This is a genomic window from Lentibacillus songyuanensis (assembly GCF_039548255.1).
Classification (GTDB): Bacteria; Bacillota; Bacilli; order Bacillales; family Amphibacillaceae; genus Lentibacillus_C; species Lentibacillus_C songyuanensis.
In genome coordinates this window covers 57,672-115,342 of record NZ_JBCLVH010000004.1, presented here as the reverse complement: position 1 = coordinate 115,342, position 57,671 = coordinate 57,672, and the positions used below count along the sequence as shown (strand labels likewise).

Annotated in this window: 51 protein-coding genes and 1 pseudogene; 5 read left to right on the top strand and 47 right to left on the bottom strand. The window is 40.5% G+C overall.

Annotation, left to right across the window (positions count from 1 at the left end; translation table 11 throughout):
- The first annotated feature begins 12 nt into the window (after positions 1–12).
- Complete coding sequence (locus WMZ97_RS06130; RefSeq protein ID WP_343271204.1) at positions 13–189, top strand: hypothetical protein; 177 nt, start codon at positions 13–15, stop codon at positions 187–189.
- Between the two features lie 196 nt (positions 190–385).
- On the opposite strand, the gene WMZ97_RS06125 is transcribed toward WMZ97_RS06130, so the two are convergent.
- The 4 genes from WMZ97_RS06125 to WMZ97_RS06110 form a co-directional block, all read right to left on the bottom strand.
- On the bottom strand, positions 386–622 hold the full coding sequence (locus WMZ97_RS06125) for a hypothetical protein (protein ID WP_343271203.1): 237 nt from the start codon (positions 620–622) through the stop codon (positions 386–388).
- Positions 623–736: 114 nt separating this feature from the next.
- Positions 737–1,327 (bottom strand): hypothetical protein, encoded by a 591-nt coding sequence (locus tag WMZ97_RS06120; protein WP_343271202.1) that lies wholly within the window; start codon positions 1,325–1,327, stop codon positions 737–739.
- A gap of 580 nt (positions 1,328–1,907) precedes the next feature.
- Positions 1,908–3,212, bottom strand: coding sequence for a CitMHS family transporter (locus tag WMZ97_RS06115; protein ID WP_343271201.1), 1,305 nt, complete (start codon positions 3,210–3,212; stop codon positions 1,908–1,910).
- Positions 3,213–3,298: 86 nt separating this feature from the next.
- Positions 3,299–4,027, bottom strand: coding sequence for an alpha/beta fold hydrolase (locus tag WMZ97_RS06110; protein WP_343271200.1), 729 nt, complete (start codon positions 4,025–4,027; stop codon positions 3,299–3,301).
- A 123-nt stretch (positions 4,028–4,150) separates the two neighbouring features.
- On the opposite strand from WMZ97_RS06110, the gene WMZ97_RS06105 reads away from it, so the two are divergent.
- Entirely contained in the window at positions 4,151–5,059 is a 909-nt protein-coding gene (locus tag WMZ97_RS06105; protein ID WP_343271199.1) for a LysR family transcriptional regulator, read from the top strand.
- Between the two features lie 183 nt (positions 5,060–5,242).
- On the opposite strand, the gene WMZ97_RS06100 is transcribed toward WMZ97_RS06105, so the two are convergent.
- From WMZ97_RS06100 to WMZ97_RS06085, 4 genes are all read right to left on the bottom strand, one after another.
- Positions 5,243–5,896 (bottom strand): DUF443 family protein, encoded by a 654-nt coding sequence (locus WMZ97_RS06100; protein ID WP_343271198.1) that lies wholly within the window; start codon positions 5,894–5,896, stop codon positions 5,243–5,245.
- 127 nt (positions 5,897–6,023) lie between these two features.
- A complete protein-coding gene (locus WMZ97_RS06095) occupies positions 6,024–6,302 on the bottom strand; it encodes a hypothetical protein (protein WP_343271197.1) in 279 nt (92 codons plus the stop codon).
- A gap of 233 nt (positions 6,303–6,535) precedes the next feature.
- Positions 6,536–6,922 carry a hypothetical protein gene (locus WMZ97_RS06090; RefSeq protein ID WP_343271196.1) on the bottom strand — a complete coding sequence of 129 codons (387 nt, stop codon included), beginning with the start codon at positions 6,920–6,922 and terminating at the stop codon, positions 6,536–6,538.
- A gap of 362 nt (positions 6,923–7,284) precedes the next feature.
- Entirely contained in the window at positions 7,285–7,677 is a 393-nt protein-coding gene (locus WMZ97_RS06085) for a hypothetical protein (RefSeq protein WP_343271195.1), read from the bottom strand.
- 224 nt (positions 7,678–7,901) lie between these two features.
- Here WMZ97_RS06085 and WMZ97_RS06080 point away from each other — a divergent pair.
- Positions 7,902–9,026, top strand: a pseudogene (locus tag WMZ97_RS06080) (IS3 family transposase).
- 347 nt (positions 9,027–9,373) lie between these two features.
- Here the strand turns inward: WMZ97_RS06080 and WMZ97_RS06075 are convergent.
- The 30 genes from WMZ97_RS06075 to rpoE form a co-directional block, all read right to left on the bottom strand.
- Positions 9,374–9,667 (bottom strand): DUF4176 domain-containing protein, encoded by a 294-nt coding sequence (locus WMZ97_RS06075; RefSeq protein WP_343271194.1) that lies wholly within the window; start codon positions 9,665–9,667, stop codon positions 9,374–9,376.
- Positions 9,668–10,201: a hypothetical protein gene (locus WMZ97_RS06070; RefSeq protein ID WP_343271193.1), complete on the bottom strand. Its 534-nt coding sequence runs from the start codon at positions 10,199–10,201 to the stop codon at positions 9,668–9,670.
- Between the two features lie 29 nt (positions 10,202–10,230).
- Positions 10,231–11,562 (bottom strand): T7SS effector LXG polymorphic toxin, encoded by a 1,332-nt coding sequence (locus tag WMZ97_RS06065; RefSeq protein ID WP_343271192.1) that lies wholly within the window; start codon positions 11,560–11,562, stop codon positions 10,231–10,233.
- Positions 11,563–11,574: 12 nt separating this feature from the next.
- Positions 11,575–11,880 (bottom strand): TIGR04197 family type VII secretion effector, encoded by a 306-nt coding sequence (locus tag WMZ97_RS06060; protein ID WP_343271191.1) that lies wholly within the window; start codon positions 11,878–11,880, stop codon positions 11,575–11,577.
- Positions 11,881–11,886: 6 nt separating this feature from the next.
- Positions 11,887–12,300 carry a YwqH-like family protein gene (locus WMZ97_RS06055; protein ID WP_343271190.1) on the bottom strand — a complete coding sequence of 138 codons (414 nt, stop codon included), beginning with the start codon at positions 12,298–12,300 and terminating at the stop codon, positions 11,887–11,889.
- A gap of 729 nt (positions 12,301–13,029) precedes the next feature.
- Positions 13,030–13,281 (bottom strand): hypothetical protein, encoded by a 252-nt coding sequence (locus WMZ97_RS06050; protein WP_343271189.1) that lies wholly within the window; start codon positions 13,279–13,281, stop codon positions 13,030–13,032.
- Positions 13,282–13,439: 158 nt separating this feature from the next.
- Positions 13,440–13,694, bottom strand: a complete 255-nt coding sequence (locus WMZ97_RS06045; RefSeq protein WP_343271188.1) for a hypothetical protein — start codon at positions 13,692–13,694, stop codon at positions 13,440–13,442.
- Positions 13,695–13,707: 13 nt separating this feature from the next.
- Positions 13,708–14,937 carry a hypothetical protein gene (locus tag WMZ97_RS06040; protein WP_343271187.1) on the bottom strand — a complete coding sequence of 410 codons (1,230 nt, stop codon included), beginning with the start codon at positions 14,935–14,937 and terminating at the stop codon, positions 13,708–13,710.
- Positions 14,916–15,416, bottom strand: a complete 501-nt coding sequence (locus tag WMZ97_RS06035; RefSeq protein WP_343271186.1) for a hypothetical protein — start codon at positions 15,414–15,416, stop codon at positions 14,916–14,918. The genes WMZ97_RS06040 and WMZ97_RS06035 overlap by 22 nt, the downstream gene beginning before the upstream one ends.
- Before the next feature lie 181 nt (positions 15,417–15,597).
- Entirely contained in the window at positions 15,598–15,948 is a 351-nt protein-coding gene (locus WMZ97_RS06030; protein ID WP_343271185.1) for a hypothetical protein, read from the bottom strand.
- 66 nt (positions 15,949–16,014) lie between these two features.
- Positions 16,015–17,835 (bottom strand): hypothetical protein, encoded by a 1,821-nt coding sequence (locus WMZ97_RS06025; RefSeq protein WP_343271184.1) that lies wholly within the window; start codon positions 17,833–17,835, stop codon positions 16,015–16,017.
- A 4-nt stretch (positions 17,836–17,839) separates the two neighbouring features.
- Entirely contained in the window at positions 17,840–18,184 is a 345-nt protein-coding gene (locus tag WMZ97_RS06020; RefSeq protein WP_343271183.1) for a hypothetical protein, read from the bottom strand.
- Between the two features lie 2 nt (positions 18,185–18,186).
- Entirely contained in the window at positions 18,187–18,885 is a 699-nt protein-coding gene (locus tag WMZ97_RS06015) for a DUF5081 family protein (protein ID WP_343271182.1), read from the bottom strand.
- A complete protein-coding gene (locus WMZ97_RS06010; protein ID WP_343271181.1) occupies positions 18,882–19,181 on the bottom strand; it encodes a WXG100 family type VII secretion target in 300 nt (99 codons plus the stop codon). Before WMZ97_RS06010 ends, WMZ97_RS06015 begins: the two co-directional genes overlap by 4 nt.
- On the bottom strand, positions 19,174–19,575 hold the full coding sequence (locus WMZ97_RS06005; protein WP_343271180.1) for a hypothetical protein: 402 nt from the start codon (positions 19,573–19,575) through the stop codon (positions 19,174–19,176). Before WMZ97_RS06005 ends, WMZ97_RS06010 begins: the two co-directional genes overlap by 8 nt.
- 22 nt (positions 19,576–19,597) lie before the next feature.
- Positions 19,598–24,106, bottom strand: a complete 4,509-nt coding sequence (essC, locus tag WMZ97_RS06000; protein ID WP_343271179.1) for a type VII secretion protein EssC — start codon at positions 24,104–24,106, stop codon at positions 19,598–19,600.
- A gap of 126 nt (positions 24,107–24,232) precedes the next feature.
- Positions 24,233–25,594, bottom strand: a complete 1,362-nt coding sequence (gene essB / locus WMZ97_RS05995) for a type VII secretion protein EssB (RefSeq protein ID WP_343271178.1) — start codon at positions 25,592–25,594, stop codon at positions 24,233–24,235.
- Between the two features lie 230 nt (positions 25,595–25,824).
- Complete coding sequence (locus WMZ97_RS05990) at positions 25,825–26,079, bottom strand: EsaB/YukD family protein (RefSeq protein WP_343271177.1); 255 nt, start codon at positions 26,077–26,079, stop codon at positions 25,825–25,827.
- Positions 26,080–26,090: 11 nt separating this feature from the next.
- Complete coding sequence (essA, locus tag WMZ97_RS05985; protein WP_343271176.1) at positions 26,091–26,591, bottom strand: type VII secretion protein EssA; 501 nt, start codon at positions 26,589–26,591, stop codon at positions 26,091–26,093.
- Entirely contained in the window at positions 26,563–30,015 is a 3,453-nt protein-coding gene (gene esaA, locus WMZ97_RS05980; protein ID WP_343271175.1) for a type VII secretion protein EsaA, read from the bottom strand. Before esaA ends, essA begins: the two co-directional genes overlap by 29 nt.
- Positions 30,016–30,204: 189 nt before the next feature.
- Positions 30,205–30,501, bottom strand: coding sequence for a WXG100 family type VII secretion target (locus WMZ97_RS05975; RefSeq protein WP_343271174.1), 297 nt, complete (start codon positions 30,499–30,501; stop codon positions 30,205–30,207).
- 304 nt (positions 30,502–30,805) lie between these two features.
- A complete protein-coding gene (locus tag WMZ97_RS05970; protein WP_343271173.1) occupies positions 30,806–31,429 on the bottom strand; it encodes a thymidine kinase in 624 nt (207 codons plus the stop codon).
- Between the two features lie 417 nt (positions 31,430–31,846).
- Positions 31,847–32,092 (bottom strand): type B 50S ribosomal protein L31, encoded by a 246-nt coding sequence (locus WMZ97_RS05965; RefSeq protein WP_343271172.1) that lies wholly within the window; start codon positions 32,090–32,092, stop codon positions 31,847–31,849.
- 146 nt (positions 32,093–32,238) lie between these two features.
- Positions 32,239–33,519, bottom strand: coding sequence for a transcription termination factor Rho (gene rho / locus WMZ97_RS05960; RefSeq protein WP_343271171.1), 1,281 nt, complete (start codon positions 33,517–33,519; stop codon positions 32,239–32,241).
- A 708-nt stretch (positions 33,520–34,227) separates the two neighbouring features.
- Positions 34,228–35,196 (bottom strand): class II fructose-bisphosphatase, encoded by a 969-nt coding sequence (glpX, locus tag WMZ97_RS05955; protein ID WP_343271170.1) that lies wholly within the window; start codon positions 35,194–35,196, stop codon positions 34,228–34,230.
- A 137-nt stretch (positions 35,197–35,333) separates the two neighbouring features.
- Positions 35,334–36,620 carry a UDP-N-acetylglucosamine 1-carboxyvinyltransferase gene (locus tag WMZ97_RS05950; protein WP_343271169.1) on the bottom strand — a complete coding sequence of 429 codons (1,287 nt, stop codon included), beginning with the start codon at positions 36,618–36,620 and terminating at the stop codon, positions 35,334–35,336.
- 212 nt (positions 36,621–36,832) lie between these two features.
- Complete coding sequence (fsa, locus tag WMZ97_RS05945) at positions 36,833–37,474, bottom strand: fructose-6-phosphate aldolase (RefSeq protein WP_343271168.1); 642 nt, start codon at positions 37,472–37,474, stop codon at positions 36,833–36,835.
- Positions 37,475–37,748: 274 nt separating this feature from the next.
- Positions 37,749–38,117, bottom strand: coding sequence for a response regulator (locus WMZ97_RS05940; protein ID WP_343271167.1), 369 nt, complete (start codon positions 38,115–38,117; stop codon positions 37,749–37,751).
- Positions 38,118–38,310: 193 nt separating this feature from the next.
- Positions 38,311–39,918 carry a CTP synthase gene (locus WMZ97_RS05935; RefSeq protein ID WP_343271166.1) on the bottom strand — a complete coding sequence of 536 codons (1,608 nt, stop codon included), beginning with the start codon at positions 39,916–39,918 and terminating at the stop codon, positions 38,311–38,313.
- Between the two features lie 206 nt (positions 39,919–40,124).
- The gene (gene rpoE / locus WMZ97_RS05930) at positions 40,125–40,640 is read right to left on the bottom strand and encodes a DNA-directed RNA polymerase subunit delta (RefSeq protein WP_343271165.1); all 516 of its coding nucleotides are present in this window, start codon (positions 40,638–40,640) and stop codon (positions 40,125–40,127) included.
- 96 nt (positions 40,641–40,736) lie between these two features.
- Here rpoE and WMZ97_RS05925 point away from each other — a divergent pair, with 96 nt between their 5' ends.
- Positions 40,737–41,402 carry a hypothetical protein gene (locus WMZ97_RS05925; protein WP_343271164.1) on the top strand — a complete coding sequence of 222 codons (666 nt, stop codon included), beginning with the start codon at positions 40,737–40,739 and terminating at the stop codon, positions 41,400–41,402.
- Between the two features lie 117 nt (positions 41,403–41,519).
- Here WMZ97_RS05925 and icmF read toward each other — a convergent pair whose 3' ends face one another.
- The 9 genes from icmF to WMZ97_RS05880 form a co-directional block, all read right to left on the bottom strand.
- On the bottom strand, positions 41,520–44,762 hold the full coding sequence (gene icmF / locus WMZ97_RS05920; protein WP_343271163.1) for a fused isobutyryl-CoA mutase/GTPase IcmF: 3,243 nt from the start codon (positions 44,760–44,762) through the stop codon (positions 41,520–41,522).
- Positions 44,749–45,417 (bottom strand): TetR/AcrR family transcriptional regulator, encoded by a 669-nt coding sequence (locus WMZ97_RS05915; protein WP_343271162.1) that lies wholly within the window; start codon positions 45,415–45,417, stop codon positions 44,749–44,751. The genes icmF and WMZ97_RS05915 overlap by 14 nt, the downstream gene beginning before the upstream one ends.
- Positions 45,418–45,451: 34 nt before the next feature.
- Complete coding sequence (locus tag WMZ97_RS05910; protein ID WP_343271161.1) at positions 45,452–46,591, bottom strand: acyl-CoA dehydrogenase; 1,140 nt, start codon at positions 46,589–46,591, stop codon at positions 45,452–45,454.
- 46 nt (positions 46,592–46,637) lie between these two features.
- Positions 46,638–47,780 (bottom strand): acyl-CoA dehydrogenase, encoded by a 1,143-nt coding sequence (locus tag WMZ97_RS05905; protein ID WP_343271160.1) that lies wholly within the window; start codon positions 47,778–47,780, stop codon positions 46,638–46,640.
- A 35-nt stretch (positions 47,781–47,815) separates the two neighbouring features.
- Positions 47,816–48,667, bottom strand: a complete 852-nt coding sequence (locus WMZ97_RS05900) for a 3-hydroxybutyryl-CoA dehydrogenase (RefSeq protein WP_343271159.1) — start codon at positions 48,665–48,667, stop codon at positions 47,816–47,818.
- Positions 48,668–48,865: 198 nt separating this feature from the next.
- Positions 48,866–50,056 carry an acetyl-CoA C-acetyltransferase gene (locus tag WMZ97_RS05895; protein ID WP_343271158.1) on the bottom strand — a complete coding sequence of 397 codons (1,191 nt, stop codon included), beginning with the start codon at positions 50,054–50,056 and terminating at the stop codon, positions 48,866–48,868.
- Positions 50,057–50,213: 157 nt separating this feature from the next.
- Positions 50,214–52,319 (bottom strand): heterodisulfide reductase-related iron-sulfur binding cluster, encoded by a 2,106-nt coding sequence (locus WMZ97_RS05890; RefSeq protein ID WP_343271157.1) that lies wholly within the window; start codon positions 52,317–52,319, stop codon positions 50,214–50,216.
- A 446-nt stretch (positions 52,320–52,765) separates the two neighbouring features.
- On the bottom strand, positions 52,766–54,433 hold the full coding sequence (gene argS, locus WMZ97_RS05885; protein WP_343271156.1) for an arginine--tRNA ligase: 1,668 nt from the start codon (positions 54,431–54,433) through the stop codon (positions 52,766–52,768).
- A 52-nt stretch (positions 54,434–54,485) separates the two neighbouring features.
- Complete coding sequence (locus WMZ97_RS05880) at positions 54,486–54,923, bottom strand: DUF1934 domain-containing protein (RefSeq protein WP_343271155.1); 438 nt, start codon at positions 54,921–54,923, stop codon at positions 54,486–54,488.
- A gap of 250 nt (positions 54,924–55,173) precedes the next feature.
- On the opposite strand from WMZ97_RS05880, the gene WMZ97_RS05875 reads away from it, so the two are divergent.
- Positions 55,174–57,216 carry a transglycosylase domain-containing protein gene (locus WMZ97_RS05875; protein WP_343271154.1) on the top strand — a complete coding sequence of 681 codons (2,043 nt, stop codon included), beginning with the start codon at positions 55,174–55,176 and terminating at the stop codon, positions 57,214–57,216.
- The last annotated feature ends 455 nt before the right edge of the window (positions 57,217–57,671 follow it).

Here is a 57,671-nt window from a genome sequence, read left to right as displayed (position 1 = left end):
TGGGAGATACAGATGCTCCATATTCCAAAGCTTGATTCCGACTTACCCTTTGATGTGGGAACCAATGAAGATAAATTGGAAAAAGGAGTTGGACATGATAAAGGAACAGTCTATCCACGCAGCAATGTAACCAAATTATCTTACCCGGGATACTGTATTTCGTTGTGTGAGAGACTGGAAGATTGGTGATATTTTGCTGTGAAACTCCTATGGGGACTTCTCCTATACGTTCGTTCACAAAAAATTGTAGATGGAGATGATCGCACGGTTATTTCCTCTACACCCCCTAATAAGCCTTCCAAATCTAATAACATTCCATTTCTATCCCTTATTTTAGCGAAATTAAACATGTATTTTTTGAGTTCGAGTCGATTTGTAATACATATCATCGAATGACATCGCTCGCATTGTATCCTTCCAACCTGACCATATCTTGAGCAACCAGCTTATAAAACCCCGGAACTTGCTTATTACACGCAGCACAAAAAATAGGCGTAACACTGGTATCAATACGAACAGCAAACTCTCTACTGCCGGTATCCAAATCCTTGATGCGATGATATCGCCCAATTTGAATGATACCGGTGAATAAATCATTTTCTTCATATTTATGAATTCCCATTTGTTACCCTGCCTTTCTAGTTTCCTTTAAATAAGGTGAAACTTCATTCAGTGTAGACTTCGGACGAACAGGACGTAGCGTTCTTAACCCACCGTTCCTCCTCAATTCGATGCTTTACTCTGCCAGCTTACGTTGTACTTCGGTTGCAACTTTTTCCAAATAACTGTTTTGATAGTTTAGACGGAGACGCTGGATAGGAATCGAGCGGAGCATCCCCCCTATAACAAATGAAAGTAAACTTAAAATAATTAATAGATCAATGGAAAACATTGCAAGGTAAACCAATAGGAGAAAAAAGTAAATAACGATAAAAATTGCCGCCATGATAATGAGCAAACGAGTATTAGAGCAACCCGCTTTGGCATAATCTATAAACTCATCCTTTGTCAAATAAGCATCTTTTAAATCTATATTTTCCAATGACTTTTTATAAAAGTAATGATATCCGTACCAAAAGAATCCTCCGCTAAGAACAAGCAGGATTAGGATGCTAGTGAGAAGGTTCATATGGATAGTAAAGTTACCTACCTCTTTAAGAATCCAATAACCACCTAATGAATAGATCCAGTACCGCCCACTTTGAAAAAAACGATAACTATCATTATATGCTCGATAAATATGCATTGTGTTCATATCTATAAATAACGTATACCCCATTCTGTTTTGATGGTTTTCCATATAAAAGGGAATCAATTTCGTTTCCATGATCCTTCCGCTCCTCTATTTAAAAAAATTATAGCTTTTTTAATATACATAGTAAGGGGTCTTCCATTGATTTATCGAATTGCTTCCTTTTTGCCATTTTAAATTTCACGGTAGAAGTGCCTACTGTTACCATTAAAACATTAATCAACACATAAAATAGCAACGTACCTACATAAAGAGTAACGTAATAACGTCCGAATCTACAATAGATAGGTAAAAGAATTCGCAAACAATTTTATGGTGAATTTATTGATTATAAGCTAATTGAGTTTACGTTCTTTGTATAATTGGTTTATGGCAATATTAAATCTATTTAAAAAGGGGGGAGTGGAGAATATCATAAATATAGTATGGGGAATTGTTTATTACCACTAATATTGTTTTTTGCATAAGCTCGGCAGTACGGGTAACAAAAGATTGACGGTTGGAGTTACCCGGACTGCCATTTGTTAAATTATACCATGAAACAAATGTAATGTATTTAATAATTTGCTACTAAATTTTTTGGTATTGCACCATTCGAATTATAGAAATAATACAATTAAACATTTTTCTTTATATCCTGATAGTATTCCAAATACTACTTAAGTGGAATCAAGCCAATTACAATAGCAAAAGCTACCATCAATATACTCATTGCCCATGTATATTTAAATGAATACTTTAAGTGCTCCTTATATTCCACTCCTGCTAAACCGATAGCTAAATACACCGCTGGCGCAACAGCGCTGACAACCCATGTTGGTGCTTCTCCTATAATCATGGCTATACCGACTGACTTAGATGAAATACCAAAGGTTTGCGCTACATTTTCAATAACAGGCATTAATCCATAATAATAAGGATCGGTTCCCACTACAAGGTGTATCGGTGCAGCGAACAGTGCTACTAAAATATGCACAAATTGTCCCATGAAGTCCGGTAATATACCAACTACTGCGTTAGCCATTTCAGTAATCATTCCACTTTCTGACATGACTCCCAGAAATACACCCGCAGATAATATGATAGTCGCCATCAATATTGCAGATGATGCATGCGCTTCTATTCTGGCATGTTGTTCTTTTAATGTTCTGTAGTTAAGTGGAAGCGCAATTGCTACTCCAATCATGAAAATGACAAAAAGTGGTAAGTCTTTGAAAGCAAACATCATAATAACAAGTGCAATTGTTAATATCGCATTAAATGGCAACAGCTTATAGCGCTTTAACTTTAATTGCTCCTCTGTAAATTCTAACGTAGAAACTTTAAAACCTTCGCCTTGTGTGTTTTTTAGATCCACTTTTTCAATTTTGGGAAGAATAATAGCGAGCCCAATCGCAAGTAACATGGCAAAGACTTGGACAGGAAGCAGTTCTATCCAAAGTTCGGTAGGATTTATCCCAATTATAGAGGCAGTTCGAGTTGTTGAACCTCCCCAAGGGACAAAGTTCATAGCCCCCGCTGCTGAGGCGACCAATAATATCAGTGTAGTCGGTTTCAAACCTAATTTCAAATAGATAGGAAGAAGTGCAGGTATCGTTATGATAAAGGTGGTTGCACCAGACCCATCCAAATGGGCAACCATTGCAATGAGAACAGTTGAAATATAAATAGCAGTAACTCTATTCTGCGAAAAATATAGCAATTTATTAATTACTTTATCAAACAAACCTGCATCATTCATGATTCCAAAATAGGTAATAGAAAAAATAAATAATACAGCTATTTGCCATGTTTGATCGATTCCAGTCATTATAAAGTCTGCAATCTCTCCCCCGCTAAAACCTAATATTAAAACCGCTATTAAAGGTAAAATGATAAATGCCACAACAGGAGATGATTTCCCCAAAAAAACAAAATATATCAATCCTAATATAATTAGAAATCCCAATAACACAAGCATTGTAAAATCCTCCCTTTTTCCTTAAATCTATTTTGTAAAGGCTTACTTTTGTCAGGTAAATAAAATACTTCAAATAACGAAATACTTTATTCTTGTATGAGTTCCCATAGTTCTTTTTGCCATTCTTCCCGATTTTCCACCATGATTGTGTGACCCCCTTTCAGCAATGACAGTTTAGCTCCTTTTATGTTTTCCTGTAACTCTTTAGCGTGAAAAACATTTCTGGAAATATCGTCCTTGCCATGTGCAATAGTTGTTTTGCAATTGATCTTTGGTAACATAGGCTTCAGGTCCAGCTTACGTATGGAAACAGCAGCCTCCAATACTGCTTCTTCATTTAAATGTTTGATATAAGAAATAAGTTTAGGTTTTAATTCTTTATCAATTGGTTTGGAAAAGCACCTATTTAAAAATGATTCGATAAAAGTATCTGTCCCCCACTGTTCCTTGATTTTTTTCGGAAAATGAGGATCGCCGTGATTTTTGGTGTTAGCCCCTGTATTAGAAATTAGAAGTCCTTTGGCCTGGGCATTATCTTCTGTCGCGCTCGCCAGTGCCATTGCCCCGCCTGCTGAATAACCAGCCAAATAAGTATCTCCGAGGTTTTCCTCTAAGATGAATTGATTGATTCTTTTTCCTAGACTTGTAATATCCCATGGCCCCTTTGAATTTGCCCAGTCTATAACACTGGATTGTATGCTATCAGGAAGTTCTATCTGGGAAAAAACATCAGGTGCACACATATTTCCCGGTAAGAACAACACGGTAGTTTTGCGTTCTTCAAGCGGTTCAGTATGCTTAAAAGTATTTTTCAAAATCGGTCACTCCTACAATCGCATTTTTTTAAATCTTAAATCAAATAACTTCATAATTCAAAGATATATTTGCTATAATAAGTATAGCTTCAAGCTATACTTATTATAAAAGAGGTGCTTGTATTGGATTTTACAGAATTAAAATATGTATTAGCTGTCTCCAAACATCAAAGTATAACCAAAGCTGCGACATCTTTATTTATTTCTCAACCTTCTTTAAGTAGATATTTAAAGAACCTGGAAACGAGACTTGGACTGAAATTATTTGAGAAGATAGGGAATAAATTTGTGTTAACCTATGCTGGGGAAGTTTATGTAAATACAAGTTATCGTATCTTATCACTAAAAAAACAATTGGATCAGCAATTGAGTGATATTAAAAATGATAAAAAGGGTAGGATTCATTTGGCCCTTTCAAGAATAAGAGGTTCTCATGTTCTACCCAATGTTTTACCGGAGTTTACTAAAGAATATCCAGAATTCAATATTGAAGTTACCGAAGCACAATCAACTGAAATAGAAGACAAAATCATTCGGGGAGAAGTGGATGTTGCCATCATGAATAGGCCAATCAAAAATCCGAATATCGATCACTGGTTAATACAAAAAGAATATTTGCTACTGGCAGTTCCGCCAAGTCATCCAAAATCTAAGTATAAAAAGAAGTTCAAGGGCTTACCGTATTACTGGATTGATCTTAGTATTTTTGAAAATGAATTGTTTGTTTTAACTGACAGTTCCCAACGTACAAGAGAATTAGCAAACCAAGCACTGAAGAAATATAATGTGAATCCTAACGTTGCGTTAACCACCCAGAACTTGGAGACTGCCATAAAACTGGCTGCCAATTCTATCGGGGTGTCTTTTACACCAGAAAGTTTCACCAAGTTTATCCATACTCCTGTTGCGCCCCATTATTTTATAATAGGCGAGCCACCTATCACTACTGACTTGGTTGCAGCGTTTCGTAAAGGAACATATTTGTCAAATGCTACAAAACGGTTTATTGAAATATATAAATCTCGTATTTAAAAACAGGAAACTGGGTATGCGGTTTATAAAATAAAATTTTCAGGGTGGATGAGCCACTTACATATGCTACATGAGTCAAAGCCATGAGTTTGCTCGTTCCTTCTTTTAGATATACGATTGAACCAATTGGCAGCATGACTATTCTTCTCTATTTATTTTTTATTTTTGTAAGTCCTATTTATTTTAGACAGCAAGCTTTTTACCACCTTTAAACTTAACAGTAGTTTGACCTACTGCTGCCGGCAACACATGGACAATACATAAAAAAGCGAAAGATCCCATTGTAAATAATAGTGTTATAGATGCCACAATGGATAAGTAACAAAGTGCTAAGGTTGAAATCATAGCAATAAGGTAAATGAACAAGACCTGAAAAAAGTGTTTAAAGGACTGGGGTCTTATCCACAATTTAGTTTTAGGTAGTTGTTCAAGGTTCACAACTTGTTGCAACTTTCTTTTACATCGATAATTGATCATTACAATCACTACAATCACAGATATTACAAGAATGCTCAGAATCACAGAATTGACCAATGTATTATCCGGAAGAGCAAGCGCATCTCCCAATGGCCTTAGCAAAATTGCTATAAAAATACCAATACCTGCGCTCAGGGGACCAGAATTCCCCATATCTTTTTGATTCACTTCCGGAGATTTTAATTTATCCACGATATTCGACTCTTTTACTTTATATACAGGACTCGGAAACATCCAGTAAAAAAAGGGGAATAAAATCTTCCAAAGGGCACGCCCCATATCCATAATATACTCCTCGTTCTCAATAGTCAGGATTCTATACCGAATGTTTTTAAATGCACCTTGTACCTTACAATTCATTTAACGATTCTCCATTTCATTAGTTAATTGCATTAAGAAAACGGATTGATTGCATCCAGGCCACTTTTCAAAGCTTCACCGATATTATTTAAAGGGGTAATCCTTATACAAACTCATACAATATATATTATTGCCATTTTTTAAGTAATTCCCCTGCTTTTTCCATTTCCTTAATTATCGGACTACTGTAATCAGTAGTCTCATCGACAAACATTCTTATGCAACCATGAATAGAAATGCTTTTTAAAGACTCGTCATTCTTAACCTTTTTCTGAAGTACAATAAACTTGTCATAAATATCTTTTAGAATACCATTGAATCTAAGTTGATTTGGGTAGGAGTCTTTTAAATAACTAGTTATTACTTCACATTGTTTTTTTAACTCTAGTTTTACTTCACTTATCATTAGTTTTTGCTCCCATTTTTGCTAATTTGGAACCGCCCTGATATGCTTTATCCTATCTGGTGGTAATAAAATTTAATCGGCATTTCCTCCAAAGACAAGTGGCCGAAACTTTGATGTGCAGTCTAAGCGCCCTTCCTGTCATTACCTAAAGAAGAACATTTTCCAAAGAATGTAAAGAACTTTTCCAAAGGAATTTGAATCTTATATTGATCCATAATACTTTACATTAGTTATTATAAATCTTCCTTTGGATTGGCCGCTATTTCTTTTTCTACAAGTTTAACACTATCTTTCGGCACCCATCCAAGCCAGTGATCACGGTCTACTCTGGAGAGCTTAAGTTTATCTCCCACAAGTATAGAACCTGTTGACACTTGGTATTTATCTCCTCCTTCCTGTGCAATCCGAACCCTCTCGTCCTGAATAATTCCATAAGGTGTAATACTTACACAATCTTTTAGCTCATGAGGTTCTACTAGCTTTTTAAAAGTTCCGCTATTATTATAATAATTAAAGGTTTTATCAGTTTTCTCTTTATCTTTAGTCATTATTTTTATATTACGGTCCATATCTACAGTAATTTCATATTCTGTTCCTTGGCCCTTTCCATTATGTACCATTTCTCAACAAATCTAATCCCTTCTTATTGTCGCTTGAATATTCCACGCTTACCTTCTTTTAAAACTTGTACTTATTTCCCTCTAATAATTCCAAAGGTTTTTCGCTAACACAATCAGATAGTTCATTAGGGTCAATTACTTTACCAAAAACACCACTATTATATATATCTTCATAGGAACTATCCGTTTTTGCGGAGTTTTTAGTAATAATTTCTACATTACCTTGCATATCCCCGGTAACTTAATATTCCATCCCTTTATATTTCAACTACCACCGGAGTTTTTAGAATCACTGATCTCCGATTCTTTTTCATATAGTTTTATTTAATTTTTTACATCATGTAAAATCTGAATTATTTATTTTATAGATCAGCAGGGTTAATAGTTTTTTTCTCCTCTACAATCTTTACTTCGCTTTTGGGCACCCATCCAAGCCATTGGTCTCTATCAATTCTGGGAATTTTTAGTTCACTTCCTATTAACAGCGAACTTGTCGCAACCTGATATTCCGTTTCACTTTCTTTTAAAACTTGTACTTTCTTCCCTTTAATAATTCCAAAGGTTTTTACGCTAACACAATCTGATAATTCATTAGGATCAATTATCTTACTAAAAACTCCGCTATTATAAGTGTCTTGAAAAGATCCGTCAATTTTTCCTGCATCTTCTGTAATAATTTTTCTATTACCTTGCATGTCACGAGTAACTTTATATTCAATTCCCTTATATTTACCATAAAGACCCAATCGTACCATTAACTTCACCCCTTATTATTTAATGAATTATCTAAAGTTTTTGCCATTAAAAATCCCAATTACAGTATCTTTTCCATCTATTACTCTATGAAGCTCTGCTCCCTCAATAAAACTTGCAGAATCACTAATTTTCCACTCAGGAATTACCTTGAATAGGTTACACTTGATTGGACAGATTCCTTAAGGTCATATAAACTTGATTCAAAAAAACGGAGGAATCAACTATGACCAAAAGAGAAAGAAGATCATTTTCTAAAGATTTTAAGAACAAATTGTCCAGTACATGCTTCAGGTAAACCGCAGGACGAAATAATCAAAGAGTACAAGCTGACGCATTCTGCCTTTGACAAATGGGTTCGTCAGCATAAAACAAGTGGATCATTTGAAGAAAAAGATAATCGAACACCGGAATAAGAGGAATTAATTAAACTCCGTAAAGAAAACCAAAGACTTGCAATTGAGAATGATATTTTAAAGCAAGTCGCGCTGATAATGGGACGAAAAGTAGATGTGATTCGTAACAACTGTCACAAATACTCTGTATCAGCAATGTGCGCCGTCCTGCAAACACCTAGAAGTACCTACTACTATGAAGCCGAAATCAAGGATGACCAGGAAGAGGTGGAATTGACTGCTTTAATTATCAAGATATTCAAAGACAGTCGGAACAATTATGGACAAAGAAAGATAAAGATTGAACTCCAAAAGAAAGACTGGGAAGTGTAACGCCGCCGTATCGGGCGAATTATGAAAGAACAAGGACTTGTGTCAAAGTACACCGTAGCCCAATTTAAACCTCGAAAAACGACAGTAAATGAATCCGAAACCGGGAATGTATTAAACCGTGAATTTAATCAGGAAATGGAACTGAAAGTAATTGTGAGCGATTTAACATACGTCCTTGTCAAGCAAAACTGGCATTACATTTGTGTTCTAGTAGATTTAAAATTATCGGCTACAGTGCCGGCCCAAATAAAAGTGCAGAGTTAGTACAACAGGCCTTTTCAACCGTGAAATATAACTTAAATCGCCTTGAATTATTCCACACCGATCGGGGAAGTGAGTTTAAAAATAGGCTTATAGATCAGGCATTGGAGACATTCGGTATTGAAAGATCATTAAGTGAAAAAGGAACGCCTTACGACAATGCAGTTGCCGAGGCGACGTTCAAAACGATTAAAACAGAATTCGTAAATGGTAGCGTATTTGCCAGCCAGCGAGAACTCGATCTTGAGCTATTTAATTACGTCAATTGGTTCAATAACATTCGGATACATGGGTCACTAGAATATCTAACGCCCAGTGAATACAAGACCAAGCACCAATCCGAAATGAGCACAGTTGGATAAAGAAACGCGCACTTTATTTGGAGAGGCGGGTATGATACCCTTTGCGGCTAAGCCAGATTTCTGAAATACCTGGCTTCCTGGCTTAAGATCATGCCCGCAGAGGCTCCATGTAAAGTGATAAACTACGCACAGTATCCTTCAAAAAGGTGCTCATACACTGAACGCTATAAACAAGTTTATGTTCCTTTAACTATTTGTTCAGTTTACTGTTGATACCAACTACCATTATACAAGATTGGGGGGAGGTACTTCCTTTTGTCTCCCAGACTCATTGGGGGCACAAGGGCTAGGAATTATGAAATTCATTCAACTGTCTTGTATTTAAAATTATATAGCTTTTTTACTGTTTAGTCATCTAATGAAAATTTTGGGTAGTTGACATTTTTTATCTTGTCTTCATACTGACTCTGGAACAGTTCTTCCTGCTCATCCTTATATCCTTCAAAATAGACTTCCTCAATATTTTCATCGTTGAAAAAATAGACTTGCTCTTCCACTTTTCCAGCCGGGTAAACACATGCTGAATAATCAAAATAACCTATGACACCGTCCTTATTATACAGAGGTGCTCTATTCAAAATCATTAATTTAACTTCGCCATTCTTTAACCGTACAACACTACCAATTGGTAAAATTTCCATTTATATAACACCCTTTTTTATAAGTTTAAATCTTCCTATAGGAAGCCTGCATAACAAAACAACCACTAATACAAACGCATAAAATGCGAAAAGCAGCCAAATGAACAAATGAGAAACAAAGAACAAAATAGATAATATGACCAAACCGATAAAGATAATTAATGTGGTCCATGCCTCTATTCTTAACGTACTTTTCCCTTTACGAAGGTATTCTTCAATCATATCTTCCGTTAAATATATCTCCCTAACCTCTTCATAAGCCATCTTTTTATAACAATAGATTCCGATCACAATGCCTGCTATTCCTAATAGAATTAAAAGGGAAATACCTAACAGACTTGTTACCGGTAAAAAAATATCTTGCATTTCTCTAAGTATTCCTAATGTAATCACAAGTCCTATCCAATAAACCCATTGAGTTGTCTTCTTATGATAAGCTTTATAGACTAGCTCTGTCTTTTTATCTAAGAGTAACGTATAATTTTGTTGGCCTTGTTTATTTTCCGTATAAAACGGGATTAAATTTACATTCATGGTTTATCACCTGACCCACTATGAAGTAACTAGCCGAATACTGAACCAAGGTTTCCAAAAAAGCCTGAAACAGCATCTCCTACCTTTTTTGTCACTTTCTTTGTTATATTTTTTGCACCTTCCACTATTTCATCTGCATGATCATATCCCCAATCAAATGCCATGGACAGGCCAACACCAACCCCGAAACCTATTGCCGTCCCAGCAAAAGGCACTACGGAGCCAATTGCTGCCCCAACAGCTCCTGCACTCATGTGACCAGCGGTTTTAAGTGCGGCATCGGTCGCATCTTCTCCTTGGTATATTTGAATTCCAAAGTCAATTGCTGAACCTACTATTGGAATTCCGTTTCGTGCTCCTGTTCGTAATACCTTACTTAACCCATCTGCCTCTTTCGCAATCGTTATACCGCCACTGCCATTAGCAAGTGACGCTCGAAGCCCTGGGTCTACAAAAAACTGGCCAATATTTTTATGTGCCCAATTAACCATAGATGCAGCAGTCCGATCTGTTACCTCCTGCTGAACTTTTGAGCTTACTAAACTCTGTATATATCGTGCGCCTACATGAAGGACACCTGTATATATGGAATCAAACGTTGTCTTATCAATTTCACCGTCCTTATAATCCTCCTCAGCTTTTTTAATAATATCCCGGGATTCCTTATCTAACTTCTCAAATTTCTCCTTCTCTTCAGTGGATGAGTTATTATGATCCTTTAAAACGGGCAAACCAACATAAGCGGTAACCGTTGTAAAATCGGTAAATCGTTCCCTACCGTTTTTTGTTCCTGCACTGTTCACTGCAACTTCAAGATGATGTAACAGCTCTTTCGTCTCTGAATCGTGTTCTTTCCCTTCACTTGTAAAAGAAGATAATTTATCTTCTAAATCTATAATTGTTTCAATCACTGTACTTTCATTATTTTTTACCGAAGAAAAAGAAGGAGTAGTCGCACTACTAATATCGGAGACATCATTAATTGTCCTGTTTATGGACTGGTACTCGAATTCTAATTGTGCATATTTTTTATCTACCTTCGATTCTGGGTTGTTTAAATAATCACTTTCCACAATTGCTGATTCGCTTGTGTCCACTTCCGCCTCAAATGTGGTCAAATGTTGTTTTACGTTTTTGTTAAGATCATGAAATAATCCGTTGAATGCTTCCAGAACCGTTTTATGGAATTCTTTAAAATAACCTTTAGCCTCGGTTGCTGCTTGGCCTGAAAAAGACTCCATTGCATTCATTCGATCAATATCCGCTTTTATACTATCCAGACTTGACTTAATACTCGATGAAGTAGTTTCCAAATCATCACAGAACGTATGAACCTCAGAAATATCTACCTTATTCCCCATAATATCACCCCTCTAACTGCGCAATGGCTGTGGACCATTAATATCCGCTTGCATTGCAGCTAATCTTTCATCATTTTCCTTCATCGATTCTCCAACACCTTCTAACGTGGTAATGTCGGTATCCAACATATTCTTGTATTTACTTAATAACTCGATCGCTTTCATTGTATTCTCAAGATCATCTGTAAACGGTGTGATATTTGTTTTGTCAAACGAGCGGTCCTTTTCAATACCAATTTCCAAACCAGCAAGGGAGGATCTTAATTTCTTAATGTTCGAATTGAAAGTTCCTATATCGATACTTACTTTTTCACTCAATTACCTTCACTCCTTTTCCGCCGCGCTAATTTGACTATTAAGAGAAGCAAGTGTACTTTGCAAACTGGTTATTCCGGTTTCATAGGAAGCTTTTGTCTCCTGATATCTACTAATATCATCTTCTATTGCCTGCTTCGCATCCTCCGTTTTGGAAATAAACCTTTTTACACTATGCTTATATCCTTTATATTGGTCCTCAAATTTATTTTCCTTCTTCCCTTTCCAGCTAGTTTCATCTATCGTTAGATTGTCAATGGATGTTTTTGTTGTATCTAATTCACTGATACTTGTTGCTAGTGAGCTAGATGCTTCCTTCAATCTACTAATCTTATCCTCTAAGATAACAATTTTATTCTTTGAATCGGTTATAGCTGTCTGAACGGTTTTTCTTTGACCCTGCAATTCACTAAGTTTACTCATCTACTCCCGCCTCCTTTATTTTGGAGATTTTTGATTCGATAACCTGTGCTGTAAGCTTTTAGAATTACTTTTGATTAAATATATACTTACTAACCATTGTCTTTTTGAATAAATTTAATAGGCAATATTATGTATGATCTTACCAGTAATACACTACGAAGCAAAGGTTTTCCTTCAGACTTCTAAAAGGAGAGGAAGAATTAGAACAATCCGTCAAATCTTTCTTACACTTTTACTTTTTACGCAACAAAACCAAATTTTCTCATACAAGTGGGTTGCGAATTATGCTTCCCGATCGTGCAAAGCTACCTGGCATTCTATCGTTATATCCTATCATGGATAAGCTTACCAGGCCAGCTTATCCATGATAGCCATCAAGCCTGATTAGTATATATCACACATGCTGACACAGGAAAATAAATAGTAAGGGGACAGTATGGTGCAGATATATTTTTTCTACTATCCCAAAAGCTTAAAACTACAAAGCATTTAAACGGCTGCATCTCACATCCAATATAATTATGACTTTTAAAAAATTATTACAAATTGAACATAAACTCTTTACTAAAATACTTTTCCCCAGTTATTATAAATCTTCTGGATTAACCACCGTCTTTTTCCACAAGTTTAATACTATCTTTAGGCACCCATCCAAGCCAGGTGTCACGATCTATTCTAGGGAGTTTAAGTTTACTACCCACAAGCAAAGATCCAGTTCCCACTTGGTATTCATTTTCTCTTTTGTAAAACACGAACCTTTTCATCCTGTATAATTCCATAAGATGTAATACTTACACAATCTTTTAGTCCATAGGGATCTATTCTTTTTGTATAAAGTCCACTATTATCATCATGAAAGGTGTTATCAATCTTTCCTTTATCTTTAGTCATTACCTCTATGTTATGATCCATATCTACAATAATTCTATATTCCATTCCTTGATATTTTCCGTATACACCTTTTCTCACCTTTCCAACCATTAATATCATCTCCACAGGTATCGATGCTATCATTTGCCAGTATATTTTACTGACATTCTATATGCCTAAGCAAGACCGGGTAACTGTTAACCCTCTTCTCAAATACTATAATACTTCCTTTTCCCCTGTTATTTTAACTTCATCCAATAGTATCTTCATTAATTTTTAGATAAATAATTGTGTCTGCTTAATAGTAATTCATAAAAATAATCAAACGCTTGGTTTTCATTATCCAATTCTTTAATGATAAAGTGCCCTCCACGTTCCATTGTCTCATAAATTTTCCATACCCCATCATCAAAGGCACAACCCATTACGAGAGGTTCATCAGTTATATTATCAAGTACAATAATGTATTCACCAGTATTAATTTTTTCGGATTTAATTTTCCTTTGAAACTCCTTTTTAGTCATTATTGATCCTCCTCTAGTAATTTGATATAACTCCAATCATTTCTAACATTTCTGCATTCAAAGGGGTTACAATTTGTTCAGCTCCACCTGTCATTAACACCTCACCTGTAGAACTGCTAGACCATGGTGCAGCATTACCTTTCAGACCATATGTTGCATCAATGTCTCCAATGGTTGACTTTGTATTGTCTAAAAATCTATCGTAATGTGCTTTAAACCTGTCGAATTCAATGTTAGAAATGGGATCCTTTCCGTTAGCTACCACAAGTTTATTTAATTCCTCAAAATTCCCATCTTTTATAGAGTCTATGGCGTTGAAATATGGTTCATTAGCAAAGGTACCGACATGTCGTGCCTCTGGATTTTCCAGATAAGGGATTGCACGTTGATCATAGGAATAGGGTAGTTCGTTATCAGGTAAGGTAGTAAAATTTTCTCCAGCCTTTCCACCAATTCTATCCCATTGCTCCGGTAAGTAATTATTTCTATTAATAGGTTGTATTTTGTCTTCTATAAAGCCCATTTTATTTGGCCAATCTATAATCATTCTGCCATTAGGTCCAAATCCTTCTGGTTTTAAATACTTTTTATCTGATACAACTGTTACATCACCTTTAATCTCCCCTAATTCTTTATATGCCTCATGAATCTTTGCTAGTTTTTGATCCGTGGATAAGTCAGTTCTTTTACCAATTTCATTAATATAATTAAAATATTCACCTACGTTTTTGAATTCAATACTTTTTGCGCCTTTTCCTCCAACATTCACACCCTCAGCCTTACTCAACGTTGCCCGAATCTTATTCTCAAACGTATGCGTATTCTGTACTGGCATACGTACATTGCCTGCACCATCCATCGCGAGCATTTGCCGGGATGAAGGGATGTTTTTCGCTTGGGTAACGGCGGAGTCCATTACCTTTCCTGCGCCAACAGCACCTTTTGCCAGTTTATCCTTCGCTACATTGGAGGCATCTTTCATTGCCGCACCGGCACTCTTTAATCGGGTACTGGCCTGTTTTCCTGCTGTGACCGTCATGTCGCCCACATGCTTGATTTCTTGCTTTATGCTGGATTTGATACCTGTCTTCAACCCAAACTGCGCCATATCTGTCCCAAGATTTGCCACTCGTACGGCGCTGCTAAATTTCGTAAGACCGCCAACGCCAGGAACAATATCTAATGGACTAAGCGCGCCGCGGACCCATCGCTCACCTGTCCCTAATTCTCGACGGATACCCAATCTTCGCCGGATATGGCAGACCCCAATTCCAGGGCACCGTATCCCGCACCAAGTGCCAGCCCTGTTGGGGGACAGACAATTGTGGCTCCTACAATGACAACTAACGCAGCAACATTTACCCAAAACTCCTTTTTATGCTGTTGATCCTTAATCGATTCGTATTCAAAAGCATGCATGTTCACTGCTGCCTGTTGATAATCTTCCTGTGAGAGATCCTCATCCGGATTTTCTACTTTCCATGCTTCATATTCCGTTTTTATTTGGTCGGCATAGAAGTTATCCCCGCTAAATAAATCGTCCAGACTTACTTCTGTTTTGGGGACTTCTTGTGTTTGCTGGATTCCATATTCCTGATAGATAACCTTCTCTTCCGTTGCTCCAATCCGGTTATCTGTTGTATAATCAGAGATAGTTGCATCACGCGTGACTTCTACGAAGTTTAACGCTATCTTTAGACATCCAACCAATCCAGTGATCACGATCTACTCTGGGGAGTTTAAGTTTATCACCCAAAAATATGGAACCTGTTGACACTTGGTATTTTTCCCCCCTTTCCTGTGCAATCCAAACCCTTTCATCCTGTATAATTCCATAAGGTGTAATATTTACACAATCTTTAGCGTAAAAGCATATACTAAGAGTTTGATAGGTAGAATTTATCTAGTATGCTTTACCATGCTTTTTTAGTTCCCCTGTGTTGAGGTCAATAGCAAAATTCCAATCTTCCCATCCATGATTAATATCCTTAGAGCATACTACTACAGGACCTATATTATGATGCGTTACATATGCAAAATCATATCCTGGTGGAGGGGAGATATCTAATATCTTATCTCCATTTTTTTTAAATAAAACCAACTTATTACTTTTTTCATCTATTGCTAATACTTGGTCCAATTCCTCTAAAACAATTGCGCTTTCTACTGAAATATTCGTCACATTTATTAACTCTTTATTTGCTCTCCATGAAATCACGTTATCTTCCTTGTTCAAGATTAAGTTATGAATCATAAATTACAACCTCCTTTATAAATACAATCAGTATGGTTTTATTTCCTTTAAGAATAACTTTATAAATTACTTTATTTTAGCTTCAGAAACAACTTTTAAATATTGCATTATTTCATTTCTAGGTACATTAAAATTCACCTGTGAAGCCCCGCCCAATAAAAGTTTATCTAAACTTAAATCAATTTGGGGGCCCACTGGGCCGGATAATACAGGTAGTTCTTTAACTACTTCGTAGGTCACAACTGTATCAATATCTTTTTTCCAATCCTTTTTCACTGCCAAATTATCCCGCACAAAATTCACATCTGAAATACCATCTATCGTTCCGAAACCCCCTGGCCTACTAGAGGGTTGCCCAGGAGATAATGCCATATTTATTTTTGTACCTTTCTCTAAATTAACTTTTTCCGGAACAAATCCTTCTGGCCAAGGGGATTGTTCGTTTATCAACTTGATATATGAATCTTTGATTTCTTCAACTGTTTTATTTCCATCCATTGATACTTCTAAAAATTGGTTCCAGGTATTTTGGGATCCGTGATTTATAGCCTCTTTATTTATTCCTCTCATATTTATTCTGGAATGAAGTTCCTCCGAGGTAAGCCTACCGTATTTATTTCTTAAATACTCCATTCTACTTCTACTAATGTCTCCACCAACATTCACACCCTCAGCCTTACTCAACGTTGCCCGAATCTTATTCTCAAACGTATGCGAATTCTCTGCTGGCATACGTACATTGCCTGCACCATCCATCGCGAGCATTTGCCGGGATGAAGGGATGTTTTTCGCTTGGGTAACGGCGGAGTCCATTACCTTTCCTGCGCCAACAGCACCTTTTGCCAGTTTATCCTTCGCTACATTGGAGGCATCTTTCATTGCCGCACCGGCACTCTTTAATCGGGTACTGGCCTGTTTTCCTGCTGTGACCGTCATGTCGCCCACATGCTTGATTTCTTGCTTTATGCTGGTTTTAATACCTGTCTTTAAACCGAATTGTGCCATATCTGTCCCAAGATTTACCACTCGTACGGCGCTGCTAAATTTAGTTAGACCGCCAACGCCAGGGACAATATCTAATGGACTAAGCGCGCCGCGGATCCATCGCTCACCTGTCCCTAATTCTCGGCCGGATACCCAATCTTCACCGGATATAGCAGATCCCAATTCCAAAGCACCGTATCCCGCTCCAAGTGCCAGCCCTGCCGGAGGACAGACAATTGTGGCTCCTACAATAACAACCAACGCAGCAATATTTACCCAAAACTCCTTATTATGCTGTTGATCCTTAATCGATTCGTATTCAAAAGCATGCATGTTCACTGCTGCCTGTTGATAATCTTCCTGTGAGAGATCCTCATCCGGGTTTTCTACTTTCCATGCTTCATATTCCGTTTTTATTTGGTCGGCATAGAAATTATCTCCGCTGAATAAATCGTCGATGCTTACTTCTGTTTTAGGTACCTCTTGTTTTTCCTGGACGCCATAACCCTGGTAAATTATTTTCTCTTCCGTTGCTCCAATCCGGTTGTCTGTTGTATAATCAGAGATAGTTGCATCACGCATTGCCTCCACGAAAGCATCAATATCTTCGTAAAATGGCTGGTCAATCGTACTGTCAACGATGTCCCCAACCTTGCCGCTAAAGCCATGCATCACTTTAAAATCATCAAAAAGCCCTTGATACTTCTTCTCCCGATTAACATGGCTAAAAGAAACGACCCCATCCACATCATATTTGCCAACATCTGATTCTGCATCTTCCAGATTTTTCGTTACATCCTTCAGATCATCAATCATGCCCTTTCCCCAAGCACCCAGGCCAATAAGATCACCGATACTGTCTTTCACCTTTTCCCATTCTTCGGGAATGTATTTTACATCCATCCTATCAGACCTCCAGTTTGGCTATGATTTGCTCAGCAACTGCTTGGTCTGCTTCGATCATTTTGTTTAACACATCAATCACAAGCGTCGATGCCCGAACATAGTTCTCATATAAGTCATTTAATTTTTCATTCGCATCCGCAAATACTTCCATTGATTCTTTCGCTTTACCAGCCTTATAGAAATTCAACTTACCCAGCTTTTCAATGTTGGGTGTTGTGTTGCTTTCTAATTCCGTTATAATGTCTTGCAATTGATTATAAATAGTGGTTATTTCGTCCGGGCTAATGTCAATCGTTACACCAGCCCCTGCCCCGGCGCCTGCACCACTAACGGCTAATTGTACCATTTTTACTGTGCCTCCTTGTAAGGGAATTCCATTTCATCAAAGAGCACTTTCAAAAACCAATATTGACTGACATGATAGTATTTTTTTTGAACCGTATTAACCATAAATAACTTCTCATCTTTGACAAAGATTAACCATTGCTGGTAATATGCCGGATTCGTACTTTCCTGAACGACCTCTTTAAGATGAAACTTCTCTAGATTAATTAGCATATTACTTGGTTCAAATTGTTCAATCGCTCGTCTTTCCTTGTTAGACAGTTCTTGCTTCAAAAAATGCTTTTCCTTTTCTTGCGGCTCTCTTGTTATAATCGGGAACTTTTCCCCTAACATCTTTAATACGATGGCCTTTGATACAACAAAAAGTTTATATAAACGCTTTTCTTCTATTTCTACCAAAATAATCAATTCATCATCATTATTTTCTCGGAATGCAAACATTAAATTATTGATCCGAACGTACTTTTTGCTTTGATGGTAATACTCAAGAGCTTTAATAATTATTGCTCCACCGTCTGTTATTTTTCCATCTTCGGTGAGGATCTTCTTCTCTACTAAACGATTATGCGCCTCTTCAAATATTTCTTCTCCCTGTAATTGATACACTTGTTTCTCAGGGAGACCAAAAAGCACATTCCCGCCGAATGCTGCGGCCAAAAGATATAGTTCCGGTACATTAAACGTATCTGTCGCATGTGTCATAAGTTCTTCACTTCTTTCACCGAACTATCTTGTTTAAAATCATTCATATATGATTCCAGATTGTTTAACGCTTTTGTCTGCAATGCCACGGCTGATTTTAAATCGTTATGATATTTAGAAATAATATCTATATAGCTTAAGAACGTATCTCGTGATTTGCCCTTCCAATTTGCTGACTCCACATAGGAAATCAGTTTGTCGCACTGTTCATAAGATGTTTTAATGGATGACTCTAAAGCATCTGCGGCAATTTTAGCCTCGTTTAATTTCTCTCCATCGATTTCAACCTTAGACATTAAACCATCCCCCTACTTTATCCGCCAGTTCTTTTAATTCCTTCTCTCGTTTTTCCTTTGCTTCCTCTGCCTCTTTTATCGCTAAGTCTTTATAATGTTCATATTGCTGATAAGCTTGATTAGTAGCCGTTTCAAGCTGGCTAAGCTTATCTTTTTCATAATTAAAATATTTGTTTAGTTCTGCGTTGAGCTCCATTCGCTTCGCCTCGAAATCATCACTTGGTATCTTGGAAGCGTATAAATAAGGCATGGAGCTCGTGTAACTTTGATAGGATGATTCTGCATCACTTACCTTCTTATTATGCTCGGCCTGAGCAGCTTTGAGTTTTTCATATAACTTATAATAATCATCTCTTTTCTTTTCTGTATCGGTATCAAATAAGCCAAAAAACATTGCAACCACGTCCTCTCATATTTTATTTAGGGGGTATTGCAATTTTGATTTTTTCTGCCTTACCATGCTGTATATAATATGCTTCATATGGAAGCAAACTTTTTTCCCGGTATGTTCTGCCTACAACTTCCAAAATATTTTGATCAGCAATACGGCCAATTAACACGCCGCTTTTTTGTTTTTTCACTACTTTGGTAAGATCATCATATAATCGATTGATCGAGCTATGAACAGCACCGATAATAAAATGAATTCCCATTCGTGGACCATTTTCGATAAGTTTTGCGAAATTTGACTGGATCGTTGTTGAAGAATTTTCAATGACAAATAAGACATCTGTTATCAAAACAATCATCGGGCGAATTTCCTGAAGAAAGTCATTGATGGTTGCACGCCCATCTGTCGTATTTTGTATATCCTTAAATGCATCCTCTCTTGCCTCAAATAAATTTTGTAATTGATCGATCAGTTCTTCCATGGATACGGCTCCATCTGCATAAATATCTACATTTTTCTTGTAAATACCAAATCTTGATGACGTATTATCAATCAATCCAACATCAATTTTTTCATTCATGGAGATGCTTGTAATAAGCGTCAAATACGTCTGTTCGATTGGATCTAACAGTTCACCTAAAACTAATGTATTTTGATCATCCATCACATTTAATTCCACAGGCTTTACATCCTCAAGATCAACCGCAAAAGGTATCTTTCCATTTGTAAGCATTGTTTTCGTATCTTGTTTTTTTATTAATGCTGAGAATTCTAATCTTTCCGGTACCATCGGAATATCCTCAGGCCGCTCTCCATCCCAATATGCATCCATCTCTTTCGCCGTCTCCTGAATGGCATCAATAATCGCTAACGCCTCTGCTCCTTCTGCAGGCAGCATCGTCTGGAACAATGCAGGTTCCTCTACTTTAATCAGCCCGCGTCCAGCAATTTCTTCAATTTCTAAATCGGTCTTGCCGACAATCGAGCGTGCTTCCATTTGGTCAATTAAGTACAGAACAACCTGCAATTTAATATTAGAGATTAATGGCATTTTCATGGCGTTTTGGCGACCGGCACTGATTGCTAAATGAATACCGATACTAGCACCTTCCCGGGCGATTTGTGTAATGACCCGATCAAATTCTTCATTGAAATCTGCTTCTCGAACCGTGTCATAGTTATCAATCACGATAAAAAGATTCGGAACGGTTTCGCCACTTGCTTGTTCATACATTTCAATATTAGCTACACCATATTGGCTGAGCTTTTGTTTACGCTCTTTGATGGTGTTCGTTACCAGGCGAATCCACTTACCGATTTTTTCCACCTCATCAACTAACATGGTATCGGCTACATGTGGCAGGTTTTTCAGTGGCAATAACCCGTTCGTGCCAAAATCCAGTAAGTACACATGCAGATGTTCTGGATTATGCTGTCTTACCAAATCCATGACCAGTGTTTGCAGGAAGGTCGATTTTCCATATCCTGGACTGGAGAACACGGCGATATGGCCATTCTTCGTTAAATCGATTGTTAATGGATTCTGCGCCTGTAATTCTGGCTGATCTAATAAACCAATCGTTGCGTGTAGAGCTTTTTTTGGTTCCTGCCATGCTTCCGTATAGTTAACCGGATGAAGATCGCATGAATCGATCCGTTCTGGTAATGGCGGTAACCATGGCCGTGGCAACGGTTCAATGTGCTGTGCTTCGGTATAGTCGTGGATATAGTCAATAACGGCATCCAGTTCCGTTGGTACCTTTTCAATGTCGTCTTTCTTTTCCAATCCGCTTAAATCTTCGGTTAGAATATCGTATTGCCCTAAATCATTAATCGCGTAGATCGTTGTATCGATTAATTCATGATCATCCTTATCCGGTACATAGTCCGCTCCACTCCAAGCACTCTGGAATAATTCATAGATTTCATTATTTCCAACCTGCAAATACGCACGCCCCGGTAAGGTGATCTCCGCTGCATCAGGCGTTTTTAATACCTCATTCGAATCACTGGCATTTTGCACCTTGAGTGCCAGCTTGAACTTGGAGTTCGACCAGATTTGATCATCGACAACCCCGCTTGGCTTCTGTGTTGCCAAAATCAGGTGAATCCCTAAAGAACGGCCGATTCGTGCTGTCGACACCAGTTCCTTCATGAAATCCGGCTGTTCTGCTTTCAATTCGGCAAACTCATCAGAAATCAAGAACAGATGAGGCATCGGTTCACTTGCTTCCCCTTGTTTATAAAGCTTTTGATATTGGTTAATATGGTTGACATCGTGTTCGCCGAATAAGCGCTGGCGTTTTTGCAATTCAGCCTTGATCGATGCTAATGCACGCATCGATTGTGCCCGGTCCAGGTTGGTGATTGTTCCCAGTAAGTGCGGCATATTCCTGAATAAATTTGCCATCCCGCCACCTTTATAGTCAATCAATAAAAAGGAAACTTCATACGGGTGGAAATTCACCGCAAGCGAAATAATATAGGATTGAATGATTTCTGATTTACCAGAACCGGTTGTACCGGCAACTAACCCGTGCGGACCATGGGCCTTTTCATGCAGATTCAGCTGCACAATATCGTCCTTGCCGCGCAAACCCAGAGGAACTGCCATCGTTTTGTATGTTTCATTTTGCTCCCAACGCTGCGCTAGCCCTAATTGCTCTACCTTCTCGACACCATACATCTCCAAAAAGGTGACACTTTCCGGAATGGAGTTTTTCAAGCTTTGTAAATGATTGAGCGGTGCCAAAGCCCGTGATACATCTTCCTTATTAAAACCTGCTGGGAAGTGATCCGGAACAAATCCCCGGTTCACCAGCTCGCCTTCTTCCAAAATTATATTTCCGGTTTTAGCGTCACGAATATCAATAACGGTTTTTACATGCTCTGGCAATGACTGCATAACGTCTTGCACAAATACGAGGGACACACCTAACTCACTCGGATCTTCATTGAAAAATTCCATAATCGTATGATCCAAAATTAACTTTTCATCGGTAATCAATACAACATAATGTGGTGAAAAGTAAGTTATTTCGTTCTGATTACTTTTTTCGTCCAATACCAGCCGGCGTTCTTTTAATACCTGATACATGGAGTGCAAGACCTGATCACGCGATCGTTCGTGATACACAAATCCCCGAACATTCAAATCTTGCAAGCTAGCATGCGGAAGCCAGCGCATCCAGCCCCAGTCTGCCTTCTCTTCTTCTGGGAAAATCGTAATGAATTGTACATCATGATAACTTTGAAACAAGGCGATTTGCATCACCAGCAGTTGTAATTGTTCCAGCACCAGCTCCCTTTGCCCAATATAACCGACAGGTCCTTTCATGATTGATGTCACGACAGGAACGTTTGTTAAACCCTTGTATTGGGTAAGCAATTGACGTGCTAGATCTACCAGTTCATCCTTGTCTTGGGTAAACTCTTCTTCCTTAAATTCTATCTCAAAGCTGGTATTCACCTTCCCTAATCCCGTGCGAAAGTGTAAAAAATCATGGTGAAACATCGTCTTCTCATATGTTCTTGCATCAACCTCTAATACCATTTCCCGAATTTGCTTGATATCTGGATAATGGTATTCCAGTGCATGACGCTGTTCCTCACTTGCATGGTATAATTCTTTCATTTTCCGCTGCAAATATTCCCGGTAGGTTTTATCACGGTGTTTCATATCCGCTTTATATTTCCGCACACTTTTTATATAAGAAGTAATTGAAAAAATGATCGTTGTTACTGTCATAGCAAGCATTACAATAATATAAATACCGCGTGGCTGAACCAGTGTAATAATCACCAGTGCCGCAATCATGACTAAAGGCGGTACAATCGTTCGAGCTAATTGTTCACTCGGTTTCGATGGCTTATTTGATGGTTTAGCAATCGTACGCTTATCTTCTGGTTCCCGGTAAATGATACGGGGTGATCGATGATAATCAGGATATTCTTCACCAAAATAGTTATCTGCTTTTACGAGGGGAACCAATTTGGATGCTATCTGCTTTTTCGGCGTTTGAATCTGGATATCATCCCTGCGAACCAGAACCATCACCCCGTCAAAGAAAAGCTGATCACCAGGTGTGAGCTGAATATACCCATTCACTCGAGAAAAATTATGGTAAATATCTCCTTCATGTACTTCTAAATAAAAGTTTTCACCGTCATGATCGCGAAGCAAAATAAAATCCACGGTTACGTCCGCAATCGTAACGTCATCATAATCATGCGTACCAAATGTGATACTCCGTTTTCCAGCTATATCATATATATGACTTTCCGTTGCATCTGTTAAATAAAAATGGATCGGCAGCTCGCCAGTTACTGTCAGCTGTTCATTTATATGTAATAGATGGTCGTCAATATGACATACATCCCCGTCCCAAGATACGTTGACAGAACGATCAAGCGAAAAAAAGGTCATCGCATCCGCCCGCTCATTGCCCACCGTTAATTCTTTAGGGGTTTCATCGGGTAAATGGCATTTATGTAATTGATCACCATAGCTTACCATCAGTGTTTTCTGTGCCATCTGTGTTTCTTCCTCTCTAAACCTATCTATCTTATATGTATAGAAGATGTTCAAAAAGTGAGCAAACCAAAAAGCTTAAATCTCACTTCCTGTTGCTTTTACATTTGACACCTTTTGAACACCTTGTTATGAATCTTTCTTTGACTTCTTATCCTTTTTTACATCGGAGGTTTGTTTTTCTTTGTCTTCTTTATCTTTTGTTTTATCGTTTGTTTCATCCGTTTCGTCTGCAGTCCGCTCATCTGATTGTTCCGTACTTTGATCCTGTGTACGCTCCCCATTTGCGCTCTCGGAATTGGCTGGTTCGTCTGTATCGTTATCATCGGGTTCCAACTTGTATTCTTCTTGATACTTTTCCAATTGATCCTGTAAATCGCTCACCTTTTCATCACGTTCGGTACCACTTAAATTTGGATCATTCTTTGCCGCTTCCATCTGTTTAATCAATCCATGCATGATCAACACTGGGTCATCGATATATTTTGCCTTTTCAAGGGATTCATCCAAGTCACCCCGGCCATTATAAATCCAATATAGTAAATAATTCTCGTCACTCTTCAGGCTAACATTTTTCATAATGTTTTCTTTGTCTTGATCCGATAAATGCTCCACGGAAATATAGGAATAGGCCAAAATATATTTGGTTGCTTCCGGTAGCTTTTCGGCGTTTTCGCCCTCCAGTGTTGTAATTACTTCACCATAGTCAGATGCAAGGAACCGATCATGGGCATCTAACAATGTATGTTGATATGGAAGAGTTACAAATCCAAAGTAAGCAAGTGGTGCGGCCAGTAAGACAGCAACAACGATCATAATAATAGATAACTGTTTAAATAGACGAAAACGTTTGATTGGAACAATTTGCATCTGTCGCTCTGTTTTCTTCTGTTCCTGCTTATAACTCTCCTCCAAAAGGGTAATCAGCTGACTAAGATCGGTCATTTCGCCAACCTGGCGTTCAAATTCTGTCTCTTTCGCATTTTCCAGTGCTCCATTATATAGCTGGTCAAACGTATATTTCTTGGAGAAAAGGGCGATGCTAAAGGCTTTTAATTGTTTAAGAAAACCTTGTTCAGTCATTATAAACGGGGGAACGACATCACGAATCCCCCGATAAATAATGGATGGCAGTAAATTGTCATCAAACACAAGGTTATCTGGATGAAGGAAAAATGTTATTCTGGTCGCTAAATACTTTTCGATTCGAGCCACATTACATAACAGTCGTAATTTTTCATTTCGAGGAAGCTCTTTCAGGTCTTCCCATTTCTTCTTTTCCTGATCAACAATAAATGAAAAGGCAAACGAATCCCCTTCTTCCTTCACATCTACTGGTACAAACGCATCATCTGGCGCCTCCGTTATCAAGCCCATTTGCCGAATATCCCTGGCCTGTGTCTGTGATTTAGCCAGTCGCAGCTGCCAAATATCTTCTTCGATCGTAAATTGGAGTGTGAGCGTGTCAAACTCCATCGTTTTTTCCTTCATTTCCCTTGACTCCTTCACAACCGTGTAATCGTGCTGATGTAGATTCCTTCAGCACGGATAAAGTGAAACTTCATACAGTGGGGCTCTTTCCCCGCTGTATGTTAGTTGAACAGAATCGGACCTTTACGGGCAGTTGACTCCCACTTACCCTTTGTTGATTTCATCCCAAAATATTGAAGTGGGAGTCTTACTGCCCGTTAAGAGTGGGACAAATGCATCCAAGCATTTGCTTACAAAACAGTCAAAATATCCCCATTGGCTACCGGATAATCGATCAGCATGTCATCATCTGCTAACAGTAAGTCCTTGGTGATTACTTTAATAGCAAAGCGTGAATCATCGATCATCTCAAGCTTCAATGTCTCCATTACATTCAGCAGAAGCTGTTTGACTGGCAATTGTACAGGGATGCGTAAATCATATGTGCCACCACTCGCGCGATTACTAAAATCAATAGTCACATTGATATGTGTATCACGTAACATCTTCCACTCTCCTAATCCGTCAGTTTCCGCATCATGATATAAACTCCCCCGCAAACGATACAAGCGATTCCTGTCAGCCCAGCCAAAAGTACATTATTGAACCATGAATTGCCTTGTTCGTCCTGATCTTCGTTATCAGTTGTTTCCGGAGTCGTGTATTCCGCTGTAAACAGGGATTGCTTCACATCTTTAATCGTTGTATCTGTTTGAGGATCCATCGTAAATAATGAATGTTCCAGATCCTCGATTGATTCCTTGTCTTCTGTTTTTACGGAGTCAATCTTTTTCTTTGTTTCTTCCTTGAATAGTTCCGGAAACTTTTTCTCCAGCTCTGTTTCCGTTGTCTTTTCGGTATTCTTTTTCTTTCCCTCAACAATTCGATCGATTTTCCATTGCAGTTTGCCTTTGTTTTCCTGGCTGTCATTTGCTGATACCGTAAAAGGCAGTATCAGCAACAAACAGCTTAAACAAAGTGACAGGATACTAATTTGCTTTAGCAATCTTTTCATCATCTGTCGCCTCTTTCCCTGGAGAACGATGTAAGACAAGTAAATTAGCCAGTGCACCAAGCAGGATAATCCCGATCATAACGAAAACAGCCAGTGGATAATCCGCAGCTCCTTGTGCCGCTTTCGTTAGTAATGACTCCACATATTGTAACGGTGAATACGTGCGTAATTGTTCCACACCAGAAAAGCTTGATCCGATTGCTTTGGTTAAGAATAAATACATGCTCAACATCACAAGCAGGATAAACATCCCAACCATTTTCAACTGTCTCAATAGATAAGCTGATACTAGCAACATTGCGAGCATAATTCCGGTTAGCAACGCGGTCCATACGATGAGTTTTCCTTCCGTTATATCCAGGAAGTACCCAGAAAGCAAGCCAATGAGTAACCCTTCAACAATACCAATAGCCGCCGTTATTCCAGTTATCAAGCCATTTTTCCCCATCAGGGACTGCTCAGATTCAAATTGATCTGCCGCTAACCGTCGTTGATTGTTTACCGAAATAACGTACGCCGTGAACAATGCAACAATGAAACAAATTAATACTAGGAAATATGGGGTAAATGTATCTCCCGCCACGATAATTCCTTTATTCTTTGTTTGTACCGGATTGGAAAGAAAATCATACAGATCCTCGTTCTGCCGGTCACCAATTCGGCTATTTGCCAACACATCGGCAAAATTATCCGCGAATTCCTGGTCATCCAGTAACTTATCGGTCATATTAACCGATAACGTTTCTGCCTGATTTACTAGATCAACACCACTTTGCTGGATCTGATTTGCCTGATCATCGATGTTATCAAATGTTTGATAGACATGTTCAGCAGAACCCAAATTCCCTGATGCTTGATCAGCAAGTGACTGACTCTGCATTAACAGCGGCTGGAATTCTTCACCGAGCGACATCACGGCTGTATACTCATCATCGTTATGCTTTTGAATTTCCGTTTGCCCTTCAACCAGGTTCAAACTGTTTTCACGCCAATTCGTGATGTTGTCTAGTGTTTGGTTTAAACTTCCATTCATCACTTCCGCTGCATCCGCGGTTTTAGAAACTTTTTGAACTAACTGTTCTGCTTTCCTATCTGTTTTTTCAATAAAGGCTTGATAATCATTGATTTGCTTTTGAAGTTTGTTAAGTGGTTTACTAATTTCATCGGTAACCTTTTGTTTTATTTCACCAACAACATAATCCGTAAGTAACTCACCAACATTTTTCTTATTAAATAGATAGTACAATGAGTCCTCTGTTGCCACATCCGAAAGTTTCTTTCCACTTAAGTCTCCACGTAACTCCTCACTCTCCATATTCAGACCAAAATATGAACTATATAATGTTAGCAATCTTTGATATGGCGCTATTGTATTATTTGCTGCATTTATTAGATCTTCCGTAGCTTTGTCAATTACGGGCTTCTTAACTACGTGCACAACATGGTTATGTTTTATCTTTACTTTTTCAGGCTTTTTCTCCTCTTCTTTTTGACCCTCTACTGGATCAGAGTCATCTTCTTCAACGTTATTTGTTTCACCGCCGCTTTGATCTTTATCTAGACCTGCATTTTCCCCTTCGCCTTGGTCATCAGACTTATCCTTATCCGTTTGACCATCATTAGTTTCACTATTTTCTCCATTATTGGACTCGTCAACTTGCTCCGACTCTCCACTCTCTGTTTCGTCTTCTGCTTGTGGTTTCTCTTTCTGTTGGCTATCCACTTCACCCTCTACGGTAGTACTAGCAACTAATGGAACTTCCACTGATTCAATCAATGCCGTTGGTTTATGATCCTCAATATCTTCTTTTTTCGTTGCATCTATTTGATCTAAACTCCACTTCCATTTAACAGGTTTAAAAACATCAAAGTCTTTATCTTCTAACTTAAGTGAAAGGTGTACTTTGAATTCCCCCGCTTGTTTGGTATCAATCCATACTTTCTTAGCATTATAGGAATGGAATACATCACCACTAGGAGTTTCAACAGATAAATCTTGTATCGAAAATGCTTCAGGTATATCATGCAATTTAAGAATTCGCCATCGCTTTTTACTCTCAGGCAATTCAACAGTATCCGTCATCGTAACTCCATTATCTATCAAATGCTGCCTAAGCTCTTGAATGTTTAATATCTCTTCATTTTCAGAAATAGATACCTGGTTAAACGCTTCATCTTCATTGTACTTTTCCGTTACCGTAATAACATTATTGATTTCATTTATTGTTTTTTGGGAAAGACCAGTATTGTTGATCTTTTCTTGATCTAATGTCGGCAACCTTTTAATCTGACTTTCTATATATTCCCTGTTTTTCTTATCTGGAGCTTTAAATAGTTCTTTTAATTTGTCATTATTAGCATTACCAATCAAATTCGACAACTTTTTTTCTACATTTTCATCAATTACCTTGGATGTTAACAAATTATCCAAATTCTCTTGTGCCTGGCTAACTGTTTGAAGTGCTGTATCTAAACGTGTCCGTAAGTTTGCGGTATCTGTAGCAATACTTCTCATTTCACGATCTGAGTTCTCTTCACGCTTTTGAAATTGTGCATTTATCTGATTATTAGCTTCAACTAATTGATTAAGCTGTTCTTCCACATCACCACTGCTCAACCCATCGTTATACTGGTTAAGCTGATCAAGAAAATCCATGGATAATACGTTATTTGCTTTATGCAACTTGGACGTATCTTCAATATTTGACAGATAGTTATTACCCGACTCGACACCATCTGCCAAATTATCTTCAAAGGAGTTCAGTGTGTCTTCTAAACTACTAAAACTATCCTTTGATATTGCGGTATTATCTTTAACCGCACCAAACTGGTTGGTGTAATTTGCAAGCGGATTTTGAATGGAAGTATTATAGGTATTTGTATGTTCCGCTTCCTTATCAATAATTTCACCTATATTGTCTTGGGCATCTTGCAGGTTACCAATCACACTTGCAAAATACACATCAATAATTCTGCGGTTAAAATCGTTCAACACTGAACTGGCAGTTTCCTCCGCTTGTGCCCGTACATCGTCATTTTCAGAGGCATTAATCTTATAATTCAATACAACATGCTCTGGTGATTCGGAATCGATCGACAATGCCTTTTGCGTGAAATCATTTGGAATGACAATCATCATATCATATGTATTTCGCTCCAGTCCGCTCTGGGCAACGCCGCGACTAACGACATACCAATCATGGTCATTGTTCTTATCCATACTCTTAACAAATGCATCACCAAAATCCAACTCATTATGGTTAAAGTTGGCACCTTCATCCTCGTTAACTAGGGCTATAGCCATCGTCTTGACATCGTTTTCTTCTTCACCTTTCGTAACATGGTTTAACGATAGGTACGTTAGTCCCGAGGCAAGTGCAAGCATTAACACCAGGAACAGCAACAAGCCTTTATATCCTTTTCTCATTTTACATACAACTCCTGCTTATTCTATATGATAGTAAAAAATAATAGCTTCATAACATTTTGACCTTGATTGGGAGAATCCAAATAAATAGAGGATTTAATAATATGAGCTACACAACAATTGTCGTGTAGCTCATGGACAGTGACGAATGGACAGATTTCACTTGTTCCCCACAAAAATAGTCTTTTCTTAGCGAAGACCGAAATTTTGTGCCAAAGCTTCATCCTGTTGAGCCACTGCATCAGCTGTTTTCTCTAATTGCAGCTGAATATCTCGCATTAACTGTTCGAAGTCTTGTACTTTAGGCCGTAACTGAGCAAACTGCTCATCAAAACGTTCAAAAGCACGACCAGACCATTGACCACTTAACTCTGATTGCAAGCTTTCCAATTTGCTTAGAACATCCTGGATCTGGTCCGCACCTTCACCATACCGTTTCGCCTGTCCCTGCAGCTCATCCGGTGTCATTTTAATTTGTCCTGCCATACTCTCCATCTCCCTTATAAGTAATTAAACGACATAAAACAAATAGAAACAAAAGAAAACTAAACTGCTTCCTTATTTAATCCTAATAATCCAGTTTCACCATGTCAACTGAGATTTTCGAAACTTTTTCCAAATCTAGGATTATATACCTATATATAATTTGAAATAAACCTTTTTTCAAAAAAATGATTACAAATGCCTACGAAATTCTGATGGTATTTATTAAGACTTTCTAACTAAAAATTAGTCTTAATTCAGTGTATTTACTTATTTAGTAACAAAAAAAGAGCGCCTATGCACTCTTTTATTTCATTTGCTTTGCAAACAAGCCTTTCAATATTTGGTTACCTGGTTTGTTGGGGACTTCATGATGGTGACGACATCTTGGCTCATATGCCTCCGACGCCCCGACTAAAATGGTTGGATCATCGTACGAGGCAGGTTTGCCATCGATTAGCCGTTGCGTTCGGCTTGCGGGGGATCCACAAATCGGACAAATAGCGTTTAGTTTGGTTACCGACTCACTTAAGGCCATTAACTCTGGCATTGGACCAAATGGCTCTCCGCGGAAATTCGTATCCAGTCCGGCGACAATCACTCGGATTCCATTATTTGCAAGCTCATCAATAACTGCAACAATATTTCTATCAAAAAACTGTACCTCGTCAATCCCAATGACATCTATATCTTTGTCGATGTTCTCCAGGATTTCTTCTGAACTGCTGATTGGACGTGCAATGGCAGAGGAACCATCATGAGAAACAATTGATTTCTCCCCATAGCGATCATCAATCGCCGGTTTGAAGACCCGTACCGTTAAATTCCCATATGTTGCACGGCGGACCCGTCGAATGAGTTCCTCAGACTTACCGGAAAACATGCTGCCGCAAATCACCTCTACCCAACCAGTTTGTTTCATGACATACATGAGCGGGTCTCCCTTCTAATTTCAGTCAGCCGTATGTAGTTACTATACCACTATACCGGACATTCATCATTTACTTTTTACATTTTAAAACGAAAAAAACAGGCAACGTTTAGACAATTTGCCTGTTTTTTGGATCTTAAGAAAATGTGGTGCTTGCTGTTGACTTAGCTGCCAACGGATATGCATCACTTTGCTAAGTCTTTTAAGCTTCTGACCAGTCGACCAGTCGCCCTGCCTTTTTATTTCAATCCAGCTTCGGCTCCCAGAAGCTGCCGTCATAAGCAATAGACATTCCAAACGCCAAAGACCGGCGTTTTCCGGTCTCTTGCTTATGCGTCCGCTTCTAACCGGTCACCTCAGCTTTTTATTTCAATCTGGTTCCGTGGGCTAGCGGTTCAAGCAAGCCTACTCCACTTTTTATTTCATATTATATTTTTTCTTGAATCGGTCTACACGGCCGCCGACTTTGTCTGCTTTTTGCTTGCCTGTGTAGAATGGATGGGACTCTGAAGAAATTTCGACACGAATCAATGGGTATGTGTTGCCATCTTCCCATTCAATTGTTTCTTCCGAGTTCTGTGTCGAACCACTCAAGAATTTAAAATCTGAGCTAGTATCAAGAAATACAACTTTTCTGTACTCTGGATGGATATCCTTTTTCATGTTCTTTCCACTCCTTTTTGCCCTGAGTCCTTAAGAAACAGAGTTATTGTAAGAGCCGTCATAGGTATTATTAACCTTATCTAAACTCACATAAAGAGATTATACCAGTGTGCACTGCTGATTGCAAGAGCACGAGACTGATTTGTCTATCGTTTCGTTCCGCGGCGTTTCATATCCTCGTCAAGCTGCTGGAGGAATTCTTCATTATTTTTCGAAGCACGCAATCGTTTTAAGAAGCGGTCAAGAAAATCATTTGAATCCTGCATGGTTTTACGGATTGCCCAGATTTTGTCTAAGTGACCTTTGTCTACCAGCAATTCTTCTTTTCTCGTTCCGGAACGTAAAATATCAATCGCCGGGAAGATTCTCCGTTCAGCCAGGTTACGATCCAAGTGCAATTCCATATTACCTGTCCCTTTAAATTCCTCATAAATCACATCATCCATACGGGAACCAGTATCAACTAAAGCAGTTGCCAGTATGGTGAAGCTGCCGCCTTCTTCAATATTTCTAGCAGCTCCAAAGAAACGTTTTGGACGGTGGAATGCTGCTGGGTCAATACCACCGGAAAGTGTTCTGCCGCTAGGAGGAATGACAAGATTATATGCTCTGGCAAGTCTGGTGATACTATCCATCAGTACGATAACATCACGTTTATGCTCCACTAGCCGCATAGCTCGTTCGAGAACAAGTTCGGATACTTTAATATGACTTTCCGGCACTTCATCAAACGTTGAACTAACCACATCAACGTCAGGGTGAACGGATCGCTCAATATCGGTTACTTCTTCCGGACGCTCGTCCACTAACAAAATAATCAGCTTTGCATGGGGATGATTTTTGGAAATACTGTTGGCAATTTCCTTTAACAGCATTGTCTTTCCGGCCTTTGGCGGTGCCACAATTAATCCACGCTGGCCAAACCCAACCGGTGTCATTAAATCAATAATTCTAGTTGATATTTTCTTTGTATCTGTTTCCAAGTTCATTAAACGATCCGGATATAAAGCAGTTAGCGCCGGAAAATGTACGCGTTCCTTTGATGAATCAGGATTTTCATCATTGACAGCATCTACATGTAATAAGCCATAATATCGCTCATTCTCTTTTGGCGGGCGTACTTTACCGGAAACCTTATCCCCGTTTCGCAAGTCAAAACGGCGAATTTGTGACGCCGAAATATAGATATCCTCTGCACTAGGCGAGTAATTAATTGGACGCAAGAAACCAAACCCTTCTGATGGGATGATTTCCAAGACGCCATCCATAAATAAATACCCGTCTTTTTCCGCCTGTGCCTTTAAAATCGAAAAGATAAGTTCTTTTTTGGTTAGTTTGGCATAATACGATACTTTATATTCCTTTGCTAGAGCATAAATCTCTTTTAATGTAAGTGTTTCTAAATCTGAAATTGTTAATGTACTCATTCCATCACCACGCCTATTCATTTTTCATCTTGATTTGTTAAAAACGGAACCCTTGGATAATTTGTTAATCTATCCTTTAGAAAAATTGCTATAATTAAAAACTGCAATGCAAGACAAGAGAATCTCTCTTACTTGTCCATGTGCACGTTTGATTTCCACTTCTTTGAATTGAAAATATCCCTTTGAAGAAATGAAGAATTGTCGGAAGTGTTCATTGATGATGTTCAAAAGATACAGCCAAAACGGCAAAACCTTTTAAACACAGGCTAATAGAAGTTTTACAAATTATAATATCCATTATTAACTATTATTAAACATCTACAATAATACCTGTTTCGATATTTTTATTCAACTCTATTTTTTAAAAAATATATTCGGTTTATTTAGTAGAGAAAGAGTGTAATGCAAGAGGCACCTATAGTTTAGCACCTTATGAGGGCATAGAGCCTATATTTATCCATGCCCTCACAAGGTGCCAATGACAATTTCTTTATCTCGCCTTAACAGGCAGTATGATCCCCCGCTTCAGAATGTTGAGGTGAAGAAAAATCAAGTGGGGGGCCAACTGTATGTCAACGATCCGATTGTATCCTCGGTATGCAGGATACAATCCACAAAGATGTTGCAACTCAGACGACGGAAAACTTAGTCATTGTTTTTTCGTATCGGTTGGGGATAGAAAGACCCTCTGCCGATTAAAGTTTCCCTTTATGATTCGATAACGAGGTTTGGTTTTTTCTGCAGGCTATGTTTGCCATCAATAAAGCGGACTGTCCCGCTTTTCGCCCGCATGACAACCGTTTGTGTAGTAGCCTTTTGGCCTTTAAATTGAACGCCTTTTAATAACTCGCCATCCGTTACACCGGTTGCCGCAAAAATAGCATCGTCACCACCGCAGAAGTCATCCATTGTAAATACTTTTTCTATATCGGTGATACCCATTTCTTTACACCGGTTCTGTTCTTCATCATTAGACGGAATCAATTTCCCTTGGATTTCTCCTCCCAGGCATTTCAATGCAACTGCCGCGAGTACTCCCTCTGGCGCACCGCCTATGCCTAACAGGATATCTACTCCCGTATCATCAAATGCAGTGTTCATCGCCCCGGCAACATCACCATCAGGAATAAGTTTAATCCTTGCACCTGCGTTTCGGATCTCCTCAATCAATTCAGCATGACGAGGCCGATCCAGAACGACAGCAACAATGTCTTCAATAGCTTTTCCTTTTGCATTGGCAACTGCCTGCAAGTTTTCCAAAGTAGTTGCATTAACATCAACCTTGCCAACCGCTTCCGGTCCAACTGCAACTTTTTTCATGTACATGTCTGGTGCATGAAGCAGTTTCTTATGATCGGCGATGGCAATGACAGCAAGCGCATTCCAGGTACCTTGTGCCACAATATCTGTTCCTTCCAAAGGGTCAACAGCGATATCAACACTTGGTCCAGAACCGTTTCCTAATTCCTCACCAATATACAGCATTGGCGCCTCGTCCATTTCACCTTCTCCAATAACAACTGTACCTTGCATTGGAATTGTATCGAAAACAGCACGCATTGCTGATGTCGCGGCATCATCTGCTTCTTCCTTCTTGCCACGTCCCATCCAGCGCGCTGATTTTAATGCTGCTGCTTCTGTTACACGAACAATTTCCATTGTTAAACTTCTTTCCATGGTTTTCCCTCTTCTCTTTATATTTGAATACCCTCATCCATGGATCTCGAAAAGCGAAACGAGCATTGTTGCCCGTTTTTATCTATCGTTGGTTCAGAAACAATTTCTCCATGCAAAACCGGGCGCCTTCGCTTTTGTTACGAGTTTTGAAATTGTTCTATTTCTTGGTCATCCATTTCTTCCCGCCAAACATTTGCACCAAGGTCGGTTAGTTTTTCTGTTATCTTTTGATATCCTCGGTCAATATGTTCCAGGCCGGTTATTTCCGTGACGCCATTTGCTATCAGGCCAGCAACAATCAATGCTGCTCCGGCACGTAAATCGGTTGCCTTGACGCGCGCGCCTTCCAGCTGAACAGGACCAGAAACAATTGCTGATCCACCTTCCACTTTTATTATAGCATTCATCCGCCTAAGTTCGTCAATATGTTTTAATCTGGCAGAATAAATGGTATCAGTTACCACCCCAGTGTTAACGGCCTTCGTCAATAATGTTGTGAACGGTTGCTGAAGGTCAGTTGGAAAACCGGGGTATACCAATGTTTTGATATCGACACTTTTCAGTGGTTGCTTAGCCGCAATTAACAGTTGTTCTTCTCCCTCTTCTACCGTTATACCCATCTCACGCAATTTAGCCAATAAGGATTCCAAATGCTGTGAAATGACATTATCAATAATAACTTCCTCACCAGCCGCAGCAGCTGCAATTGCATATGTGCCCGCCTCAATGCGGTCAGGGATAATTGTGTGCCGGCAACCATGCAGTGATGGTACACCTTCAATACGGATGACGTCCGTTCCTACACCTTTAATCTTTGCTCCCATGTTGGTTAAAAGTGTTGCAACGTCAATAATTTCCGGTTCTTTTGCGGCATTTTCAATAATGGTCTTACCCTTCGCCTTCACGGCGGCAAGCATAATATTAATCGTTGCGCCAACACTAACAACATCCAAATAAATTCTGGCACCAGTCAGTTCCTCAGCTCGCAAATAAATGGCACCTTGTTCATTGGTTACTTTTGCACCTAAAGCTTCAAATCCTTTAATATGCTGATCAATCGGTCTTGGTCCTAAATGACAGCCTCCAGGAAGTCCGATAGCAGCTTGTTTAAATTTACCTAGCATTGCCCCCATAAAATAATACGAGGCGCGCAGTTTTTTCACTTTGCCATTGGGTAACGGCATCGATATCATATGCTCTGGTTTGATATGTACCGTCTTGTCGTCCCATGATACTTCTCCACCAATCTCTTTGAGCAGATCGCCCAAGGTATAAACATCTGAGATCTTCGGCAATCCTTCAATTGTTACCTCAGAGTCAGCCAATATCGCAGCAGGTAAAAGAGCTACAGCGCTATTTTTCGCGCCACTTATCCGCACTTCTCCGTTTAGCCTATGGCCGCCTTCTATTAACATTTTTTGCAATTGGAAAACCCGCCTTTTGAGGTTGTTCAAAACAAATAAAATTTGAACACACACGTTTCATTGATTTATTGTCGAAACACATTACGAAGATGCTGTTTAAGACCACAGGATGCAGGTCGTATCAGCGTTTGCGCACGAAATGCCAGCCCGCCAACATTCCGTGCACCTCCGCTTTTGGTAGTAGTTTGTGCATTTTTTCCATTTTCATGCATTTATTTTACGTTTTTCCAGTCATCAAGAAACTTCTGAATACCTTGGTCGGTTAGGGGATGTTTGACAAGTTGTGCCAATACTTTGTATGGAATGGTTGCAATATGCGCACCATTAACAGCTGCATCGGTAACATGTAATGGATGTCTGATAGATGCTGCAATGATTTCCGTCGCGATTCCATGACGGTCAAAAATTTCTGCGATTGTAGCAACTAAGTCCATACCTTCCTGTCCGATGTCATCCAAACGTCCTAAAAAAGGAGAAACATACGTAGCACCTGCTCTTGCTGCCAATAAAGCTTGGTTAGCGTTGAAAATCAACGTCACATTGGTTTTGATATTTAAATCGCTGAATGCCTTTACCGCTTTAAGTCCTTCCAACGTCATTGGAACTTTCACCGTGATATTCGGAGCAATCGCGGCCAGTTCTTTTCCTTCTTTGATCATTCCTTCTGCATCTTCGGAAATCACCTCCGCACTTACCGAACCGGAGACTTCAGCAGTTATTTCACGAAGACGATCATGAAATGAAACACCCTCTTTGGCAACAAGGCTTGGGTTCGTGGTAACACCTGCTAAGATTCCAAGTGCATTTGCCTCACGAATCTCATCAATATTTGCTGTATCAATAAAAAATTTCATCGTCGATTATCCTCCTTATTTTATATATTCATTAACTTCCACCAGAGCGCCCTTATGCTTGAATAGACAAACAACATTCACTCTGCATTAATTTTACTAACAATATAAGAATACCAATTAGCCACTTAAGGCGCAACAAATGGATGAGTGAAAAAAGTGTTAAAGGCCCTTCATTTTCATGAATTAATTTTAGGTCTGCTTAACCAAAAATGCAATGGATTAACAAAAACCAACCCTGGTACAGGCTGGCTACATTTCTACTATAGGATAAGTCCTAATTATTACAATTTAGTAATTCTCTCGTTATAGCACATATATCATTAATATTAAACGGCTTGGCAACTATTTTTTTGACATTTGGACAGTCTCGTGGCACGTTGGCCAATTCTTCAGCAAGCCCGCTCATAATAATTGCCGGAGTCATAATTTCATCTTGCTTAAGCCTTCTTAGCACCTCTGCGCCATCAATTATTGGCAATTTATAATCCAGTACAATCAAATCGAACGTTTTCTGGTGTAGTTTATCCAGCGCTTCCTTACCTGTTTCCGCTGTTACCACATGATAGCCTTCATTGGCAAACACTTCTCCTAATAATAAGCGAATACCCGGCTGATCATCAACCACTAATATCTCTTTTTCCATAAACGCTACCCATCCCTTATATGTACAATTCTATGTCTCTCAACTATGGTAATTCGCCACAAAATCACCAATATCCTTCTTTTTAAAGAACATATTTTTCTTTAGGGAGGGTATTTTCTACTTTTTTCGTGTCGAATACAGTCGGAAATTCGCTAAATTTAGCGAATTTCCACAGATTCTGTCATGTTATGCATTAGTTTGACTGGTGCTTCATCGCCGCTTCAACAAAACCTGCGAATAAGCGCTGAGCTCTGGTTGGGCGTGACTTGAATTCAGGATGGAACTGACACGCAACAAACCATGGATGATTGTTTAATTCAACGGTCTCCACTAATCGGCCATCAGGGCTTGTACCGGAAAAGACAAAGCCGTTTTCTTCCATCACATCACGATATTCATTGTTAAACTCATACCGGTGACGATGGCGTTCATAGACTAAATCTTCCCCATTATAAGCAGCCTTCGTTTTTGTTCCATCATGCAATTTACATGGATAGCTTCCTAGGCGTAACGTACCGCCCAAATCCGAAATATTTTTCTGCTCAGGCAGTAAATCAATGATCGGATACGGTGTCTCTGGGTCAATTTCTGCAGAGTGTGCTCCTGCTAATCCAGCAACATTACGGGCAAATTCTACCGTTGCCAGCTGCATTCCCAGACAAATGCCGAAAAACGGGATGTTATTTTCTCGTGAATAGCGAATGGCTTCAATCTTCCCATCAATGCCTCGATCACCAAAACCACCTGGAACTAAAATGCCGTCTACCTGTTTTAGTTCTTCTTGCATGGTATCCTGATCAAGCTGTTCGGCATTCAACCAGCGAATATCGATATCGGTATCATAGAGAAAACCGGCATGTTTCAATGATTCCACAACGGAGATATAGGCATCAGGCAATTCCACATATTTTCCAACCAGGCCAATGGTGACCGTCTTCGATAAATGCCGCACTTTATCAACCAATTGTATCCATTCTTCCATGTCAGCCTCTTGACAATCCAGTCCAAAGTGGTCACAGGTGATTTGATCCAAGTGTTGTTCTCTTAAGGCAATAGGCACTTGATAAAGGGTATCGGCATCGCGCATTTCAATGACCGCTTGTTTATTAATATCACAGAACAAGGCGATCTTATCTTTCATATCCTGACTAATTGCATGCTCGGTACGTAAAATAATGACATCTGGCTGAATCCCCAGTGAACGTAATTCCTTCACACTATGCTGCGTTGGTTTTGTCTTCATTTCTCCAGCTGCTTTAATGTATGGGACAAGGGTGCAGTGCAGATACATCACATGGTCCCGGCCAATATCGCTTTTAATCTGACGGATCGCTTCCAAGAAAGGCAATGATTCAATATCACCTACCGTACCGCCAATTTCCGTAATCACCACATCTGCCTTCGTTGCTTGTCCCGCACGAAAAACCTGTTCTTTGATTTCATTGGTAATATGCGGGATCACTTGAACCGTACCACCTAAATAATCCCCCCGGCGCTCCTTGCGAATGACACTGGAATACACTTTACCAGTCGTAATATTACTATATTTATTTAAGTTAATGTCGGTAAATCGTTCATAATGACCTAAATCTAAATCTGTTTCCGCGCCATCTTCCGTCACAAAAACTTCCCCATGCTGATATGGACTCATGGTACCCGGGTCAACGTTAATGTATGGGTCAAACTTTTGAATCGTTACCTTAAGCCCTCGATTTTTCAACAATCTTCCTAATGATGCTGCTGTAATTCCTTTTCCAAGCGATGAAACAACACCGCCTGTCACGAAAATGTATTTTGTCACGGCCAATCCCTCTTTCTTCTATTCTGTAAACCATTTAACGTTGTGATGCTTACCATTAATGTGCGTCAATACAAATCATTTAACCACAGCCCTGTAAAAACGCAAAAAGCGCTCCCCCAATTTGGAGGAACGCTTGAAACATTTATTTAACGAGCCCAATAAAAATAATACCTATGTCGGGTTAAAAAGTCAAGAAGGGGTGTTGATTATTTCTTCACTTCTTCCTCGTCTTCTTCATCATCTTCATCCAAGTCTGCTTCACCAAGCTCGTCATCATCGAACGCTTCGTCATCGTAGTCATCAAAGTCTGCTTCAGATTCATCTGATTCAAAATCACTGGCTACCTCGTCGATATCCTCGTCAACAATGTCAAATTCATCCGCTTCAACCGGTTCTTTTTCCACCTTTTTCTTCTTCTTCGCTTTCTTCTTTTTCTTTGGTTCGGCGGTAATTTCTTCATCAATTTGCTCAACAGGGTACCAGCGTTTTAACCCCCACATGTTGGAACCAAGTGTCATGAACTGGCCATCGATGTTTAAGTCTGTATAGAATTGGGCGATAGCCTGTTCCTTTTGTTTTTCAGTATACCCTTTGATTTCAGCAATTTTTGCAAAGATATCTCTAAAATCAATCGCCTTTTTTTCATCTACCAGAATCAAATTTGCCAAGTCAATCATCGACATGTCAGCCAATTGTTCGTGGCTGTATTTCTTCAAGCTCACGCTAACGCACTCCCTTTTTCTAGTGTTTTAAGACTTTCTTCAAGTCCCATATCTAATCCAACCTATAGTGTTCTTTGGCAATTATAGGTATTTGTTGTGCTTTCAAACGGATGGAAAAAAAGCCAAACGTTATCTCATGAAGTCACATATTCACAATCTTTCATTCTAACCGATTTACATATAAACCATACCATACATTATAAACACATCAAGCCTGAATATGCTAGAGAAAAACGCAAAAATTATGTGCTCCACCTTTTATCGGATTACACCAGCTGCGTTAGAAGAAACATTGATGCAGGGGTTTCGACTAGTTTAGGGAAACACCGGCTTAATTATACGGGCATCAACCTTTTTCCGCAAAACATCGACCGAACTGCGCGGGCATCAACCTTTCTCCGCGAAACATCGACCGAACTGTACGGGCATCAACCTTTTTTCGCGAAACATCAACCGAACTGCGCGGGCATCAACCTTTCTCCGCGAAACATCGACCGAACTGTACGGGCATCAACCTTTCTCCGCGAAACATCGACCGAACTGCGCGGGCATCAACCTTCTTCCGCAAAACATCGACCGAACTTCGCGGGCATCAACCTTTTTTCGCGAAACATCGACCGAACTGCGCGGGCATCAACCTTTTTTCGCGAAACATCAACCGAACTGTACGTGCATCAACCTTCTGAACCGGTGTTGACTTATCATACGGAGGTGAAGTCTTTGGGCGCTGGAGCCGGACATGGCCTATTTTGTAATGAGTAAAATGGAGCCTAATTTTTTGCTTTCTTTTCTTCCAAAAAATACACGCCAAAGCCTATGTAGCTGTGACGTGTATGTTTTCTTACTCTGACTTCTGTTCTCCGACATCTAACCCCTGTATTACATATTCCTCCGATACTGTCCGCCAACTTCATATAATGCGTTGGTAATTTGACCAAGGCTTGCTACTTTGACTGTCTCCATCAACTCGGCAAATATATTTCCGCCGGATGCTGCGACTTGTTTCAATTGTTTCAACGCTGCTTCTACTTTTTCTTGATGGGCATCCTGAAACTGATGTAATTCACTGATTTGATGTTCTTTCTCCTCGTTGGATGCACGGGCAAGCTCCATCGAATCAATCGCTTCATCAGACGGCGGATTCGGGCTTAGATACGTGTTGACCCCAACAATTGGCAACTCTCCGGAATGTTTTTTTCCTTCATAGTAAAGGGATTCTTCCTGAATTTTGCCGCGTTGGTATTGACGTTCCATCGCACCTAATACACCACCACGGTCATTCATGTTTTCAAATTCCTGAAGCACTGCTTCCTCTACCAGATCGGTCAACTCTTCGACAATAAAGGAGCCTTGAATGGCATTTTCATTTTTCGCTAATCCGAACTCCTTGTTAATGATCATTTGGATAGCCATCGCGCGTCGTACCGATTCTTCGGTTGGTGTCGTTATCGCTTCATCGTAGGAATTGGTGTGTAAAGAATTACAATTATCCTGAATGGCCAATAACGCCTGCAGTGTTGTACGAATATCATTAAATTGAATTTCCTGTGCGTGCAGTGATCTGCCGGATGTTTGCACGTGATACTTTAATTTCTGACTCCGCTCGTCAGCACCATACTTATCCCGCATCGTCACGGCCCAGATCCGGCGGGCAACCCGGCCAATCACTGTATACTCTGGATCCAGCCCATTGGAAAAGAAGAAGGATAAGTTTTTGGCAAACTTGTTGACATCCATTCCCCGGCTCAAATAATACTCGACATAGGTAAACCCATTGGCAAGTGTAAAGGCTAGCTGGGTGATTGGATTAGCACCAGCTTCAGCAATATGATAGCCGGAAATCGAGACCGAGTAATAATTCCGCACATTTTTATCAATGAAATATTGCTGGATGTCCCCCATCATCCGTAATGCGAATTCCGTTGAAAAAATACACGTATTTTGTCCCTGGTCTTCTTTTAAAATATCCGCCTGCACGGTACCGCGTACAACAGCCAATGTATCGTCTCTTACTTTTTCGTATTCTTGGCTGTTTGGTTCGCGACCGTTTTTTTCTTTAAATTTCGTCAACTGTTGATCAATCGCTGTGTTGAAAAACATCGCCAAAATGATTGGTGCCGGACCATTAATTGTCATCGAAACCGATGTTAATGGATTGATTAAATCAAAACCGGCATACAGCTTCTTCATATCCTCCAACGTACAAATATTAACGCCACTTTCGCCGACTTTTCCGAAAATATCCGGTCTGTGCGCAGGGTCTTCTCCGTACAGAGTTACTGAATCAAATGCTGTAGACAGGCGCTTGGCATCATCATTTTTTGATAAATAGTGAAACCGACGATTCGTTCGTTCTGGCGTTCCTTCACCAGCAAATTGTCGGGTTGGGTCTTCCCCTTTACGTTTAAACGGGAATACCCCTGCCGTAAATGGGAAAGCTCCAGGAACATTTTCCTTCAACAGCCAGGTTAAGCGTTCACCCCAGTCGATGTACTTTGGAAAGGCAACTTTTGGAATCTTTAAGCCGGAAAGCGATTCTGTTACGATGTCCATTTCAATTTCTTTGCCACGAACAGCAAATGTCATTTTATCTTTACCATAATTTGCTTTCGTTTCATCCCAGCTGTCAAGCAGCTTTTTCGACCGCGCATCGAGCGCTTCCTCGAGCGTGAGGATCTTTTCGTTAATCGCCGATACCGTATCTTCTCCATCGAGCATTTCCTTTACCCCATCAAGCTGGTAAAGCTTACTTGCCGTTTCGCTTTGCCGCTTAACATGCGCATGATAATTACGTACATGGGTCGCAATTTCCCGCAGATAATGGCGACGCTCGTTCGTGATAATCATGTTCTGCTTTTCGGCAATCGTATTCCGTGCAAAATCAACTTCTGTATTCCAATCATATTTCTCGTTTAATGTGTCAACAATGGATGCAAATAATGCGTTGGTGCCAGCATCATTAAACTGACTGGCGATCGTGCCAAATACCGGAAATGTAGTTGGATCCTGATGGAACAGCATATGACTGCGTTCGTACTGTTTTCGTACTTGATTTAACGCGTCCTCGGAACCTTTTTGTTCAAATTTATTAATCACGATAAAATCGGCATAATCGATCATATCAATTTTTTCTAGTTGGGATGGGGCACCGAACTCTGCCGTCATGACATACATAGATAAATTGGTAACATCCGTAATTGCCGCGTTTCCCTGCCCAATACCACTTGTCTCCACAATAATAAAATCGTATCCAGACGCCTTAACAACCTCGATCGCATCCTGAATCGCTTTGGATAATTCCGTACTGGAGTCACGTGTTGCCAATGATCGCATATATACTCGATCGGTAAAAATCGCGTTCATGCGTATCCGATCACCAAGCAATGCCCCGCCCGTTTTTCGCTTCGTTGGATCAATCGAGATAATAGCTATTTTTTTATCTGGAATTTCGTGAATAAAGCGACGGATTAATTCATCGGTTAAAGAACTTTTGCCAGCACCGCCTGTTCCCGTAATCCCAAGCACTGGCGTATCCTCTATCGTCTTTTCCTTAATCGACTTTAGAACCGCCTGCTTTTCCTGATCATCCACGTCATTATTTTCCATGTAGGTAATAAATTTCGCGATGGCTCCGCGATCTCCAGCAAACAATTTCTGCTGATCCTTTTTGATGTTCATTGGCGGGATAAAATCACATTGCTCCAGGATGCGGTTGATCATGCCTTGCAGTCCATATTTTCGGCCATCCTCCGGGGAAAAGATCCATGTCACCCCATAATCGTGCAATTCCTTGATTTCCCGCGGGATAATCGTTCCCCCGCCACCGCCAACAACCTTGATATGATCAGCGCCAAGTTCCTTCAATAAATCAACCATGTATTTAAAATACTCCACATGTCCACCTTGATACGACGAGATAGCTATCCCCTGCACATCCTCCTGAATAGCAGCATGAACTACCTCTTCGACCGAGCGGTTATGCCCTAAATGAATGACTTCTGCACCGCTGGATTGCATAATGCGCCGCATGATATTAATCGATGCATCGTGTCCGTCAAACAAACTGGAAGCTGATACAATACGAACTGGATTCTTCGGATAATACACCTCAGGACTCTCCATACAATAAGCCTCCCTCTACTGATTTTTCCTCACGCTTTTCTCTTGCAATATTTAAACTGTTCAACAGATAGTTAATTTGCCCATCTGTATACGCTTCAAGTGTAAATTGCTTTTGCAGGATCCATCTTCTGAACGCCCACATCTGACCTTGCACAAAAATATTGTTAGCCAGGAGTTCTGCATCCTGCTTCGGTATGGCATCAGGCAGGCAGGTTGTTAACGCTCGCTCTAAGATTTGAACCATATCCCGTTCTTTGCGAATGACATAATCTCTTGATTCCTTTTTCAATGATTTTACCTCTTGGTACAGGATCAGAACCTCCTCCTGTAAATCATCCATTACCCGGAAATACGACCGCATGACTGAAATGAAATTTTCAATAGATGGGGAGGCTAAATCAATAATAGCTTCCAGCTGAATCCTTACTTGGTGATAGATCGAATCGAGAACCAAGAATAAAATATCTTCTTTCGTTCGGATATATTCGTACAAGGTACCAATGCTAAAGCCTGACTCCTTAGCAATTTCCCGTGTCGTTGTCCGATGGAATCCCTTTTCCTTAAAGAGGGTGATGGCGCCTTGGATCATTTGCTTGCGCCGCTTTTCAATCAATACCTGGTCTTTTACAGAAGAAAGAATTTGCTTATCACCCATAAAACTTCTCCCTTCCCATTTAATTTCTGCGTCATTATTTTGTGAGCATTCTTCCAATTACTAAACGTTGTACTTCATTCGTTCCTTCATAGATTTGTGTGATTTTGGCATCCCGCATATAGCGCTCAACCGGGTAGTCTTTCGTATAGCCATAACCTCCAAATACCTGCACTGCTTCGACAGTCGTTCGCATCGCCGCATCACCGGCAAATAATTTGGACATTGCGGACGCCTTTCCGTAAGGCAGCCCCTCTGACTCCAGCCATGCAGCCTGATAGGTTAACAGACGGGCAGCTTCCACCTCGGTTGCCATGTCAGCTAACTTAAAGGAAATGCCTTGATTATGGGCAATTGGTTTACCAAACTGCTCTCGTTCTTTTGCATAAGCTACAGCTGCATCAAGTGCTCCTTGTGCGATTCCTAACGCCTGGGCAGCAATTCCATTTCGGCCGCCGTCTAGCGTGGTCATAGCAATTTTAAAGCCTTCTCCTTCTGTGCCAAGCATGTTTTCTTTGGGAATGCGGCAGTTTTCAAAAATAAGTTCAGTGGTAGGCGAGGAACGGATGCCTAGTTTTTTCTCTTTTTTGCCAAATGTGAAGCCGTCTGTTCCTTTTTCCACGATAAAGGCACTGACACCTTTATGTTTGGCCTCCGGGTCTGTTTTGGCAAAGACAAGATTAATATCAGCGACACCGCCATTGGTAATCCATACTTTATTTCCGTTTAATACATAATCATCACCATCGCGTTTCGCAACGGTTTTCATGGAGGCAGCATCACTTCCTGCACCTGGTTCGGACAACGCATAAGCACCCAGCGCTTCTCCTGTTGCCAATCGAGTCAGGAAGGTTTTCTTTTGTTCTTCATTTCCATATTTGTAAATCGGCCAGCTGCATAGTGAAAGATGCGCAGATAGCGTTACTCCTGTTGATGCACACACCCGTGATAATTCTTCCACCGCGATAACATAACTGACAAAGTCCGAACCAATCCCGCCATATTCCTCTGGCCATGGAATTCCAGTCAGTCCAAGTTCCGCCATCTTATCAAAAATCCCGCGATCAAATCGTTCTGCTTCATCACGTTGGGCAGCAGATGGTTCTACATCCTTTTTAGCAAAGTCCTGCACCATTTTTCGCAGCATTTCCTGTTCTTCGGTTAGTTGAAAATTCATTGTTCCATCCTCCTTGTTCATTTCCCCACTTATCTTCGTACTTCTCCTATTCCTGCAATAGCTGTCGGGCAATAACCATGTGTTGAATCTCATTTGTTCCTTCATAGATTTCCGTGATTTTGGCATCCCGAAATAATCGTTCGACGGGATAATCCTCGGTATATCCATAGCCTCCATATACCTGGACAGCTTCAATTGCTGTTTTCCTGGCCGTTCTGGATGCATACATTTTTGCCATGGATACTTCTTTGACACACGAGACATTGCGCTCAACTAAAGATGCAGCATGATAGACTAATAGTTTTGCTGCCTCTACCTCGGTTGCCATATCTGCAAGCTTAAAAGATAGTCCTTGAAGTTTTGCAATCGGACGCCCAAATTGTTCACGTGTCTGGGCATAGCTCACAGCGTAATTCAGCGCTGCTTCGGCTATTCCTAAGGCTTGTGCAGCGATTCCGATCCGGCCAACGTTCAGGTTTGCCATCGCAATGTTAAACCCATCGCCTTCCTTACCAAGCAGCTGTTCTCTTGGTATGACACACTGGTCAAAATTCAGTTGTACCGTATTCGATCCATGTAAGCCCATTTTTCGTTCCTTCTTACCGATAACCAGGCCAGGTGAATCTTTCTCGACAATAAAAGCACTAATCCCCTTTTTCCCTTGCTCATTACTCGTACGAGCGAACGTGATATATGTGTCTGCCTCACCGCCGTTGGTAATAAACATTTTCGAACCATTCAGGATATAAGTATCACCCGTTTTTTTGGCGGTTGTTTTCAAATTGGCTGCATCGGAACCAGAACCAGCTTCGGTCAAAGCAAACGCACCTAAATATTCTCCAGATGCAAGTTTCGGTAAATAATACTTTTTTTGTTCCTCATTGCCAAAATAGCGAATCGGATTAGTACCGACCGATGTATGAACCGATAAAATAACCCCAAGTGTAGCACTCACTTTTGATAGCTCATGGATGGCAATGATATACGAGGTAAAGTCCATTCCGCTCCCGCCGTATTCTTCGGGAATAGGCACACCCATTAAACCGAGCTTCCCCATTTTGGTAACCAGTTCCCGCGGAAAGCGGTCTTCTTTTTCCATTCGCATCACTTCGTTGGCAACCTCATTTTGCGCAAAGTCACGAACCATTTTCTGCATCATTTTCTGCTCTTGCGAAAAGTGTATCTTCATACACTACATCCCCCTTGTTTCTGTAGGTCGTGTTGTTAAGTATATTGGTAGAACCCACGTCCTGACTTTTTACCAAGCCATCCTGCATTGACGTATTTTCGGAGTAATGGACATGGACGGTATTTGCTGTCGCCAAATCCTTCATGCAGAACCTCCATGATATACAGGCAGGTATCCAGACCAATAAAATCCGCCAAGGTTAACGGACCCATCGGGTGATTCATACCAAGCTTCATCACCGTATCAATATCTTCTACAGAGGCAACCCCTTCATGTAGAGCAAACACCGCTTCGTTGATCATTGGCATTAAAATACGGTTTGCAGCAAATCCTGGTAAATCACTCACTTCAACCGATGTTTTGTCTAGCTGTTCAGCCATATTGGCAATCTGCTGATAGGTTTGATCACTTGTCTGCAGACCACGGATAATTTCGACCAGTTTCATCACTGGAACCGGATTCATAAAATGCATCCCAATGACCTGTTCCGGGCGATTGGTTGTTGCTGCAATTTCCGTGATTGGCAATGACGATGTATTCGTAGCTAAAATCGTGTGTGCTGGTGTCACTTTATCCAGTTCGCCAAATACCTTGGCTTTTACATCCATGTTTTCAACAACTGCTTCAATGACCAAGTCACAATTTGCAGCATCAGCTAGCGTTGTTGAAGCATGCAAGCGGTTTAGAGTTTGGGTTTTTTCCGTTTCGCTGATTCGTTGTTTATCGACTGCACGGATCAGCAGCGTTTCGATTGATTGTATTCCTTTTTCCAGCGCCTGTTCATTCATATCGTTTAAATAGACGTCAAAACCGGACTGGGCACAAACCTGGGCAATTCCTGATCCCATTTGTCCAGCACCGATGACCATTACTTTTTTTATTTCCATAAATAAGCCTCCTTTTGATGATAGCTATGTCTGTTGAGCTTAAACTTTAGTGCTTTTTTGTCAAACTTCAGCACAATCGGGTCGATTTTTAGCGATTGCTTATCATTCTTCAGCGCTTTCACATCATACTATAGCGATTATCCAAATGATGGAATATTCCATGGTACCGTGCTGCTGCCGGTGCCACCTTAAAATCGCTTAGCTGTTGCTTGGGACCTCTACTAATATCGCATCTCCTTGACCGCCGCCACTGCAAATGGCCGCAATTCCAAGGCCCCCGCCTCGACGTTTTAGCTCATGAATTAATGTCAAAATTATCCTGGCTCCACTTGCCCCGATTGGGTGTCCCAGTGCTACTGCTCCGCCATTAACATTTACCTTTTCAGGGTCAACGCCAGCAATTTTCCCGCTTGCCAATGACACTACCGCAAATGCTTCATTGATTTCGAACAGATCGATCTCCTCAATGGAATGTCCTGTTTTCTCTAACAATTTATTGATAACAAGTCCTGGTGTTTCCGGGAAATTTTCTGCTTCAACGGCTACCTCGGCATGACCAAGTACTGTAGCCATTGGTGATTTACCAAGACTGGCTGCCTTTTCGTCTGACATAACCACAAACGCACAAGCTCCATCATTCACCCCTGGTGCATTGCCGGCTGTTACCGTTCCATCAGAATCAAATGCCGGGCGCAATGCTGCCAGCTTTTCCATATTGGTATCCTTCCTTGGCGCCTCATCGGTATCCACCACAATTGGCTCTCCTTTGCGCTGTGGCACCTCTAATGAAACAATTTCCTCAGCAAACTTGCCATTTTCGATTGCTTTGACGGCTCGTTGATGGCTGCGATATGACCATTTATCCTGTTCATCACGTGTCAAACTGAATTTCTCCGCGGTGGAGTTTCCATAATTGCCCATATGAATTCCCCTGAACGAGCATGTCAGCCCATCATGTACCATCAGATCGACTACCTTCTTATCGCCCATCCGGTTGCCCCACCGTGCGTCTGGAAGATAGTACGGTGCATTGCTCATGCTTTCCATCCCTCCAGCAACGATGACATCTTCTTCGCCAAGCCGAATCAACTGATCTGCTAACGTAACACTGCGCAAACCCGAAGCGCATACTTTGTTAATCGTCTCCGTCTTTACATTCCAAGGGATTCCTGCTTCACGTGCGGCCTGTCTGGACGGAATTTGTCCTTGACCGCCTTGTAAAACGGTTCCCATTATCACTTCATCAATCTCTGTTTCTGCCAATCCAGCACGATCTAATGCGGCTCGAATTGACTTTCCGCCTAATTCCGAAGCGGTAAAGGACTTCAATGCTCCCCCAAATTTGCCAAATGGCGTTCTTGCACCTGAAACAATTACTGTTTTACGCATGTGAACCATTCCTTTCTTTAATATGTAAAGTGATTTCCAACATTGATAGCGCTTTCTAAAGTTGATTGAACGCTCGCTCAATATAGATCGTTTTTTGTAGAGGGAGGTTCTCCCCCCTCTACTATTCTACCATCATGAACGGCTGAATTAAAGCTAGTTAAGCAGTTTTCGATTCTTCCTCCACAAAGACGGATAGCGCAAGAATTTCTGCCACATCCATCGTGCTAATGTCTTCCTCTACTTCTTTTGCCTTCGTACCATCACTAAGCATTGTCAGGCAATACGGACAAGCGCTGGCAATCATAGATGGCTGAACCTCGATGGCTTGTTCCGTACGGGCAACGTTAATCCGGTTACCGGTTGTTTCTTCACTCCACATGAGGCCACCGCCGGCACCACAGCACATAGCATTTTCTTTACTGCGTTTCATTTCCACAAGCTCAAGTCCCGGAATGGAATGCAGAATCTCCCTCGGCGGATCATATACACCGTTGTAACGGCCTAGATAACAAGAATCATGATACGTCAAACGCTGATTGATTGCCTGCTTCGGCTTCAATTTTCCATTCATAACCAAATCGAATAACATTTGTGTATGATGGTATACTTCTGCTTCAAAGCCAAAGTCAGGGTATTCATTTTTAAATATATTATATGCGTGCGGATCAATGGTTACAATTTTCGTCACGCCATTTTTCTCGAATTCTTTAATATTCTTCTCGGCAATTTCCTGGAATAAGAATTCATTCCCGATTCGGCGTGCCGTATCACCGGAGTTTGCTTCTTTGTTTCCTAAGATTGCAAAGCTAATTCCTGCCTGATTCATTAATTTAGCAAATGCCAGGGCAATTTTTTGACTGCGGTTGTCATACGCCCCCATGGAGCTGACCCAGAATAAGTATTCAAAGGATTTATCTTCTTTTTTCAATTCTTTCATGGTTGGAATGTATACCGATTCATCCAGCTCACGCCATTTGATACGATCCTTCTTGGATAAGCCCCATGGATTACCTTGACGTTCAATATTCATTACCGCACGCTGGGCATCCGGATCCATTTTTCCTTCTGTCATGACGAGATAACGGCGTAAGTCAATAATCTTATCTACGTGCTCGTTCATTACCGGACAGGCATCTTCACAGTTCCGGCATGTTGTACAGGCAAACAGCTCTTCCTCGGTTATCACATCACCAATCAGATTCACACTTTCCATGCTCGCGGCTGCTTCAGATGTAGCGATTTGGTTCCCCTCTGTATTGGAAAATGCAAACGCAGGAACCCAAGGTGTTTTCCCAGTAATCGCTGCTCCTTTTTGTGTTAAGTGATCACGCATTTTAATCATCAAGTCCATCGGTGACAGCATTTTTCCTGTGCCTGATGCCGGACAGACATCGGTGCAGCGTCCACACTCCACACACGCATAAAAGTCAAGCATTTGATATTGCTCAAAATCCTCTACCTTACCGACCCCAAAGGAAATTTCCTCTTCATCCTCGGCAGCATCTTCATCGATATCAAAATCTAATTTCTTCAGTTTACCAGTAACACTCTTACTTAAAAATACATTAATTGGTGCTGCGATCAAATGTGCATGCTTGGATTGGGGAACATATACCAAGAAGGTCAAGATGGTAATGGCATGTACCCACCATGCAATATAAAATACAACCAACGCTGCAGTAGGTGACATCCAGCCGAAGCCCATTCCAATTAAACTAGCAACTGGTTCGGTCCATGTTGTTTCCGTTCCGTGCCAAATCTGTGCCATACCATTGCCGATTAAAACAGACAGCATTAATGTCCCAATAAAAATCAGAACCAACCCTGCTTTAAAGCCTCGTTTCAGACGGACGATTTTTTCAACATAGCGTCGGTGAAAACCAATGGCAACTGCAACTAGGATCATTAAGGTAACAAGCTCCTGAAAAAAGGTGAAACCAGGGTAGATCGGCCCGAACGGCAAATGTTTCCCAGGTGCCAGACCTTTCACAAACATATCAATTGCCCCAAATTGAACTAGGATAAATCCGTAGAACATCATGACGTGCATAATACCGGATTTCTTATCCTTCAATAGCTTTGATTGGCCAAAGACAATTTTGCCAATCCTTCGCAAGCGTTCCTTTACTTCCCCATCAAACTGCGATTTCTTTCCTAGTTTGATATAAGCTGTCCGCGTTGCTATGACTCTACCAAATAAATACAACCCGTACGCTACAACAACTATAAATAAAATCGCGTTCATCCATAAAAGCGTGTTCATTTTGCTCCCCCTTTGTCTATATCCAGTTCCAGCACCCAACAACTAGTGCTAATCGGGCACCTCCGCTTTTCTGAACTAAAAATGATACCGATTGCATTTTCCAGAATGTTCTTAAGTAATGACGACAACTTAAATGCTTATACTACTACTTTAATAGTGAATGATCATTCAGTCAATACATTTTTGAATATATGTGATAATTAGTACACTTATTACAACTTATATGTTCAGGATCCTAGTGCACGTGATGTCAGTTTTTTGTGTTTACTCGAGGACGACGATTGTGGTGTTTGAGTTTCATTTCCACCCGAACAGCAAAAAAGGGGGACAGGAGAACCGCTCGGGGGCTACTGAAAAAGCACCCTCCACGTTTTGGGTGCTTTTTCTACCGATTGAAGCGCGCGCTCTCCCGTTTCAGGCGTGTTCTCCCCCATCAATCATAATCCCTACATTTTCTCTGGTGCTGTTACGCCGATTAAACTTAAGCCGTTTGCAATGGTTATTCGTACGGCTTTCATTAATGCGACCCTGGCCTTGGAGCGTTCCGGATTTTCTGTATCGAGTACCTTTTCGGCATTGTAGAAGCTATGCAGCAGGGATGCCAGGTCAAAAATGTATTGCGTTACTTTATGTGGTGTTTCTTTTACCGCAGCATCCGCAATCATTTGCGGGAATTCTCCCAGTTTTTTCAGCAGATCAATTTCCTTTTCTGCGGTTAACAATCCTGCATCATACTGCTCGGCTACCAAGCCCTTTTCTTTGGCCTGCTTTAACATGGTACAGATCCGTGCATGGGCATACTGTACATAATAAACCGGGTTATCGTTTGATTGGGAACGAGCCAGGCTCAAATCAAAATCAAGCTGGGAATCATTGGAACGCATCACAAAGAAATAACGGACAGCATCAACACCAGCTTCTTCCATCAATTCCCGAAGTGCGACTGCGTTTCCAGTCCGCTTGCTCATCCGAATTTTTTCGCCGTTTTCAAACAGGTTAACCATTTGAATGATTTTTACCGCAAACTTTTCTTTCGCATATCCAAGCGCCTGAATTGCTGCACGCATCCTTGGAACATATCCATGGTGATCGGCACCCCATACGTTAATGATTTTATCAAATCCGCGTTCGAGCTTGTTCTGATGATACGCAATATCTGGTGTTAAATACGTATAGCTGCCATCTTGCTTAATTAACACACGATCCTTATCGTCCCCAAACGCAGTAGACCGAAACCATGTCGCCCCATCCTGTTCATAAATATAATCGCCCTGTTTCAGCGTGGCAATGGCGTCGGTGATTTTGTCTGCTTTATACAAGGACCGTTCTGAAAACCAGCTGTCAAAATGGACACGAAAATCGGTCAAATCCTTTTTCAGCTTATTCATTTCGTATTCCAGCCCGTATTCTTTGAAAAAGGCCAAACGTTCTTTTCGGTCAGCATTCACCCATTTGTTGCCATCCTTTTTAGCAAGCTCTTGACCAATCCCGATTATATCCGGACCATGGTATCCGTCTTCCGGCATCGCTGCATCGATGTCCAATGCTTGTAAATAGCGGGCTTCAACAGATAATGCCAAATTATCGATTTGATTACCGGCGTCATTCATATAATACTCCCGTTGCACTTGATAGCCTGCCGCATCCAATACGTTGCAAAGTACATCGCCAAAGGCAGCCCCTCGCGCATGACCAAGATGCAAATCACCTGTTGGGTTAACGGAGACAAACTCCACCTGAACCTTCTCTCCCTGACCAGCATCGGTTCTGCCATAATTATCATCCGCTTGTAAAATGGCAGGGATGATGTCGCCAAACAGATCATTTTTCGTAAAAAAGTTAATGAATCCAGGACCAGCGATCTCCACTTTTTCAATGGTTGCTTTGGTTTGGTCCAAATTTGCGACAATAACCTCGGCGATTTGCCTTGGTGCTTTTTTAGCGATACGTGCAAGCTGCATCGCGATGTTTGATGCGAAATCTCCGTGCTCCTTATCTTTTGGCTTCTCTAGTACTATTTGCGGTAATTCCTCCCTGGCTGCCAAATTAGCCCGGACGATCGCTTCGGTGATTTCATGTTTTAACGTTTCCTCAATTTGTGTTAATACGTTCATTAAGAGTCCTCCTCATTCACAGTAGAATATATCCATTTACTAACAATTGTGTTTAGTGTGTGTTGCTTATTGTCAACGTTAACTGATGCTCTCTTGGATCCTGCCCATTCAGCCTAACTAGATATGCAATCGTTAATTTTCCCGGTGTTGCTGCATCGAATGGGCGGTAATCAATCGCCTTGGCATACGTTTCCATATGGATGGCGCCATATGCATGCTGAAACACAGACTCAGATGTTTGCTCCAGGTGAAATTGCTGATGCATGTTGACGGCCCCTGACCGTTTAATACTTACCTTATCCGGTTGAATCGTCAGCATGTTTTTTATCATTCCATCGGTATCTGTCGCCTGTTCTTCATAAGTAAGAACATCCTTCGTGTTTTGGTTATATAAATAGCCGGTTGTTTTGGTTGTGGTTTCTTCCATCTGTCCATGATCATGAATACTTATTTGCAGCTTAATCGCAACGCGGCTTCGATCTGCTTCCATTTTATCGCTCCTGCTTGTTCCTAAGATATCTACTAATTATAGCGATAATTGGCAGTGAATTTCAATCGTAAGCTCTAAATTTAACCTGGTTAGTGCACATAACTTTGATTTCACGACAATATTTCGGCAAAATTTGCGTAAAGAATCGTAATCGTTGACGAAAAAGTGTGCATATTTGTTCATGGTGTTTAATTTTGCTGATCTTTTCCCATAATGGTGATAATCTAATTCAACTATTGGAGCTAAAATAATGAGCTGGCTAAAAAATCGTTTTTACATAAAATTACTAGCGGGATTGCTTTTATCGGTTGGACTATTGATAGCTGGTGTGTACCTGGTCAGTTATCTGCTTGGACCACCACAGCTTACCCCACAGCAAAACACCGTATACTATAGTCGTGATGGGGACGTCATCGGGAAAGAGAGCGGTAATAGAAGTGAGGATTGGGTTGACTTAGATGACATCTCTGATGAATTAATCCAGGCTACTATTCTGGCTGAGGATCAACACTTTTATAAGCATCACGGCTTTGATGTCCCACGAATTGCAGGAGCCGTATGGGCAGATGTGAAAACGATGTCGTTAAAAGAAGGTGCCAGCACCCTGACACAGCAATATGCTCGTAATCTATATTTATCCTTTGAAAAAACATGGACAAGAAAATTGCGGGAAGCTTTTTACACGATTCGCTTGGAAATGTTCTATTCCAAGGATGAGATTTTAGAAGGGTATTTAAACACCATTTATTATGGCCATGGGGCATATGGTGTCGAGGATGCAAGTAACTACTATTTCAATAAATCGGCAAAAGACCTATCGCTTGCTGAAGCGGCTATGCTTGCTGGCATTCCTAAAGGGCCAACCTATTACTCCCCATACAATAACATGGAAAACGCCAAAAAACGGCAAACATGGATATTAGGGTTATTACGGGACAAGCAGGTGATTAGTGATGATGCTTATGCACGAGCTGTTAACGAGGAGCTTGCTTTTACCAAACCTGTAGAGCAAAAAGAAGACGAGAAAGCTCCCTATTTTCAGGATGCAGTGTTACAGGAAGCAGCAAATATCTTAGATCTTGATGAAGAAAAGGTGCGTTCCGGCGGCTACCAAATCCATACCACACTGGATACGGATAAACAGGAGAAGTTAAAAGAAAATATTACTAACGTGTTTGATGATGATAGTGAACTTCAGGTTGGAGCTATTGCAATGGATCCGAATGACGGAGCTATTCTGGCATTGGTTGGCGGGCGCGACTATCAAGACAGTTCCTTTAATCGGGCACTAAAAGCAAAACGAATGCCCGGGTCTGCTTTTAAGCCCTTTCTTTACTATGCTGCCTTAAAGAACGGCTACACACCAGCCACCATGCTAACGAGTAAGCCAACTGTGTTCAAATTGGCCGATGGAGCAAAATACCAACCAAACAATTTTAATGGCTACTATGCCAATAAACCCATCACCCTTGCTCAGGCACTAGCCTTATCCGACAATATTTATGCCGTTAAAACGAATCTATACTTAGGGGTGGACAAACTGATCCATACAGCGAGGGAATTCGGAATAACCAGCAAGTTGCCTAAAGTGCCGTCACTCGCCTTGGGGACTGCTACAACAACGGTCAATGAGATGGTCACCGGATACGGGATGATGGCCAATGGCGGTCACGAAATTACCGATCATACTGTGGAAAAAATTGTTGATCGCAACGACAAGGTTCTATATACCCGGGATGACACTAGCGGGGAACAAATTCTCGATCCGCAACAAACGTTCATTTTAACCCAGCTGATGACGGGAATGTTTGACCGCTCGCTGGATGGCTATATGGCTGTAACCGGGTCAACGGTCGCTAATCAGCTGTCACGCCCCTATGCCGGAAAGTCAGGGACAACCGATTCGGACAGCTGGATGATCGGGTACAGTCCTGATCTTGTTACAGGCGTCTGGTCGGGGTATGATGACAATCGCCACATGGAAAAGGTAAAGGAGACCGCCTATGCCAAGGATGTCTGGGCGCGATTTATGGAGGATGCCCATCGCGGGACAGCCCCGCATAAATTTGCTGCACCGCCAGGAATTGTTGCCGTCCGCATTGATCCGGAATCAGGTAAACGCGCAACACGCTACTGCGACCACAGCCGGGTTATGTATTTTAAAAAAGGGACGGAACCAACCGAATATTGTACTACCCACTTGCCAAATGACAATTCTGGCGGCAAAAAGCGTCAACAGTCCGACCAAGAGAAGAAGGGACCACTTAGGAAATTGTTTGATATGCTGTTTTAAATGGGCTGAGAAAGTTTGGCGCTCTTCGGTCGATGTGTCCTGTTTTTCGGTTGATGTTCGCCCAATCCGGTTGATGGTTTCCGCTTTTCGGTCGATGTTCGCCGATCCGGTTGATGTTTCCGCTTTTCGGTCGATGTTCGCCCGATCCGGTTGATGGTTTCCGCTTTTCGGTCGATGTTCGCCCGATCCGGTTGATGGTTTCCGCTTTTCGGTCGATGTTCGCCGATCCGGTTGATGGTTTCCGCTTTTCGGTCGATGTTCGCCCGATCCGGTTGATGTTTCCGCTTTTCGGTCGATGTTCGCCCGATCCGGTTGATGTTTCCGCTTTTCGGTCGATGTTCGCCGATCCGGTTGATGTTTCCGCTTTTCGGTTGATGTTCGCCCGATCCGGTTGATGTTTCCGCTTTTCGGTCGATGTTCGCCCGATCCGGTTGATATCTGCTTTTCTTGATACA

Coding starts and splice junctions, on each gene's coding strand:
- WMZ97_RS06085 (WP_343271195.1), bottom strand. CDS start 7,677: ATGGTACGATTGGGTCTTTATGGTAAATATAAGGGAATTGAATATAAA.
- WMZ97_RS06025 (WP_343271184.1), bottom strand. CDS start 17,835: ATGGATGTAAAATACATTCCCGAAGAATGGGAAAAGGTGAAAGACAGT.
- WMZ97_RS06020 (WP_343271183.1), bottom strand. CDS start 18,184: ATGGTACAATTAGCCGTTAGTGGTGCAGGCGCCGGGGCAGGGGCTGGT.
- essA (WP_343271176.1), bottom strand. CDS start 26,591: ATGATGAAAAGATTGCTAAAGCAAATTAGTATCCTGTCACTTTGTTTA.
- WMZ97_RS05990 (WP_343271177.1), bottom strand. CDS start 26,079: ATGTTACGTGATACACATATCAATGTGACTATTGATTTTAGTAATCGC.
- WMZ97_RS06090 (WP_343271196.1), bottom strand. CDS start 6,922: ATGGTACATAATGGAAAGGGCCAAGGAACAGAATATGAAATTACTGTA.
- WMZ97_RS05915 (WP_343271162.1), bottom strand. CDS start 45,417: ATGGGTGATAAGCAAATTCTTTCTTCTGTAAAAGACCAGGTATTGATT.
- WMZ97_RS06010 (WP_343271181.1), bottom strand. CDS start 19,181: ATGTCTAAGGTTGAAATCGATGGAGAGAAATTAAACGAGGCTAAAATT.
- WMZ97_RS06050 (WP_343271189.1), bottom strand. CDS start 13,281: ATGGTTGGAAAGGTGAGAAAAGGTGTATACGGAAAATATCAAGGAATG.
- WMZ97_RS05975 (WP_343271174.1), bottom strand. CDS start 30,501: ATGGCAGGACAAATTAAAATGACACCGGATGAGCTGCAGGGACAGGCG.
- WMZ97_RS06130 (WP_343271204.1), top strand. CDS start 13: ATGCTCCATATTCCAAAGCTTGATTCCGACTTACCCTTTGATGTGGGA.
- WMZ97_RS06030 (WP_343271185.1), bottom strand. CDS start 15,948: ATGATTCATAACTTAATCTTGAACAAGGAAGATAACGTGATTTCATGG.
- rho (WP_343271171.1), bottom strand. CDS start 33,519: ATGAGTACATTAACAATTTCAGATTTAGAAACACTTACATTAAAAGAG.
- WMZ97_RS06005 (WP_343271180.1), bottom strand. CDS start 19,575: ATGTTTTTTGGCTTATTTGATACCGATACAGAAAAGAAAAGAGATGAT.
- WMZ97_RS06045 (WP_343271188.1), bottom strand. CDS start 13,694: ATGACTAAAAAGGAGTTTCAAAGGAAAATTAAATCCGAAAAAATTAAT.
- WMZ97_RS06100 (WP_343271198.1), bottom strand. CDS start 5,896: ATGAATTGTAAGGTACAAGGTGCATTTAAAAACATTCGGTATAGAATC.
- WMZ97_RS05905 (WP_343271160.1), bottom strand. CDS start 47,780: ATGAAGATACACTTTTCGCAAGAGCAGAAAATGATGCAGAAAATGGTT.
- WMZ97_RS06055 (WP_343271190.1), bottom strand. CDS start 12,300: ATGAGTAAACTTAGTGAATTGCAGGGTCAAAGAAAAACCGTTCAGACA.
- WMZ97_RS05910 (WP_343271161.1), bottom strand. CDS start 46,591: ATGAATTTTCAACTAACCGAAGAACAGGAAATGCTGCGAAAAATGGTG.
- glpX (WP_343271170.1), bottom strand. CDS start 35,196: ATGGAAAGAAGTTTAACAATGGAAATTGTTCGTGTAACAGAAGCAGCA.
- essB (WP_343271178.1), bottom strand. CDS start 25,594: ATGAAGGAAAAAACGATGGAGTTTGACACGCTCACACTCCAATTTACG.
- esaA (WP_343271175.1), bottom strand. CDS start 30,015: ATGAGAAAAGGATATAAAGGCTTGTTGCTGTTCCTGGTGTTAATGCTT.
- WMZ97_RS05940 (WP_343271167.1), bottom strand. CDS start 38,117: ATGGAAAAAGAGATATTAGTGGTTGATGATCAGCCGGGTATTCGCTTA.
- WMZ97_RS05880 (WP_343271155.1), bottom strand. CDS start 54,923: ATGGAAGCAGATCGAAGCCGCGTTGCGATTAAGCTGCAAATAAGTATT.
- WMZ97_RS06115 (WP_343271201.1), bottom strand. CDS start 3,212: ATGCTTGTGTTATTGGGATTTCTAATTATATTAGGATTGATATATTTT.
- WMZ97_RS06125 (WP_343271203.1), bottom strand. CDS start 622: ATGGGAATTCATAAATATGAAGAAAATGATTTATTCACCGGTATCATT.
- WMZ97_RS06095 (WP_343271197.1), bottom strand. CDS start 6,302: ATGATAAGTGAAGTAAAACTAGAGTTAAAAAAACAATGTGAAGTAATA.
- WMZ97_RS06075 (WP_343271194.1), bottom strand. CDS start 9,667: ATGGAAATTTTACCAATTGGTAGTGTTGTACGGTTAAAGAATGGCGAA.
- WMZ97_RS05895 (WP_343271158.1), bottom strand. CDS start 50,056: ATGCGTAAAACAGTAATTGTTTCAGGTGCAAGAACGCCATTTGGCAAA.
- WMZ97_RS06065 (WP_343271192.1), bottom strand. CDS start 11,562: ATGGGGAATAAGGTAGATATTTCTGAGGTTCATACGTTCTGTGATGAT.
- WMZ97_RS06015 (WP_343271182.1), bottom strand. CDS start 18,885: ATGACACATGCGACAGATACGTTTAATGTACCGGAACTATATCTTTTG.
- WMZ97_RS06120 (WP_343271202.1), bottom strand. CDS start 1,327: ATGGAAACGAAATTGATTCCCTTTTATATGGAAAACCATCAAAACAGA.
- essC (WP_343271179.1), bottom strand. CDS start 24,106: ATGGCACAGAAAACACTGATGGTAAGCTATGGTGATCAATTACATAAA.
- WMZ97_RS05890 (WP_343271157.1), bottom strand. CDS start 52,319: ATGAACACGCTTTTATGGATGAACGCGATTTTATTTATAGTTGTTGTA.
- argS (WP_343271156.1), bottom strand. CDS start 54,433: ATGAACGTATTAACACAAATTGAGGAAACGTTAAAACATGAAATCACC.
- WMZ97_RS05875 (WP_343271154.1), top strand. CDS start 55,174: ATGAGCTGGCTAAAAAATCGTTTTTACATAAAATTACTAGCGGGATTG.
- fsa (WP_343271168.1), bottom strand. CDS start 37,474: ATGAAATTTTTTATTGATACAGCAAATATTGATGAGATTCGTGAGGCA.
- icmF (WP_343271163.1), bottom strand. CDS start 44,762: ATGGAGAGTCCTGAGGTGTATTATCCGAAGAATCCAGTTCGTATTGTA.
- WMZ97_RS05965 (WP_343271172.1), bottom strand. CDS start 32,092: ATGAAAAAGGATATCCATCCAGAGTACAGAAAAGTTGTATTTCTTGAT.
- WMZ97_RS05900 (WP_343271159.1), bottom strand. CDS start 48,667: ATGGAAATAAAAAAAGTAATGGTCATCGGTGCTGGACAAATGGGATCA.
- WMZ97_RS06070 (WP_343271193.1), bottom strand. CDS start 10,201: ATGAATGTAAATTTAATCCCGTTTTATACGGAAAATAAACAAGGCCAA.
- WMZ97_RS05970 (WP_343271173.1), bottom strand. CDS start 31,429: ATGTATGTCATGAAACAAACTGGTTGGGTAGAGGTGATTTGCGGCAGC.